The organism is Vibrio sp. 10N.286.49.E11 (assembly GCF_041469505.1).
Lineage (GTDB): Bacteria > Pseudomonadota > Gammaproteobacteria > Enterobacterales > Vibrionaceae > Vibrio > Vibrio crassostreae_C.
Genome location: NZ_JBFRKQ010000085.1, coordinates 1 through 57671, shown reverse-complemented (window position 1 = coordinate 57671; position 57671 = coordinate 1). Strand labels below are relative to the sequence as shown.

Annotated in this window: 57 protein-coding genes (1 of these 57 running past the window's edge); 22 read left to right on the top strand and 35 right to left on the bottom strand. The window is 45.5% G+C overall.

Features of this window, described 5'->3' with window-relative positions; translation table 11 throughout:
• The 30 genes from AB4167_RS19490 to AB4167_RS19345 form a co-directional block, all read right to left on the bottom strand.
• Positions 1-1998, bottom strand: partial view of a flagellar hook-length control protein FliK gene (locus AB4167_RS19490; protein ID WP_102429083.1) — the 5' portion only. Its footprint begins 132 nt before the window's first position; 1998 of the gene's 2130 nt are visible here — the first part of the coding sequence; it begins with the start codon at positions 1996-1998; its stop codon lies beyond the left edge, outside the window.
• 182 nt (positions 1999-2180) lie between these two features.
• Positions 2181-2618, bottom strand: a complete 438-nt coding sequence (fliJ, locus tag AB4167_RS19485; protein WP_017060679.1) for a flagellar export protein FliJ — start codon at positions 2616-2618, stop codon at positions 2181-2183.
• Positions 2619-2637: 19 nt separating this feature from the next.
• Positions 2638-3957 carry a flagellar protein export ATPase FliI gene (gene fliI, locus AB4167_RS19480; protein ID WP_017060680.1) on the bottom strand — a complete coding sequence of 440 codons (1320 nt, stop codon included), beginning with the start codon at positions 3955-3957 and terminating at the stop codon, positions 2638-2640.
• Positions 3957-4757 (bottom strand): flagellar assembly protein FliH, encoded by an 801-nt coding sequence (gene fliH / locus AB4167_RS19475; protein WP_017060681.1) that lies wholly within the window; start codon positions 4755-4757, stop codon positions 3957-3959. Before fliH ends, fliI begins: the two co-directional genes overlap by 1 nt.
• 124 nt (positions 4758-4881) lie before the next feature.
• Positions 4882-5943, bottom strand: coding sequence for a flagellar motor switch protein FliG (gene fliG, locus AB4167_RS19470; protein WP_017060682.1), 1062 nt, complete (start codon positions 5941-5943; stop codon positions 4882-4884).
• Positions 5936-7678, bottom strand: a complete 1743-nt coding sequence (gene fliF / locus AB4167_RS19465) for a flagellar basal-body MS-ring/collar protein FliF (RefSeq protein WP_372128193.1) — start codon at positions 7676-7678, stop codon at positions 5936-5938. The genes fliG and fliF overlap by 8 nt, the downstream gene beginning before the upstream one ends.
• Before the next feature lie 16 nt (positions 7679-7694).
• Positions 7695-8006 carry a flagellar hook-basal body complex protein FliE gene (gene fliE / locus AB4167_RS19460; protein ID WP_017060684.1) on the bottom strand — a complete coding sequence of 104 codons (312 nt, stop codon included), beginning with the start codon at positions 8004-8006 and terminating at the stop codon, positions 7695-7697.
• A 132-nt stretch (positions 8007-8138) separates the two neighbouring features.
• Positions 8139-9548: a sigma-54 dependent transcriptional regulator gene (locus AB4167_RS19455; RefSeq protein ID WP_017060685.1), complete on the bottom strand. Its 1410-nt coding sequence runs from the start codon at positions 9546-9548 to the stop codon at positions 8139-8141.
• 33 nt (positions 9549-9581) lie between these two features.
• Positions 9582-10622, bottom strand: coding sequence for a PAS domain-containing sensor histidine kinase (locus AB4167_RS19450; RefSeq protein WP_017060686.1), 1041 nt, complete (start codon positions 10620-10622; stop codon positions 9582-9584).
• Positions 10623-10806: 184 nt separating this feature from the next.
• Complete coding sequence (locus tag AB4167_RS19445) at positions 10807-12273, bottom strand: sigma-54 dependent transcriptional regulator (RefSeq protein WP_102321177.1); 1467 nt, start codon at positions 12271-12273, stop codon at positions 10807-10809.
• Between the two features lie 228 nt (positions 12274-12501).
• Entirely contained in the window at positions 12502-12912 is a 411-nt protein-coding gene (fliS, locus tag AB4167_RS19440; protein ID WP_004736194.1) for a flagellar export chaperone FliS, read from the bottom strand.
• Positions 12913-12924: 12 nt separating this feature from the next.
• Positions 12925-13230, bottom strand: coding sequence for a flagellar protein FliT (locus AB4167_RS19435; protein WP_017060688.1), 306 nt, complete (start codon positions 13228-13230; stop codon positions 12925-12927).
• A gap of 3 nt (positions 13231-13233) precedes the next feature.
• Entirely contained in the window at positions 13234-15261 is a 2028-nt protein-coding gene (gene fliD, locus AB4167_RS19430) for a flagellar filament capping protein FliD (protein WP_372136913.1), read from the bottom strand.
• A gap of 22 nt (positions 15262-15283) precedes the next feature.
• Positions 15284-15709: a flagellar protein FlaG gene (flaG, locus tag AB4167_RS19425; protein ID WP_048661526.1), complete on the bottom strand. Its 426-nt coding sequence runs from the start codon at positions 15707-15709 to the stop codon at positions 15284-15286.
• A gap of 81 nt (positions 15710-15790) precedes the next feature.
• Positions 15791-16921, bottom strand: a complete 1131-nt coding sequence (locus AB4167_RS19420; RefSeq protein ID WP_372118522.1) for a flagellin — start codon at positions 16919-16921, stop codon at positions 15791-15793.
• 632 nt (positions 16922-17553) lie between these two features.
• Complete coding sequence (locus AB4167_RS19415; protein WP_372135264.1) at positions 17554-18687, bottom strand: flagellin; 1134 nt, start codon at positions 18685-18687, stop codon at positions 17554-17556.
• Between the two features lie 648 nt (positions 18688-19335).
• A complete protein-coding gene (locus AB4167_RS19410; RefSeq protein ID WP_017064128.1) occupies positions 19336-20472 on the bottom strand; it encodes a flagellin in 1137 nt (378 codons plus the stop codon).
• Positions 20473-20890: 418 nt separating this feature from the next.
• Positions 20891-22081 (bottom strand): flagellar hook-associated protein FlgL, encoded by a 1191-nt coding sequence (gene flgL, locus AB4167_RS19405; protein ID WP_017064129.1) that lies wholly within the window; start codon positions 22079-22081, stop codon positions 20891-20893.
• 10 nt (positions 22082-22091) lie between these two features.
• Positions 22092-23972, bottom strand: a complete 1881-nt coding sequence (gene flgK, locus AB4167_RS19400) for a flagellar hook-associated protein FlgK (RefSeq protein ID WP_017067655.1) — start codon at positions 23970-23972, stop codon at positions 22092-22094.
• A gap of 220 nt (positions 23973-24192) precedes the next feature.
• Entirely contained in the window at positions 24193-25110 is a 918-nt protein-coding gene (flgJ, locus tag AB4167_RS19395; RefSeq protein ID WP_017064131.1) for a flagellar assembly peptidoglycan hydrolase FlgJ, read from the bottom strand.
• A 13-nt stretch (positions 25111-25123) separates the two neighbouring features.
• Complete coding sequence (locus tag AB4167_RS19390; RefSeq protein ID WP_372136912.1) at positions 25124-26215, bottom strand: flagellar basal body P-ring protein FlgI; 1092 nt, start codon at positions 26213-26215, stop codon at positions 25124-25126.
• Between the two features lie 94 nt (positions 26216-26309).
• Entirely contained in the window at positions 26310-27086 is a 777-nt protein-coding gene (gene flgH, locus AB4167_RS19385; RefSeq protein WP_017071817.1) for a flagellar basal body L-ring protein FlgH, read from the bottom strand.
• Between the two features lie 88 nt (positions 27087-27174).
• Positions 27175-27963, bottom strand: a complete 789-nt coding sequence (gene flgG / locus AB4167_RS19380) for a flagellar basal-body rod protein FlgG (RefSeq protein WP_017062259.1) — start codon at positions 27961-27963, stop codon at positions 27175-27177.
• 21 nt (positions 27964-27984) lie between these two features.
• Positions 27985-28734, bottom strand: coding sequence for a flagellar basal-body rod protein FlgF (gene flgF, locus AB4167_RS19375; protein ID WP_017056855.1), 750 nt, complete (start codon positions 28732-28734; stop codon positions 27985-27987).
• Positions 28735-28985: 251 nt separating this feature from the next.
• Entirely contained in the window at positions 28986-30290 is a 1305-nt protein-coding gene (gene flgE, locus AB4167_RS19370) for a flagellar hook protein FlgE (protein WP_017062260.1), read from the bottom strand.
• Between the two features lie 49 nt (positions 30291-30339).
• Complete coding sequence (gene flgD / locus AB4167_RS19365) at positions 30340-31053, bottom strand: flagellar hook assembly protein FlgD (RefSeq protein WP_010439286.1); 714 nt, start codon at positions 31051-31053, stop codon at positions 30340-30342.
• 17 nt (positions 31054-31070) lie between these two features.
• Positions 31071-31484: a flagellar basal body rod protein FlgC gene (flgC, locus tag AB4167_RS19360; protein ID WP_004736176.1), complete on the bottom strand. Its 414-nt coding sequence runs from the start codon at positions 31482-31484 to the stop codon at positions 31071-31073.
• A 4-nt stretch (positions 31485-31488) separates the two neighbouring features.
• Entirely contained in the window at positions 31489-31884 is a 396-nt protein-coding gene (gene flgB, locus AB4167_RS19355) for a flagellar basal body rod protein FlgB (RefSeq protein WP_004736175.1), read from the bottom strand.
• 255 nt (positions 31885-32139) lie between these two features.
• Positions 32140-32967, bottom strand: a complete 828-nt coding sequence (locus AB4167_RS19350) for a protein-glutamate O-methyltransferase (protein WP_004736174.1) — start codon at positions 32965-32967, stop codon at positions 32140-32142.
• An 11-nt stretch (positions 32968-32978) separates the two neighbouring features.
• On the bottom strand, positions 32979-33905 hold the full coding sequence (locus tag AB4167_RS19345) for a chemotaxis protein CheV (protein WP_017066180.1): 927 nt from the start codon (positions 33903-33905) through the stop codon (positions 32979-32981).
• Positions 33906-33982: 77 nt separating this feature from the next.
• On the opposite strand from AB4167_RS19345, the gene flgA reads away from it, so the two are divergent.
• The 3 genes from flgA (at position 33983) to AB4167_RS19330 (ending at position 35717) form a co-directional block, all read left to right on the top strand.
• The gene (flgA, locus tag AB4167_RS19340; RefSeq protein WP_017064135.1) at positions 33983-34729 is read left to right on the top strand and encodes a flagellar basal body P-ring formation chaperone FlgA; all 747 of its coding nucleotides are present in this window, start codon (positions 33983-33985) and stop codon (positions 34727-34729) included.
• Positions 34730-34907: 178 nt separating this feature from the next.
• Positions 34908-35225: a flagellar biosynthesis anti-sigma factor FlgM gene (gene flgM, locus AB4167_RS19335; RefSeq protein ID WP_017062263.1), complete on the top strand. Its 318-nt coding sequence runs from the start codon at positions 34908-34910 to the stop codon at positions 35223-35225.
• Between the two features lie 66 nt (positions 35226-35291).
• On the top strand, positions 35292-35717 hold the full coding sequence (locus tag AB4167_RS19330; RefSeq protein ID WP_017064136.1) for a flagella synthesis protein FlgN: 426 nt from the start codon (positions 35292-35294) through the stop codon (positions 35715-35717).
• Between the two features lie 251 nt (positions 35718-35968).
• On the opposite strand, the gene flgP is transcribed toward AB4167_RS19330, so the two are convergent.
• The gene (gene flgP, locus AB4167_RS19325) at positions 35969-36400 is read right to left on the bottom strand and encodes a flagellar assembly lipoprotein FlgP (protein ID WP_016791311.1); all 432 of its coding nucleotides are present in this window, start codon (positions 36398-36400) and stop codon (positions 35969-35971) included.
• A 9-nt stretch (positions 36401-36409) separates the two neighbouring features.
• On the bottom strand, positions 36410-37045 hold the full coding sequence (locus tag AB4167_RS19320) for a FlgO family outer membrane protein (RefSeq protein ID WP_017064137.1): 636 nt from the start codon (positions 37043-37045) through the stop codon (positions 36410-36412).
• A 192-nt stretch (positions 37046-37237) separates the two neighbouring features.
• On the opposite strand from AB4167_RS19320, the gene AB4167_RS19315 reads away from it, so the two are divergent.
• Entirely contained in the window at positions 37238-38371 is a 1134-nt protein-coding gene (locus tag AB4167_RS19315; RefSeq protein ID WP_017062267.1) for a flagellar assembly protein FlgT, read from the top strand.
• Between the two features lie 140 nt (positions 38372-38511).
• Positions 38512-39018, top strand: a complete 507-nt coding sequence (locus tag AB4167_RS19310) for a hypothetical protein (RefSeq protein ID WP_017062268.1) — start codon at positions 38512-38514, stop codon at positions 39016-39018.
• A gap of 128 nt (positions 39019-39146) precedes the next feature.
• Here the strand turns inward: AB4167_RS19310 and AB4167_RS19305 are convergent, their stop codons facing one another.
• From AB4167_RS19305 to AB4167_RS19295, 3 genes are read right to left on the bottom strand one after another with little or no spacing between them, the layout of a single operon-like run.
• Positions 39147-40388 carry an NAD(P)/FAD-dependent oxidoreductase gene (locus tag AB4167_RS19305; protein ID WP_136974758.1) on the bottom strand — a complete coding sequence of 414 codons (1242 nt, stop codon included), beginning with the start codon at positions 40386-40388 and terminating at the stop codon, positions 39147-39149.
• Between the two features lie 23 nt (positions 40389-40411).
• Positions 40412-41485 (bottom strand): methyltransferase, encoded by a 1074-nt coding sequence (locus AB4167_RS19300; RefSeq protein ID WP_065584069.1) that lies wholly within the window; start codon positions 41483-41485, stop codon positions 40412-40414.
• 28 nt (positions 41486-41513) lie between these two features.
• On the bottom strand, positions 41514-41903 hold the full coding sequence (locus AB4167_RS19295; protein WP_372128198.1) for a hypothetical protein: 390 nt from the start codon (positions 41901-41903) through the stop codon (positions 41514-41516).
• Positions 41904-41975: 72 nt separating this feature from the next.
• On the opposite strand from AB4167_RS19295, the gene AB4167_RS19290 reads away from it, so the two are divergent.
• The 17 genes from AB4167_RS19290 (at position 41976) to AB4167_RS19210 (ending at position 57624) form a co-directional block, all read left to right on the top strand.
• Positions 41976-42725 (top strand): beta-ketoacyl synthase chain length factor, encoded by a 750-nt coding sequence (locus AB4167_RS19290; protein WP_372128199.1) that lies wholly within the window; start codon positions 41976-41978, stop codon positions 42723-42725.
• Complete coding sequence (locus tag AB4167_RS19285; protein ID WP_372104564.1) at positions 42722-43492, top strand: lysophospholipid acyltransferase family protein; 771 nt, start codon at positions 42722-42724, stop codon at positions 43490-43492. The genes AB4167_RS19290 and AB4167_RS19285 overlap by 4 nt, the downstream gene beginning before the upstream one ends.
• Positions 43493-43597: 105 nt before the next feature.
• The gene (locus tag AB4167_RS19280; protein ID WP_004736154.1) at positions 43598-43858 is read left to right on the top strand and encodes a phosphopantetheine-binding protein; all 261 of its coding nucleotides are present in this window, start codon (positions 43598-43600) and stop codon (positions 43856-43858) included.
• A 10-nt stretch (positions 43859-43868) separates the two neighbouring features.
• The gene (locus tag AB4167_RS19275) at positions 43869-44126 is read left to right on the top strand and encodes an acyl carrier protein (RefSeq protein ID WP_004739745.1); all 258 of its coding nucleotides are present in this window, start codon (positions 43869-43871) and stop codon (positions 44124-44126) included.
• On the top strand, positions 44126-44683 hold the full coding sequence (locus AB4167_RS19270; RefSeq protein WP_017062274.1) for a septation protein IspZ: 558 nt from the start codon (positions 44126-44128) through the stop codon (positions 44681-44683). The genes AB4167_RS19275 and AB4167_RS19270 overlap by 1 nt, the downstream gene beginning before the upstream one ends.
• A gap of 6 nt (positions 44684-44689) precedes the next feature.
• Positions 44690-46078: an AMP-binding protein gene (locus tag AB4167_RS19265; protein WP_102333656.1), complete on the top strand. Its 1389-nt coding sequence runs from the start codon at positions 44690-44692 to the stop codon at positions 46076-46078.
• Between the two features lie 88 nt (positions 46079-46166).
• A complete protein-coding gene (locus tag AB4167_RS19260) occupies positions 46167-46529 on the top strand; it encodes a 3-hydroxyacyl-ACP dehydratase (protein WP_017062276.1) in 363 nt (120 codons plus the stop codon).
• Complete coding sequence (locus AB4167_RS19255) at positions 46522-48321, top strand: glycosyltransferase (protein WP_017062277.1); 1800 nt, start codon at positions 46522-46524, stop codon at positions 48319-48321. The genes AB4167_RS19260 and AB4167_RS19255 overlap by 8 nt, the downstream gene beginning before the upstream one ends.
• Positions 48299-49846, top strand: coding sequence for a histidine ammonia-lyase (hutH, locus tag AB4167_RS19250; RefSeq protein ID WP_017062278.1), 1548 nt, complete (start codon positions 48299-48301; stop codon positions 49844-49846). Before AB4167_RS19255 ends, hutH begins: the two co-directional genes overlap by 23 nt.
• A 39-nt stretch (positions 49847-49885) precedes the next feature.
• Positions 49886-50389, top strand: a complete 504-nt coding sequence (locus AB4167_RS19245; RefSeq protein ID WP_017062279.1) for a thioesterase family protein — start codon at positions 49886-49888, stop codon at positions 50387-50389.
• Positions 50376-51056 (top strand): outer membrane lipoprotein carrier protein LolA, encoded by a 681-nt coding sequence (locus tag AB4167_RS19240; RefSeq protein WP_372136911.1) that lies wholly within the window; start codon positions 50376-50378, stop codon positions 51054-51056. Before AB4167_RS19245 ends, AB4167_RS19240 begins: the two co-directional genes overlap by 14 nt.
• Positions 51028-53400, top strand: a complete 2373-nt coding sequence (locus tag AB4167_RS19235; protein WP_048659798.1) for an MMPL family transporter — start codon at positions 51028-51030, stop codon at positions 53398-53400. Before AB4167_RS19240 ends, AB4167_RS19235 begins: the two co-directional genes overlap by 29 nt.
• Complete coding sequence (locus AB4167_RS19230; RefSeq protein WP_029235193.1) at positions 53397-54020, top strand: DUF3261 domain-containing protein; 624 nt, start codon at positions 53397-53399, stop codon at positions 54018-54020. Before AB4167_RS19235 ends, AB4167_RS19230 begins: the two co-directional genes overlap by 4 nt.
• A gap of 5 nt (positions 54021-54025) precedes the next feature.
• The gene (locus tag AB4167_RS19225; protein WP_372136910.1) at positions 54026-55225 is read left to right on the top strand and encodes a beta-ketoacyl-[acyl-carrier-protein] synthase family protein; all 1200 of its coding nucleotides are present in this window, start codon (positions 54026-54028) and stop codon (positions 55223-55225) included.
• On the top strand, positions 55218-55682 hold the full coding sequence (locus AB4167_RS19220) for a hotdog family protein (protein ID WP_017062284.1): 465 nt from the start codon (positions 55218-55220) through the stop codon (positions 55680-55682). The genes AB4167_RS19225 and AB4167_RS19220 overlap by 8 nt, the downstream gene beginning before the upstream one ends.
• A complete protein-coding gene (locus AB4167_RS19215) occupies positions 55679-56404 on the top strand; it encodes a 3-ketoacyl-ACP reductase FabG2 (RefSeq protein ID WP_017062285.1) in 726 nt (241 codons plus the stop codon). Before AB4167_RS19220 ends, AB4167_RS19215 begins: the two co-directional genes overlap by 4 nt.
• Positions 56401-57624: a beta-ketoacyl-ACP synthase gene (locus tag AB4167_RS19210; RefSeq protein ID WP_017062286.1), complete on the top strand. Its 1224-nt coding sequence runs from the start codon at positions 56401-56403 to the stop codon at positions 57622-57624. The genes AB4167_RS19215 and AB4167_RS19210 overlap by 4 nt, the downstream gene beginning before the upstream one ends.
• Positions 57625-57671: the final 47 nt, after the last annotated feature.

The following is a 57671-nucleotide window of genomic DNA, read 5'->3' as shown; positions in this document are numbered from 1 at the left end:
TCTATCTTGTCCCTGACCGGAGTTCTGTTGTTGAACAGACGAATCGGCAAGCTGCAGACCTTGCTGAGCAAGCATCTCTCTCAAGCGAGGTAAGGTTTGTTCAATCACATCTCTCGCTTGCTGATTACTCACCGTAAAGTGCACGTTTGCCACGTCATTATTCATGGTCATGCGGATTTTCATTTGGCCCAATTCTGGTGGGTCGAGACGAATGTCCAAGTTCTTAAGGTTCTTAGACATCATCATTTGTACTTTTTCAGCCACTTGCTCATTGGCTAGCTCTTTGGTGAGCTGTAAGGGCGCTTGTTGAGCAGCTTGAATTTCAGCTCGCGTAGGTGCTGAACCCACCGTTGCCGTACCTTGTGCACCAGCCGCAGAAGCGATCTGCTGAGCAAAGGTCGAATCTTTAGAATCTTCTTTAGCACCCGCTTTACCCAAACCAGACAGTGCTGCTGCACCGGCGCCCGCTTTAAGAAGCGTATCAGTCGAGCCTGCTTTTGTGGCAGCTGGCGTTGCATTCATCGCCATTCCTTGCGCGGTTAAAGCTGGATCCAACGTTGCTTGCTGCTGAGGTGAAGCCACATTAGCTTGTTGAGCTGCGGCCTGTTGGGCTGCATGTGCATTATTGGCGTGCAGCATTGCCGCCTTGTCCGTAAGAGCATTGTTTGCTGATTGAGAAGCGGCCTGCGCTGACACTTGTTGTGTAGCCGTCGCTACAGCTGCTGTTGATGCTGCCGCAGCTAAGGCTTTAGTTTCGCTTGAATCCGTATTATCCCAATCGATAGCAGTGGGTTCACCAGACGCACTGTTCGCAGCCGGAGCTTGACTTAGCAAAGCTGTTACTTGTTGTTGAACGTTAGCGAGCTGTTGATTCAACAGGTCTAGGTTAGAGGTCGCTTTAGCCAAAGCGGCTTGCTCATCAACCGTCAACTTAGCGCCACTTTGTTGCTTATCAAGCAAGCTATCGACAACAGACTGCTCTGATTCGATTTGTCCATTCAATTGGTTTAGCGCTTTGGTATGGGCATCTACTTGCTTTGCCAGTTCAATATCCACGGCTGACAATGCTTGGCTCTGCTCGGCAGCAACCGCACTAGCTGCATTCTTTTGGCTCAGCTCTCGGCTCATACTGGCTTCAATTTGTTCTGGAGTGACGCCTTTATCCATCAACTGTCGAATTTCAGTATCAGTTAGCTGAGAAACACCCTTACCTCCGGTAAGTACAGCGATTTCAGAATCGACTTCAAGGCTCTTCTCCTGATTTGCAGCCTTAGCTTGTTGTGTCGCCTTATCCGTAACGGAAACTCCTGCAACAGAAGCACCGGTGATATTACCTTGGGCTTGTTCTACCTGACCTTGCTGAGGCAAGCCTTTGCCGTTTGGCGCTTGATTTAGGGTTTTGTTTGCCTCATCCAATTGACCAAGCAATTTATTGCCTTCGCTCATCGCTGCATTGGCTTGCGATGCCTGCGTAGCACCATCTACCGCTGATGGACCCTGAGTTTGGGATTGAGCAATATGTTCTTTAGATTCGTTAGTCGTATCCTGCGCATCTTTACCATCTGCCTTATCTGCAACAGTCTTATCAGCGACAGTGCTATCAGTGCCCGAATTGGCTTTGAGCTGAGCCTCAGATCCAGACGCAGCCTCTGCTGATGTTTTATCAGCAGCTTTCTCGCCTTCTACTTCTGAAGCTGCTTGCTTGCTTTGCGCTTCGCTCACTTCGTCAGTAGCCTTTGATTCAGCGGAATCACCTTTGTTCGCTTCGGCTGACGCTTCACCTTCGGTAGATGTCTGTTTAGTATCAGGTTTCGCAGTGCTTTCTGTGTCTTTTGCTGCGACTTTACTGTCACTTTCTTCAAAGCCGAGCGCTTCTTTAAAGGACTCAAAGAAACCTTTAGAGTCGCCGGTTTCTTCTACCTTGGAAGAGGCAGAACCGGTGTCCAACAACGATGACATTTTGTTGGTCGCTGAATTTGAGGAAAGACTAACATTCATATATACAAGCTCTATCTACTAGCTTTGCTGCCATGAATCAGGCAACAAAAAGAAAGTCGGATGCTTTTCATGCCTTTGGTGGGCATAACGCGCAATTTTATATAAAACGGAGCAAGAAACATGCCTATAAGTTCGGTTTTCACAATATAGAGAACAGCACTGACGTCATTCGTGGCTTAGGATCACATCTTCTTTCGGCTGTATAACAGAGTCGAAAATTCATCCATTTGCTTTTGTTCTCTTCGATCTTGCAGCTTTGCTTTCTCTTTCTGCTTTTTCTCCATCAACCACTCGTAGGATTTACGTTTTTTGCGTAACTCCATCCAGTAGCTTTGGCAGTTGTCGACTTGATTTTTAAAGTGGTGCTCGGCTTCTCTCTGTTTGGATAATGTTTCATCCAACTGAGTTAAGAAGCGGTTCAAGTGACCATATTGGCTCGCCGTTAAGCCTGCCTTGCCGCGGTCAACGAGCTGCTGACAGTAATCCAGTCGATACTTTTCAATCTGCGCAACCTGCTCATAGTAGCCTTGCAGCTCAGAGTTCGCTTTGTTGAGCGCAAGTACCGCTTGGTTCTCTTGATCTTTGGCTTGATCGAGCAAAAATTCTAATGCGTTATCCATGACTAACCTTATTCACCCGTTAGCCACCCAATACATGTTTCAACATGTTGACGCACATGTCGTATGGGACGGTCTCTTTCATCTTCTGCTGCAAGTACTCATCCAGTTTTGGTTTCAACGTGAAGGCACTATCGATTGCTGGATCCGTTCCTGGCTTGTAAGCACCAATTGACACCAAATCTTGGTTTTTACGGCAGATAGACAGCACTTGCCTTACCGCTTTCGACATCAAGACATGTTCTTCAGTGGTGATTTGCGGCATAACACGACTGACGGATTTCTCAACGTCAATCGCTGGGTAGTGACCGGCATCGGCCATCTCACGAGATAACACAACGTGACCATCGAGAATTGCTCGCGACGCATCCGCAATCGGATCTTGTAAGTCATCGCCTTCGGTTAACACGGTAAAGAAAGCCGTGATAGAACCTTGTTCATCATTGCCGTTACCTGCTCGTTCCACCAGCGCAGGAAGCTTAGCGAAGACTGATGGCGGATAGCCCTTGGTTGCTGGCGGCTCACCCACAGACAGAGCAATTTCACGCTGAGCTTGAGCAAAACGGGTCAATGAATCCATGAGTAGCAGAACATCTAAGCCTTGGTCGCGGAAGTACTCGGCGACAGCCAACGCGGTTTGACAGCCTTTTAAGCGCATCAATGGTGATGAGTCGGCAGGAGCGGCAACAACAACCGAACGCTTACGGCCATCTTCACCAAGAATCTCTTCAATAAATTCTTTAACTTCTCGTCCACGCTCACCGATTAGGCCTACGACCACTACTTGCGCAGTTGTGCCTCGAGTCATCATGCCCAGAGTTACGGATTTACCGACACCAGAGCCAGCAAACAGACCGATACGTTGCCCTTTACCCACGGTTAGCAAACCATTAATGGCTTTCAAGCCGACATCGAGTGGTTCAGAAATCGGTTTACGAGCTAACGGGTTGATTGGCTCCGCATTAAATGAAGCGCGTTGCTCTGTATAGATTGGACCTAAACCGTCGAGTGGATTACCTACGCCGTCGATCACTCGACCGAGCAGTTCCATTCCAACAGGGATACCACTTTCGGTAGTCATTGGCGTGACGCGAGCGCCAGGTAAGATCCCGGTGATTTGCTCACTCGGCATCAAAAATAGGTTATCGCCAGAGAAACCGACGACTTCGGCTTCCATCTGACCAGACATGGTTTCGACTAAACACAAACTTCCGATTGGCGCTTTACAGCCGGTCGCTTCAAGCGTTAAGCCAACAACGCGTACTAACTTACCTGAGGCAATCGGTCGTGATTTTAACCCTTCGACTTTGTACTGACTGAGACGGTTCGCTAACTCAAGCATTACTCATGACCCTGGTGACGGTTTGCACCGCAGAAGTTTTGAATGACGTTCTTTACGCGATCTTCCATACGGTAGTTAACGCTCGACTCACCTGCTTCGATTTGCACGTCACCACGGTTGAGTGCTGGCTCTGCTACCAGTGTCCAATTACGACAGTCCAATTCAGTTTCGCCATACGCAGAGCGAATGATCGCGACATCTTCTGGGTTAAGCTTCAATGTGATGGCATGACCAGAGATCGGCAACGACTCTACCGACTCTTTAACGGTATCTAATATGATTTGTGGATTGGTTTGTACTTCAACATGAACCACTTCTTTGACCATGGTAAGCACCATATCGACCAATTGCTTCTCCACCTGAGCGTTCATCAGCTCTAACGGTTGAGCAAACTGGTTTGCCAGCCCCATGAAGACGGCCACTTGTTGTTGAATGTATTCTTGACCCGCGGTTACGCCTTCAAGCTTGCCGGCTTCGTTGCCTTCTTCGTGACCTGCGGCAAAACCTTCTTCTTTACCTTTTTCATAACCTTGCTTAAAGCCCGCTTCTTGGCCTTGATGCAGCCCTTCCTGATAAGCGCCTTGTTTAATCAGCTCGATTTGCTCTTCAGTCAGAACCAGCTCTTCATCTTCAATGGCTTCTTCAACCGTTGGCATCCAACTAGGGTCGTAGTTAAAAGCGGTTTCTTTGGCTTGTTTGCTCACGTCAGAGGTGTAGTCAGGCAGCCCCCATTTCTGAGGTTGGGCAACCGTATTATCTTCTTCAGGGCGAAGGAAGCCGCGTTTTCTATCACCTGACATATCAGTACCTATCTATGAGTGGCTTAACTGTATTGTGAATTCAAGCAGTTAAACTGAGTTAATCTGTGGTTCGAGATTGGATAAAGAAAAGCCCCAACAGTGTGGGGCTTTTGAGATTTCTGTATTAAAGGAACTCGTCGGCGCCACCAGACAGCATAATTTCGCCACTGTCTGCCATCTTCCTCGCGATACCCAAAATCTCTTTCTGAGCCGCTTCAACATCAGAGACTTTGACTGGCGGCATCGCCTCAATATCGTCTCTCATCATATCGGCAGCACGTTTAGACATGTTCTTGAAGATCTTCTCACGTAGACCTTCATCTGCACCTTTAAGTGCTTTCTGTAGAATATCTTGTGGAACATCACGTAGTAGTCGTTGAACACCTTGGTCATCAACTTCAATAAGGTTTTCAAAGACAAACATCAGATCTTGAATCTGTGTTGCCATGTCTTCGTCTTGGTCACGGATTTGATCCATCAAGACGCCTTCCACGTTGTTATCCATGTAGTTCATGATCTCAGCCGCGGCTTTCAGGCCACCAATTTTGGCAGCTTGAGCACCCGCTTGACCCGCGAACTGTTTCTCCATGATTTCATTCAGTTCAGCAAGCGCCGAAGGTTGAACTTCTTCAAGGTTGGCAATACGCATCATCAGATCCAGACGAACTCGCTCTGGGAACTGAGACAGGATCTCAGCCGATTGATCGGCATCGAGGTACGACAACACAATAGTTTGAATTTGAGGGTGCTCGTTGATGATAATGCTCGCCACCTGACGAGGATCCATCCACTTAAGCGAATCCAAACCTTTCGAACCTGTGCCGAGAAGGATTTGGTCAACAAGGTTATTCGCCTTGTCTTCACCCAGAGCAGCAACTAACGCATTACGCATGAAGTCTTCGCTGCCCATACCAATGTTGGTGTACTTCTGAATATCATCTAAGAAAGCACGGTGCACAGCGCCTACTTTCTCTTGGGATAGGTCTGTAGCTCGCGCCATCGCACTACCCACACGCTGAACCTGCTTTGGCTCTAGGTGACGAATAATACCAGCAGCATCTTCTTCATTTAAACTGAGCAACAAGATCGCAGCGCGCTCATCGCCTGAGATAGAGCCGATATCCACGCTAGAGACATCAAGCACTTCACCGCCTTCAGTTTGTTGTGGAACTATTTCGTTAGCCATCTACCATCCAATTCTTAACTACTTGAGCTGCTAGCTCTGGTTCATTCGCTACAAGTGCACGTACTGCTTTCAGCACGTCCTCGTCTTTATGAAGGTTTGGTAAGTCGATACTTGAACCAAATTCAAACAGCTCACCACCTTCAATATCACCACCAATTAAGCTGGTTTCGCCGTCGGCACCAATTGGCATGCCATCAGGTCCGTACATCTGTTCATCGTTGTCTGCTGCTGGGTTAAGCAGTTTCTTCATTGCAGGGCGAACAAGTACCAACACCACCACAATGATAACCAAGGCACTTGCAAACCAACGAACCCAATCATTGAAGTTTGGATGCTCCCAGATTGGCACATCAGCAACAACATCTGTTACTTGAGGTGCAAACTGCATGCTTAATACGTTGAGCAAATCACCACGAGTTTCATCAAAGCCCACCGTACCAATCAGTACTTGGCGAATCGCATTGATTTCGCTCGCCGGGATTGGCGTATGAACCACTTCACCCGTATCTGGGTTCAAGGATTGGCGGTCTTTGATCGCAACAGAAACCGTCTGACGATTAACCGTGCCGCTCTGTTTACGTTCATGACTGATGGTGGTGTCTAGCTCAAAGTTTCGAGTCGCTTCTTTGTGAACAGAGCCTTGACCTGTCATCGCGCCGTCTTTCATCTGAGCCACATCTTGTGGAATTGAGGCATCCGCTGGAGGCTGGTTACTCAACGCACCCGGAATACCCGCCACCGTATTTCCATTGTTGTAATCTTCTAAAGTGTATTCACTTCGAGTCGCCGGTGTATTCGGATCAAAACGTTTTCTGGTTTGCTCCACAGCACTGAAATCGAGCTGGATATCAACCTGAGCGGTGTAGTTACCAAACCCAAGAATAGGAATCAGGATGGAGTCAATTTTTTCACGCAGCGCTTGTTCTTGATTGCGCTCTAACTCGTGTTCTTTACGACGCGCCGCTGACATAGGGTCTTGAGAGCCTGAGCTCAACAATCGGCCATGCTGATCGGTCACCGTAATACGTGAGGTTTTCATTCCCGGAACGGCACTTGCCACCATATCCACAACAGAATCGACTTCTTGCTGCTTGAGATTAGTGCCGGTTTTGAGGGTTAGAAATACGGAAGCGGAAGCTTCTTGATTATGGCGTACAAAAACACTCTGCTTCGGCAGGGCTAATAAAACCTGAGCTTTACGCACCTGTTTCATCTGCTCAATGGCTTTGGCAAGCTGTCTTTCACGGCTTAATTTAAGGCGTTCTTGTTCTAAACGTTGTGATACACCAAAGCCCATGTCTTGCATGAGGATGTCATCACCCGCGTTTCGCTCTTGGTTCAAACCAGCTCGAACCATATTGAGCTTCAGAGAATTGTACTCACTAGCCGGTACTGAGATGGTGTTGCCTTCAAGCGTGTACTCGATCTTTTGCAGATCCAAGTAGTCAAGAACGGGAATCAACTCTTCTGTTTCGTAAGCTCCTAGTGGACGCATTTCTGGCTCTTTTACCCAGAAAAACAGCATCACAATCAGCGCTACACAGATAGAGATAGAAAGGACTAAGACGACCTGACGAAGTAAATCGAGATCACCGACAGCCATATCGAACTTCGATGAACTGCGTTCACCTAGATCGGGATTTTGCCCTTCTCCGTCTAGCTCAGAGCCTGCAATCAGTGCGTGGTCGTTGCTATCGCTTACGGTTAAATCTGTTGTTTGACTATTATCTGCCACTATTTAACTACCCAACTTATACCGGCATATTCATCAGCTCTTTGTACGATTCGACCAATTTATTTCTAATTTGGATCGTCGCCTCAAAAGCCACACTAGATTTATTACGAGCAATCATCACGTCCGATAGGGATACGCTTTGGTCGCCACTATCAAAACGAGCTTGAAGATCACCTGAAGTCTTTTGTAATGAGTTCACATTATTGATGGCATTAGTCAGCATGTTGCCAAAATCTGCACCGACCGCTTGCCCCGTTGCTGCGGGACGCGCGCTGGCAGCTTCGACCATCATCGCCTGCATTTCGCCTTGTAAACCATCTATTCTCATCTACTACCTCAGGAGTCAAAATTATGACTATCTATTTAGCTATATTATTGACAGAGCAATTAGCGTGCCACACATTAAATTGACTAGATATCGTATTACACTAGTCAGAAAGCTGACACTACTAATCTATCCTCAGTTTGGGATATCTATTCCAGCATCGCGCATTTTAGCCAACTTGTAACGCAGTGTACGAGGGCTAATGCCCAGTTTTTCAGCCATATCTTTGCGTCGGCCATTACATGCAATCAGGGTTTCAAGAATGATCGCATACTCTTGATCTCTAAGCTCATTACCTAACCCTTCGCTGCTAGCCGCGATTTTATTGATTGGGTTTGCTTCGGCAATAGGCTTAATTTCTGGCGCAGCTACGTCACTGCCTTCGACGATTTGTTGTAGGCTGCTTGCGTCTTGCCAATCGACACCTTCAAGAAGGATATGCTCACCAGAGATGTTCTCTTGTTCGCTCAATATTAGCGCACGCTGTACCACATTGTCTAATTCGCGAACATTGCCCGGCCACGGATAATTGACGAGTTTGCTGATCGCTTGTGCTGACATAACGGGTACAGGCATACCAAGTTTGGTGCAGTGGCGCTCAACTAAGTGCTTGGCTAAAGGCTCAATATCGCCTTTACGCTCGCACAATGGAGGCCAAGAAATTGGGAATACATTCAGGCGGTAGTATAAATCCTCACGGAAATTCCCTTCAGAAACATACTGTTTAAGGTCTCGGTTACTGGTCGCTAATACACGAACATCCAATTTGATGCTCTTACGACTACCTAATCGCTCAACTTCGCGCTCTTGCAAAACACGCAGTAGTTTGGCTTGTAGGCTAAGATCCATTTCACTGATCTCATCCAACAGAATTGTACCGCCCTGCGCTTGCTCGAATTTCCCCGGGCAAGCTTGAATAGCGCCAGTAAATGCGCCTTTTTCATAACCAAACAGGGTCGCTTCTAACATGTTGTCTGGGATCGCCGCGCAGTTAATCGCGACAAACGGGCCATCTTTTCGGCTAGAAGCATTGTGAATGTAGCGAGACATCACCTCTTTACCAGAACCACTCGGGCCCAACACCATGACGTTGGCATCGGTTTTCGCAACTTTATCAGCCAGCATCATTAGCTTGATACTTTTTTCATCAGCAACGATAGCGTCACCATTGTCATCCGACTTTACAGGCGCATAACGGCTGACCATGTTGAGCAGCACTTCTGGCGCAAATGGCTTTGCCATATAGTCGATAGCGCCCTCTTTCATTGCAGCAACGGCATCTTCGATGTTGGCGTACGCTGTCATTAGCAATACCGGCAAATTTGGCCAATGCTGCTTAATGTTTCTCAATAGTGCCAAGCCACCCATGCCCGCCATCTGCACGTCAGATACGACAATATCAACGGAGTTCGATTTTAATTTGACCAGAGCATCTTCCGCACAATCCGCTTCCAGCCATTCATAGCCAGCAAGCGCGAGTGTGTCGACAAGGGCTTCGCGTAGACCTTCATCATCTTCGACGATTAACACTTTGCTTTGAGCCATAGGATTCTCCAGTGTAAATTCAGTTAAAACTTATTAGTCTTCAGAAGAAGCACTTCTTTCAAGCGGTAGACACATGGTAAAGCATGCGCCGTCGCCTTCTTCTGATATCAATTCCAGTCGGCCTTCATGTGCTCGACATACCATTTGTACAACCGCTAAGCCTAGACCTGTACCTTGTGAACGAGTGGTAAAGAAGGGTTCCATTATTTTACCTTGAAGCTCTTTCGGTACGCCGGGGCCACTGTCTTGCACTGATATCTTAAGCTCGCCATTTACGGGCCTAAAAAACACATCGATCTGCGATTCCTTACCCGCAATTTGAACCGCGTTCAACACTAGGTTGCTTAACGCTGAGGCGATAGCATTGGCGTTGCCGAACATTTGAGTCTGTTCGCCCTCAACTTCTTGGCAATAATCAATCTGGTTAGTTTTCAATGCCGCTTCCACCATAGGGTGAAATTCAGTGATCAATTCAGCCACAGTAAATGGCTTAACGACTTTGTTGTCACCACCTTTGGCAAACAACAGCATGTCGTTCACTTGCTTCTCTAAGTCATGCAATCTATCCATAAGCTTAGATTGAAAACGCGTTTTTGTTGCCGGCGGCAGATTTGGCGCGGCAAGGTTTGATGCATACAGCATCGCACTTGAAAGCGGCGTTCGCACTTGATGGGCAAGCGAGGCCACCATTCTACCTAATGAAGACAAACGCTGAAGATCACTCACGCGAGACTGCAATAGTCGGGTCTCGGTCAGATCGGTAATCAAAATCAGCTGACCCGTGGTAGAGGCTGAAATCGCCAAACGCACTTTTCGCCCGTTCTTCAATGAGATCTCATGACCGTCATCGTCTTTTGGGTCAAAGGCACTTTGAATCACTGAAAACCACTTCTCACCAACCAACTCAACACCAAGAATACGATGCGCTTCAGGGTTCGCTTCTCTCACTTCGCCGTGTGTATCTAACAAGATAACCCCTGCTGGCATCACGTCGAGTACTTGCTTATAGCGCTCAACCTGCTGTTCAACAGAATCTAGGTGTGATTGATTTTCTGGTTCGTTAGATACGCGCATGTCAAAAATTTGCCTCAAATACTAAAACAGCCTGAGACGTACAACACGAGTCAGGCTATTTGCTATATTTATCACATAGTTAAGCAAGCAACAACTCGACTATGGTTTATCTGTTCACTTAGCTAGAGTTACCAAATAGCTAAAAAGTGTGTGCTAGTTTTTCGTTTTCATCGAAAACTGGACACTATCGCTGCAAGTTATATTTACGCATTTTTTCAACCAGAGTGGTTCTACGCATTCCAAGCATGTCAGCAGCACGAGCAACAATGCCGCCCTGCGCTTCCAACGCTTGATTGATCATATTCACTTCCATATCCGCGAGTAGCTCTTTCAAGTTAACCCCTTCTGGCGGTAACTCTTGAGGCGCATTAGCATTGTCGGCAATATCATCTTGCTGATCAAAACTGAAATCTTCTGAGAATAAGTCAGCAAGTGCATCACGCTCTTGCTCCTCTTCAGATCCAAAGCTATTAAACTCTGGCTGGAACTCAGGGATATCGCTGTATCGATATTTAGTTGGCAGGTGATTCACATCAACCAAGCTGTTTGGATACAAGATAACCATTCGTTCAACCAGGTTCGCTAGTTCACGAACGTTACCTGGCCAGTAATGCTCCATCAAAGAGTTGATAGCACGAGCCGTGAAACAGATAGGCATGCTGCCTTCCGCTTCCATTCGAGTCATCAGCTCTTGAAGCAACAGTGGAATATCTTCTTTACGATCTTGAAGCGCCGGCATTTCAATCGGGAATACATTTAAGCGGTAGTAAAGATCTTCACGGAACGAATCATCGTCGATCATATCTTCAAGGTTGCGGTGGGTTGCCGCAATCACTCTAACATCAGCTTGTATGGTGCTATTGCCACCTACACGCTCAAAGCATCGCTCTTGCAGTACTCGTAGCAGCTTAACTTGCATCGCCATCGGCATATCGCCAATTTCATCAAGAAACAGTGTGCCACCTTCAGCCAATTCAAAACGGCCTTTACGTGCGGTAATCGCCCCAGTAAATGCGCCCTTCTCATGACCAAACAGTTCACTTTCAAGCAAATCAGGTGGAATCGCGCCACAGTTTACAGGAACAAAAGGCCCTGAACGACGTTTAGAGTGATAGTGAATGTTACGCGCTACGACTTCTTTGCCTGTACCAGATTCACCAAGAATCAGCACGTTCGCTTCCGTAGAAGAGACTTGTTCAATTAAGTGACGTACTTCTTGAATGCCAGCACTTTGTCCTACTAGGCTGCGAAACAGGGTGTTCTTGCGTGCCGAAGACACAACTTGAACACCTTTGCGGCCTAAGAAGTCTTTACAGTGTCTTAATGCATCACTTAATTGCGGGTAGTTAAGAGGAAGTTCAAGCTCACCAACATAGTTAGTCAACTCGTCAACCGGGTGATTGTTTTTGCCAATCACCAGTAAAGGGATGTGATTGGCGTGAACAAGCTTCTCATTCAGTAATGCGTTGAAGCCTTTACCTTTAATGGTACCAATAATGCAGCCGGCCCACTGTAGTGACCAGTCAACTTTACGTGCTTGTTCAGAGCTGATTACTTCGCAGCTCTCTCCTACAAACTCTAATATTGTGCTTAAATTGTGAAGATCTTGAGCGTTATCATCGACGACAAGCAGTTTTGCCAAACCTTGCATAAGTAGGAATTATTGCCTTTATTTTGGTGCGATGCGGAAAAACGGTGAGCAACGTAGTCTATAAAACAGTGAGATGTATCAATGATTATGGTCTACGTGGACAAATTTAGGAAATCAGCAACGAAAAAAGCCATTAGGCTATCTAATGGCTTCTATTTTATTTGATTAAAAAAATAAGGCAACCAACCAATTAAGGGATATGAGATTGGTTAAAACTGCAATTTTTCTTTAAATACCTACGTCAGCGGACGTCAAGTTGTGATATTCGTTCGGAATTTGGTCCCAAGCGCTCTTAATTTCGCGAATAATATCGATAACATCATCAATAGGCTGTGGGTCATTTTTGTGATTTGCCGCAGAAATTTGCGTGATCATGAACTCATAAAGTTGATCTAGGTTTTTCGCAATATCGCCACCATCGTCCATAGATAGGCAACTACGTAGGCTAATAATGATATCTAGAGCCTTACCAAGTCGCTCACCTTTCACTGGGATGTTGCCTGCTTGCATTGCCGCTTTGCCTTGAATCAAACGCTCGATAGCACCGGCCATTAGCATTTGTACAATCTTATGCGGTGAGGCAGCCGTTAGCTGACTATCCACTGATACCTTTTTATATGCCTGTAAAGAACCGCGCATAGTAAACCTCTTCTATAAAAACTTTTTGTATTGTTGAACTGATTTAGCGCCGTGACGGTATTTATGTAGGGTCTTACCTACTCGACTCGTCTCAGACTGCATCAATTCGACTAATTTTCTGGTTCTGGTAATGGCTTCAAACCATTCAGAACTTTGCTTAACGTCGGGATGTGAGTCGATTATTTGAAGCACGTTTTGCAATAACTGTTCTCTGTTATCGACAAGCTGCGTTATTTCTTCAGCATTAATTTCACTAAATTCCAGTTTAGAGATAATTAGTTGATCGAGTTCACAAAGCTCTTGTAGCTGGCTATTCATCTATTAGCCCAACGCATTCATCATACTGCCCAGCTGAGATTGCATCTTACTGGTCGCATCTTGCATGGCTGTGAACTTAGAGTGGGTACGGCTCTCTAGGCTGTCCATGCGGCGGTCGAGCGCGCTTTGGTCATCAACCAAACGGTAGTTTTGCTCGACCAAGCTCTTTTCTCTAGTACGGATTGAACCCGTGATACCTGTGATACCTTGAATCGCATCTTCCACTTTTTTGGCGAAACCGTTGTTGCCACCAAAGAACTCACCCAACTTATCAAAGTTATTGTTGAGTTGACGGTCAAGCATATCGTAGTTGATTTCTAGCGAGCCTTGTCTTGTGGTGGTGATACCGAATTCAGTCAAAGACTTTAGATTGTCTGGCGCACCTTCGATACTTGATGAGAACACACCTTTTAATCGTGAGTCGGCGTTACGCACGGTACTGTCACCAGACAGCGGGCCTTTTTGGCCAGTCGTTGGGTCAACACCCGCCAAGTTTTTAGACACTTGGTAAAACTTATTATAAGAATTAACAAAAGCTTCAATGTCTTGGCGAACACTATTACGGTCGTACTCCACACCAATTTCTGCCGGCGGCTTATCTTTTGGCGTTTTTCCTTTCACCGTAATATCAATACCTTCAATGGCATCTTCAATCACATTGTTATTACTAGAGAGTTGAGCAACACCATCTAGGACAACCATAGAATCTTGGCCAGCCTGAACTTCAGTCATTCCACTATAGGTATCAAAAGATTGCTGTGCTTGTTCAAGGTCTGCTTGCGCTTTATCGACCTTCTCTAAGAGCTCGCGCTCTTCGGGTTCTAATTTGGCACGCTCAATTTTCTTGGCTTGCTCTGCGGTGAGTTCGCCTTTTTGAACTTTCTCAGCCAACTCCGCTTTTTCTTGTGAAATCTTCTCTTCGATACGCGCTTGCTCAGCCTCAAGCTTTTGTTGGGCTTCTTTCGGTGTCACGTATGAATCGGTCAGAGTACCTGAGGCAGCATTTGACCACCCCGGCACATCGGGTGCCTTCTCTATCGCTTTTTCATCAAGCTCAAGTTCTGGTGTGTAGTAAGAATCTAAAAGCGTACCTGACGCGGTTTCAGTCCAACCTGGGATATTGTCTTCAGGCATGACAGATTTTGCCGCTTTAGCTGCATCAAGAGCTGCTTGGCCGTCGGCGGCGGCTTGTTCTCCGTAGCTAAGGCTTTGAGAGTCTTCGTCAGCAACGGAGGTAGAATCAGTTTGGGATGCAGGGATGACATTGCCATCTTTATCGAGTGTTTCATTCGCATTTGGGTCATCGCTAGCGATCACTTCATCGATGAGTTCAACGGCTTTTCCTGCAGGGGTTAGAGCTAGAATATCTTGAGCAGCAACGCGCGCTTTCTCTAGCGCTTTAACACGTTCTTCAAGCGTTTTGTATTCGAGTTTTTTTAAGGGATTGGCAGCATCTGACTCAACATTAATGTTGATCTGCTGATCTGAACCAGACTGGTTCGAGGCAATAATAAGTCTTGGACCTTCGACATCGTTGATAATAGATGCACGAACGCCTGGGTTGCTATCTGCACCGTTGATACCACGAACAACTTCGATAAGTCTCGATCTGTCGCCAACTTGCACGTCAAAGCTGTCATCACCAAGCGAAACCTGCAGCTTACCTGGGCCAAATTTCATGTCCTCTGACAGTACATCAGAAGCCACTTTATGGCTTTGGGCAAGCTGCAACACATCGATGGCATATTTGCCAGCGATCGCTTCGGTAGTCGCGGTTGCAGAGACAAGACCTTCATCGGTACTTTCGACTGTTCGCACAGCAAAAGCTTTTTCCTGACGAAAGTTTGTCATCAGGTTTTTCATCGAATCAAGGGATTCTCTGAGTCTTCCATAGGCACTAATGCTGGTATCGATTCGCGTTCGTTCATTGTCGATTCGTTGCTGTTTAGGTACACGCTCCGAATCAACAATTGTGCTGACCATGGAATTGATATCCATGCCAGACGAAATCCCCATTGGGCCAAAACTCATTAAATCACCTCAATAATACGACTTAAACCTTCACCTCAAATATTCGACTATTCGAGTTTTGGGCTGCTAGGCGTCTTAGAATTTCAAGCATTTCTTCATCAGGGATCTGGCGAATAATATCACCGGTTGTGGTCTCATAAATGGTAACCACATCTCTCCCAGATTCTTCATCGACCTTAAAAGCCACACCTTTATTGAGAGAGGAGATAAACTCGTTTACCTTCTCCACCATTTTGACTCGCTCTTCATCATTTAATTCTTGTCTATGTTGAGCTAATTGAATCGCCGCTTCAGTAGCTTCCTCTTTCGATTTCTCTACCTTGCCATAAGATGTTGCTTCTTTTAGTCGCGAAATACTCGACGCACTACTACCTTCATCGCTTGCAATTTTAATGCCATTAGGTGAGCCATAAGGCTGGATGTTCGATGCGTTGGATGATATTTCCATAACACTCTCCCTCCCTCCTTTATGAGCCAAACAGTAAAACTCTACCCAGAGTAGAGTTTACCGCTACTTACCGAGGTAAGTTTAGCCCAATAAGCTTAGAGCTGCTGATGGTGACTGTTTTGCTTGAGCTAGGATAGAAGTACTCGCCTGTTGTAGGATTTGAGACTTCGTCATAGCTGTTGTTTCTTTCGCGTAATCGGTATCTTTGATACGGCTCTTAGACGCATTAACGTTTTCGTTGATGTTGTCTAAGTTGCTGATTGCATGGTCAAAACGGTTTTGGAAAGCACCTAGAGAAGCACGTTGGCTATCAACAGATTTTAGAGCACCATCAATGATAGATACTGCTTCGTTTGCACCTGCAACAGAAGTTACGTCGATATCGTTAACGGTAACGTCTTTACCAGCACCGATACCTAGTTCGCCCGCTAGGCTGCCGCCAAACTCAACATCACCTTCAACTTTTTGACTTGAAGCGAAAAGTTGCAGTTTACCGCCTTCACCCACAGACGCTTTAACGTCTTCACTTTGACCGTTGATGTAAGTTGCTAGCTCTTCAATATCGTTGCCTTCTTTCGCAGAAATGGACAACTCTTGAGCTTCACCAAATTTATCGTTGTACTTAATCGTTAGATCAGCACCAGCACCTACACGCCAAGAAGCATCTTTGCCTTCTTCTACGCCGTAGCTCTTACCGCCCATTTCTTGAGTATCGGTGCGCATGTTCCCCATAGAAAGCATTACCGCCTCACCAGAATCTGCACCGATTTGGAAAGATTGACTACCGTAAGTTCCGTTAAGAAGCCTGTTACCACCAAAAGAAGTTGTTTCAGCAATACGGTTAAGTTCTTTGTTCAGAGCAGAGACTTCTTCTTGGATCGCAACACGTTCAGATTTGCTGTTTGAACCATTTGAAGATTGAAGAGAAAGGTCACGCATACGTTGCAGAATGTTGGTTGACTCATTCATTGCACCTTCCGCTGTCTGTGCAATAGAGATACCATCATTCGCGTTTTTCACAGCCATATCTAGGCCACGGCTTTGCGACGTTAAGCGGTTAGAGATTTGTAGGCCTGCAGCATCATCTTTTGCGCTATTGATTTTATAGCCAGAAGACAAACGCTCCATTGATTTTTGAGTACCTTCAGCCGCGCTATTCAGGTAGCGCTGAGCCGTCATTGCAGACACATTAGTGTTTACATTAATCGCCATAGTTGATCTCCTTTAGGCATTTTTTAATGCACTTATGTGACTCTCACCTCACACAAATACATGTCAATTTGTTTATGCACCAGTGTCTCTCTCACCTTACATTGGTACATATCATTTCTCTCAATCCCTTTAACGGCCCCTTAATTAGAAGCTTTAATAAAAAATGCGATTTTTTTCGTATTCTTTTCAACAACAAAGAAAAGTGTGATCAGGCTTCAATTAATAGAGCGGCATTCGCTAAAGTTTCGTATCCTCGCTCATTTATAAGTGTCGCCTTGCACATAAAAACCAAAGCCGATCCCTGATACCTCGTTCTACTCGATTCTGGAATGACGATTGAAAACTATTGTTTGAATCTGAGTAATTATTTACTCGATCTAACCTTGCCAAAGCAGCTATACAGTCTCCACAACCCAACCCCGTCATTCCCTACAGTGAGGAACGAACGCGATAGGGAATCTCGCTTTTGCTCCTGCTTACCAACATTGCACTTTTTCAAATACACCTTCGCCAAATTGCAGGCAATAAAAAACCCAGCCGAAGCTGGGTCTGTTTAGCGCTCATCTCTCACCACGAGCTAATTTGTGGAAGCCTTGCGTCAACACTATTGGTCAACGTGGCTTTTTAATCGATTAACCTAGTAGGCTAAGTGCCGAGTTCGGCGCTTGCTTCGCTTGAGCAAGAATCGAGCTTGAAGCTTGAGAAAGGATCTGAGACTTAGTCATCTGAGTCGTTTCTTTCGCGAAATCGGTATCTTTAATACGGCTCTTAGATGCGTTAACGTTCTCGTTAATGTTGTCTAAGTTGCTGATAGCGTGGTCGAAACGGTTTTGGAAAGCACCTAGCTCAGCACGGTGGCTATCTACATACTTAAGTGCCGCATCGATAATAGCTACAGACTCTTGTGCGCCGCCAACTGATGTTACGTCGATAGTATCAACCGTTACGTCTTTGCCAGGTTGTATGCCTAGTTCGCCAGCCAGGCTGCCAGAGAATGCCACTTCGCCTTCAACCTTGTTGTTACCAGTAAACATTTGTAGCTTACCGTCTTCAGTTACAGACGCTTTAACAGAGTCTTGTTGACCGTTGATGTACGTTGCTAGCTCTTCGATGTCGTCACCCGCTTTTGCGCTGATGTCGATTTCTTGTGCTTGACCGAAGTTATCAGTGAACGACATTTTTAGGTCGTTAGAGCCTGCTTGAACGTTCCAATCTTTATCTTTCGCGTTCTCAGTTTGGTAGCTCTTACCACCCATCTGAGCGTTATCAGAGCGCATGTCTTTCAGTTGAAGCATTACCGCTTCACCGTTGTCTGCACCGATTTGGAATGATTTAGTACCGTGAGTACCGTTAAGCAACTTGTTGCCACCAAAAGACGTCGTTTCCGCGATACGGTTCAGTTCGTCGTTCAGCGCTGTTACTTCTTCTTGAATCGCTACACGCTCAGATTTTGAGTTTGAGCCGTTTGAAGATTGTAGAGACAAATCACGCATACGTTGCAGGATGTTAGTCGTCTCATTCATTGCACCTTCAGCTGTTTGTGCAATTGAGATACCGTCGTTCGCGTTACGTACAGCAACATCAAGACCACGACTTTGAACGTTCAAACGGTTCGAGATTTGTAGACCCGCAGCGTCATCTTTTGCGCTGTTGATTTTTGAGCCAGAAGCTAGACGCTCCATTGATGTTTGTTGTGCGCTGTTTGCGTTGTTTAGGTAACGTTGCGCTGTCATCGCTGAAACGTTTGTATTTACATTCACTGCCATGGTGATTTCTCCAATTGATTTTCCGGTATAGCGGTTTCCGACGTCTCGGAAAACCAAGTAGTTCTCTCAAAGTTACTTTTAATAACGGCGCGAAAATCAGAAGCTTTAGAAAAACTTTCAAAAAACCACAAAAAAAATATTAATCTAATATTTATCAACAACTTAATTTTCATCATTTTCTAATACAGCGATAGATTTCAATTGGAAAAAGATCTTAATCTGTTCAGAAAGCGTACGAACCGCCGTCTAAATGGCTCAAGGTCGAGAAATGATCAATCGCCAAAGATCTCTGACTTACGCAAATCTTGTGTAATAGATGACATTATTTGTCGTGAAGAAGAACCATCAAATAGAGATTTGGAAAAGGTAGTGCGAGAAAGTTCACAGGAAAATAAATAGCAAAAACAAGAAATACAGAAAGGAAAAAGCCCCTTTTCCTTTGAGAGAACCGGGGCTAGTTGGCGCGTCAGAGCCTGTGTGGAGATCATCGAGAAATGAACACATTTCCGACTTGCCGTTGCATTCTTACTGCAAAAATGGATAGCAGGTGAGAGATGAGAGAGCTAAACATTCAATAGTAAGTATGCTTGCCAGTTTCCCTTGCTGCATGGCTCACGTCTGAACACGAGCAGCAAGTTCAACCAATAACTATTGCAATAATGACATTGCAGAGTTAGGCAACTGTTTTGCTTGAGCAAGTATTGAAGTACCTGCTTGTTGCAGAATTTGTGATTTGGTCATTTGCGTCGTCTCTTTCGCAAAGTCCGTATCTTTGATTCGGCTGTTTGAAGCGTCTACGTTCTCTTGTACGTTTGCCAAGTTATTAATACTGTGGCTTAGACGGTTCTGTTTTGCACCCAAATCAGCACGCTGTGAATCCACGTACTTCATTGCAGAATCAATCACGCTGATCGCGTTCTGTGAACCCGCAACGCTGGTTAAGCTAACATCTTGAACCGAGGTTGCGCGGCCTTCACTCTTAATACCTAGCTCAGACGCTAGACCACCAGAGATAGACATTGGGCCGTCAAGGTCAGGTTCAGCAACGAACAGTTGAATGCGACCATCATCAGTAACCGATGCGTTCACAAGATCAGACTGACCATTAATGTAAGTCGCAAGCTCTTCGATATCATCGCCCGCTTTGGTATTGATATCTAAAACGATGTCTTCACCCGCTTTGGTTTTGAATTCGAACTTAAGATCGCTCGCTGTTGGCGGCACTTCCCAGTTCTTATCTTTCGCGTTTTCTGAATCGAACGTAGTACCACCCATACGGTAGTCATCTGCACGGATACTTGTCAGAGCCATGATCATTGCTTCACCAGAGTTAGAACCGATCTGGAATGAAGCTTCACCGAATGAACCGTTCAGTAGACGACGACCACCAAACGATGTGGTTTCCGCAATACGGTTAAGCTCATCTTGAAGTGCCATTGACTCTTCGTTCAGTGCAGTACGCTCTGCCGGCGAGTTAGTGCCGTTTGATGATTGAATCGCTAGATCACGCATACGTTGTAGTACGTTAGTCGATTCGTTCATCGCGCCTTCTGCTGTTTGAGCAATCGAAATACCGTCGTTGGCATTACGCATTGCCACATCAAGACCACGAGACTGAGCGGTTAGACGGTTCGAGATTTGCAGACCTGCCGCATCATCTTTCGCGCTGTTGATCTTGTGACCAGATGACAAACGCTCCATAGAAGTCGCTAAGTCATTAGATGCTTTATTCAGGTAACGCTGTGCTGTCATAGCAGATACGTTAGTGCTTACATTGATAGCCATTTTGCTCTCCTTATGAGTTCGCAAAGTTTCTGCGAAGCGGCCAGCTTTACTCTCATATGGATAAGCACTGACCGTGTATTACTCGATAAACCCTATACAAGGTTTAAGATCTGTATTAATCATTTATAACCAACACATATACAAGTTGTATGCCAAGTTTAATGTCATATAAATAATTTTTTAATTATCTAAAAATCAGAAGCTTACAAACAACACTGCGCAATTATGATTTTCTACTATTAGAAGATGAAAAACATTCACCTTCCTTATTGCCGTTTTTTGCCGCTATTCTAGAAACATCATGCTTCGTACAAAAAAGCGGCAAACTGTGGCGTCATTCGCACGTATGGCATAGCACATACGGCAAGGAATCAACGCCATGGTGATCGACAAGCCACCATTAAATACCGATTGATCATTAAATATAGTTAAACAAGGTCAGGTCTTTGGTTTTGCCAAACGCTTGTTGAGAAGCTTGTAGTGCTCGAGAGTTTTCATTGAACTCAATGATCGCTTTCGAGTAATCCAAGTCTTCAAAGTTGCTTTTTGCTTTTGCTAAAGACAACTTGAAATCTTCATGTTGTTGCTCTTGAATATCCAAAGTACTCAAACGTGCACCAACATCGGTTCTTGCCTTGGTCAAATGGATAAACGCAGCGTGGAACTCTTCAGTTACTTGGTGCAGTTTCGCTGTTGCTGATGCATCCGATACCGGGTTTTCAGCCTGCTCAGCAGCCTCTTTGAACGTATCAAAGATAGAGAAAGTCTCTCGTGGTTCTAAGGTGATCGAATCACCTTTAGTGATTTGGCCTTTGATTTGAATATTCAGCCCTTCATAAACAATGCCTGTCGAAGGATCAAAATCTTCTGCCGCAACCACTGCGCCGTCTTTTTCAAGCTGATAAGCGAAATTGCCCGTCTGCATGTCGACAAACGTCACTTTATAAGTAGACCCATCTTCATCGCTGTTGGTCGCACGCCCGAGCAATAACTCAGACGCAGGTTCAAGCTCGTACTGAGGTTCGTAGTCACCGAACGGGTTGTCTATTTCCATAAACATCTTGCTGCCCGGATCATTCATTGCCATTTCAAAGCTGCTTGCCACACGCATCTTGCGTTGGTAGTCATCACCTTGATATGTCACATTTCCTTCGTTATCTCGAAAGAAAGGCTGATTTTTCGGCTTAGTGCCTGCAAACGTGTAGTTACCCGACTCATCTTGAGAGTTGGCTAAATGCAGGAAGTTATTCGCCAGTTCTTGAATTTCACGCTTCTTAGCTAAACGGTCTTCCGGAGAAAGCGCACCGTTGATCATTTCCATCACGGTTCGTTTTGCTTCATCAGCAAAGCCTTCAGTGTTAGAAACCAATACTTCATGATGCTCAAGACGGTTTCTGACTAGAGTAATCGCATCGACATACTGTTTAAGCTGTTCTGACTGCTGACCAATGTTCTGTAAATAGTGCGTCGCTAATGGGTCATCACTTGGCGACTGTAACTTCTTACCCGAAGCAAGTTGTGCTTGGTTGTGATGCACCTTGTTCTCTTGACGGCGCAAGTCGTTTTGTACTGACTGATAATTATGGAAGCTAGAGATACGATTCAACATTTATACCTTCCTATCTCAGAGCCAAAATAGTGTTAAACGTATCGTTGGCTGCTTGCATGATACGTGAAGAAGCCATATACGCTTGCTGAAATTTCATCATGTTTGCCGCTTCTTCATCGAGGTTTACTCCCGAGATAGAAGCAATACGTTCTTGAGCCGACTGTTTTTCTAATGTCGCAATATCACTCAGGCGATTTGCCGTTGAAGACTTCAAGCCTGTATTAGTATTCAAGTTGTGGTAAAGGTCTAAAATCGTAGACTCACCATCATTCAACAGCTTTCCTGTTTGAAGATCTTGTAGCTTACGCAGGTTACCGTTGTCACCTTCTGATGGGACAAGGTTTGCCGTAAACTTATCATTTGCCACCGCACCGGGTGTGAGCTCAAACGTTGTACCGTTGATGGTCACTGGCCCTTGTGGCGGATACGGTTGAGGCTGCATTAAAATGTTACCCTTCGGATCCGTCACAGCAAACTGCTCACCTTTTGGTGAGACAATCACTTCAAACTCACGCAGTTGACCTGCTTCTAGGATTTTAAATCCCGCTGTACCCTTGGCAAACGTGGTCGATGCCTCATAACTTTGCGCAGCAATGTCTTTCGGGTCTTTGGTTTCCATATGAATCTGCGCAGCAAAATTACGCGTTGGACGCAGTAACAGTTTCTCTCCTAGTTCAGGAGGGTTACGTACTTCCACTCGCATGCCATCAAGATAAAAAGCACTACCGCTAGAGTCGGTCGCCATCTTAACGGTCTCACCGTTCGGCTTAGTCACGACATAATCACTGCCATCGTATTTCAGTCCATACTCACCGCCTTTTAAGGCAGAAGTATCATCAATGTATACCGCAACATCGGCTTTCGATTGCCCGCTAGCCGTGACACGAGATTTTGCCACCAGCTCTGAGTTCACGTCGGTAAACAAGTCCTTACCTACGTTGCCGTTAAGATCCAAACCTTGTTCTTGAAGACTATTGACCTCATATGAAAACGCGGTCGCCAAACGACCAAGCTCATCCATGATTGCTGGGATATGTTCGTCACGCATGTCTAGCATGGCGCCGATTTTTCCGTCGATATCACTGCTGGTGATCGGTTTTAAAGACTTACCTTCAACAATCGCTAGGCGGCGCTGATGTGCATCGGGTAAGCCATCAACCATCTTCAGCTGACTCGCTTCACTACCAGAGACCAAGGTATGGCCATTACCAATATGGACATTAAACCCTTCGGCATTTGAGCGTGGTGTCACCGTAACTTTGGTGTAACCAGAAAGCTCATTAATCAACTTTTCATGCTGATCTCGTAGGTCATTATGAGGCCCAGGAGTTCGCATCATTAAACGCTGAACATCACGGATCTCGTACGCAAGTTGGTTAACTCGCTCGATACCCATATCTAATTTTTTATTCGTAGAATCAGACTGTTGACGAACTGTTTCATGAAATTCATTCAAGGTTTTAGTTACAAGCCCTGCTTTCTCTAACACGACCTTACGCGCACCCACATCATTTGGGGTATCGGCGAGAGTCTTAACGGAATCAAACCATTCGTTGAGGTTTTCTGGAATCTTCTTTGAAGCGACCGACGACAACATGCTCGACAGCATATCGAGGTTGGCTTCGGTATCGCCTTTGTTGGCGGCATTGGTTGTCGATAAGTTAAGTTCTTTGACGGCAAACTGATCCCAAGAGCGGCGAACATTTTCCACATGTACCCCCATACCGTAGGATTGCCCACCGTACTGGCGCGGGTCATTCACACCTTGAATCACAGACTGGCGGCTATAGCCCTCTGTGTTAGCGTTAGAAATGTTATGACCTGTGGTGTTGAGCTGTCTCTGAGCCGTAAGAACACTTTGTGCCCCTACATTCAGAAGATCCGACGCCATAATGCCCCCAAAAAACTTAACAAAACCAGAATGAACTGATTAACTACAACCGTATATTACTAAGATAAATGCAATATACGTGCCAACAAAAACAATAGGAAATTAAAAGACGATAATTTATTGAAGTGTAAGGAGATAACTATGGATTACGCGTAAGAACTGAAGGGGCGGAGAAGAAAAGAGCCTGCCAGTAGCAAGCTCTCTATGTTGATTTATGACGCTAGTTCATCTCATCAATCTTGGCTTTAACTCGTAAAACCTTGTCTGCATAGTTAGGGTCAGTTGCGTAACCAGCCTGATGAATACCTTTGATGAAATTCTCTGAATTGCCTTGATGCTGTAGCGCCGTTTCGTATCTTGGATTTTCGTTCAAGAACTTCACGTAATCATTAAAGCTATCTTCGAAATTAGAGTAAGAACGGAAGGAAGCTGACTCTTTAACGGCGGTTTTGCCATGGAACTCAAGAGTTTGAGTCGCGACCTTATCGCCCTTCCAACTTCTATCTGCTTTGATGTTAAATAAGTTATTGCTGTTGCCCAAAGAGTTCTTAACCATTTTAGAACCCCAACCCGTTTCAAGGGCAGCTTGTGCCAATAGAAGAGACGAGTCCACACCAAGCGCACTTGCCGCTTTTTCCGCGTAAGGCTTCATTGAGGTCACAAACGATTCTGGAGAATCAAAGGATACTGGCTGTTTTGCTGCTTGCGCAGGTTGAACGTCTGACGCTCGCTCTTCCGAACGGCCTGAATATTGCGGTCTTTGCAATGAAGCATCAAAGCCTTCACTGCGAACCTTCTCTTCAGACGTATCGCTTGCTTGGCCAGCGCTTAGTTGAGCCACGATCATATCTGCAAGACCTAATGAACCTGAAGCGCTTAACTCACTCGCCATTTGGTCATCTTGCATCTGACGATAGAACTGCTCGTTCTGGCTGTTCAACATATCCGACTTAAAGCTCGAGTTAGCATCGCGCATTGACTTAAACAACATCGAGGTGAAAATCGATTCAAACTGTTTTGCCGCCGCGGTTAATGCTTCTTTCTCGCTACCTTCTTCACCGTTTACCGCTTGTTGACGAAGGCGGTCTAGGCTACCGATATCGTGAATAAAGCCGATGTCATTGTTATTTTTAATCATGCTTTACCCCTTCTTAGATAATGATCAATTGGCCTTCAATTGCACCCGCTTGTTTCAGTGCTTGAAGGATTGCCATTAAATCAGAAGGTGCAGCGCCCACTTCATTGACTGCGCGTACCAAATCGTCCAGCGTTAGGCCAGGTTCAAATTTGAACATCTTACCATCGCCTTCCGTGATTTCGATATCAGAATCAGGGACCACTGCCGTTTGGCCACCAGAGAATGCATTCGGTTGGCTTACGTTTAGATTTTCTTTAATTGCAACCGTCATACCACCGTGGGTGACCGCCGCCGCTTTTAGGCGAACGTGCTTACCAACCACAATCGTACCTGTACGAGAGTTGACGATGATTTTTGCAGAGCCTTCAGCAGGGTCGAACTCGATGTTTTCGATAGCCGACAAGAATGCTACACGCTGGCTGATTTCACGCGGTGCACGAACTTTTACTGAAGTTGCGTCTACCGCTGAAGCCATTTGTGGGCCTAGGAAATTATTAACCGCATCAGCCATACGCTGAGCCGTTGTGAAATCTGATTGGATTAGGTTGAAGGTGATGTAGTCACCACGACCGAATGGCGTTGGGATCTCTTGTTCAACCGTCGCACCGCTAGAGATGATACCAACGTTAGGGTTGTTACCGACAATCTTAGAACCGTCGTTACCTTGTGCACTAAAGCCACTTACCACCAAGTTACCCTGCGCGACCGCATACACTTGACCGTCTAGACCTTTCAAGAAGGTCTGTAGCAAGGTACCACCACGAAGGCTTTTTGCTGAACCGATAGAAGAAACGGTTACGTCAACTTCTTGGCCTTGCTTAGAGAATGCTGGCAGTTCAGCAGTCACAATAACAGCCGCGACGTTTTTGGTTTTTGGCTTAGTGCCGGGCGGCAATTGGATGCCAAAATTTTGCAGCATTGCGTTAAATGTTTGATCGGTAAAGGGAGTTGTCTCACCAGTACCCGGCAAGCCCGTGACCAAACCATAACCGACAAGTTGGTTACTACGAACACCCGCCACTTTTGCCACGTCTTTGATTCGCGCAGCATGGGCACTGGTGGCAAGAAATAGCATGCCGAATAGTACGAGTGTCAGTTTTTTCATTGAGTAACCTGTCTGTATTGCTTTAATTTATAATAGCTTAGCTAAATGTGGCTCAGTGATAGAGGCTGTCAGTATGTCGTCGTCCTATCAAGCTCTACAGAGATACATTAAAGAATCGTGCCAAGAATCCAGGCTCTTGCATATCTTTCTGTACGCCAGTCCCTGAGTACTGAATTCGTGCGTTAGAAACACGGTTTGAAGCAATGGTATTTTCGAAGTCAATATCGTCTGGACGGATGGTACCGCTTAGGCGGATGTACTCATCGCCGGTGTTCAGTGTCATCCACTTCTCACCACGAACCACTAGGTTGCCATTAGCTAATACTTCGATGACTTCAACGGTAATGTAGCCGCTGATGCTGTTACTTTGGTTGGCTGACGCATCACCAGCAAAAGTATTGGTGTTACTCAGATCATAAGAGAAGTTGTACTTGTCGATCGTCAGATCTTGACCACCAACAGCCAGCGGCTCCATTGATGCATCATTCGACTTAGACATGTCTGCGTTGGCTTTTTTGGTCGCTCGAGTATTCTCATCTAGCGCTACAGTGATGATGTCACCAATACCACGAGGCTTTGAGTCGTCATACATACTGCCAATGTGGTTCACATTAAACAGTGAGCCCGTTGCCGCTGCATAATGCTCTGGCTTCTGCTTGGGGTTGATTGGCGCCCATGCAGGGTCACCAGCAATTGGATCGGTTCGCCCACGAAGCGTGTCGATAATTCCTGAACTTTCTTCTGCCGACTTATCGCCTTCAACCGCATCAACCACTGTGGTCGCGTTCTCTTGTGCTGGCGTCTCAATTGGATCCAGTACTGTACAACCAGTCATCGAAGCTAACAGGGCTAAACAAAAAATACGTTTCATGGCGATATACTCTCAGCAGGCAGTGGTAAATGGGTCAATTAGCAAAAACAGATAGATTAATTAAAAAAGTAAACGGCGAATAAACCAATTACAGCTGTTGGTTAACAAAGCTCATCATCTTGTCTACTGACGAGATAACTTTCGAATTCATTTCGTATACACGCTGAGCTTCAATCATGTTTACCAGCTCTTCGGTTACGTTTACGTTCGATGTTTCTAGCATCGATTGGCGGATGTTACCCAGGCCATCAAAACCCGGTACACCCTCTTGTGGGTCGCCACTCGCGCCAGTTGGCAAATAAAGGTTTTGACCTACTGGCTCTAGACCACCTGGGTTTACAAAGTCAGTAATGGTAATTTGACCAACCACGACGTTGTTTTGCTCGCCACGTAGACGAACCGATACTTCACCGTCGTTACCAACCGTTACCGAGATCGCGTCTTCAGGAATCACAATTTCTGGTTGTAGAGGATAACCTTGGCCCGACGTTACGATCGCGCCTTCACCGTTCAGTGTGAACTGACCATTGCGGCTGTAACCTGTTTCACCGTCTGGCATTTCAACTTGGAAGAAACCGTCGCCTTCAATCATCATGTCTAGGCTGTTAGATGTCGTTTGTGCGTTACCGTGAGTGTGCACTTTTTGAGTCGCGACGACCTTAGAACCGGCACCCAGCATCAAACCACTTGGCAGCTCAGTATTCTGAGACGATTGACCACCCGGTTGATTAATATTCTGGTAGAACAGATCTTCAAATACCGCGCGGCTCTTTTTAAAACCAATGGTCGAGGCGTTGGCAAGGTTGTTCGAAATCGTTGAGATATTGGTTTGTTGGGCGTCTAAACCCGTTTTACTTACCCATAATGCTGGATGCATAGCAATGTCCTTTAAATTCTATTAGCTCATACGAAGCAGTGAATCAGACGACTTGTCCATTTCCTCTGCTGTGCTCATCATTTTGACCTGCATTTCAAACTGACGTTGTAAGTCAATTAGGCTGGTCATTTCACCTACGGCATTTACGTTACTGCCTTCGATAGCACCTTTTAGCAACGTTACCGCTGCATCTGCTTCGTATGCCTGATCTGGGTTTTTCGAACGGAATAGACCATTCGTGTCTTTAAACAAACTTTGGTTGTCTGGACGTACAAGCTTAATACGATCAACCACGGCCAATTCTTCAGCTGGAGCGCCTTGAGGAATCACCGAAATCGTACCGTCTGTACCAATTTCTACTTTGCTGATTGGGATTGGCAGCGTGATTGGTGCATCGTTTTCACCAAGCACTAAGTGACCGCTTGCGTTGGTTAGTAAACCGTTTTGGTCAACCCTTAGGTTACCGTTACGTGTTAAACCTTCACGGCCAGTATTGTCCATCACTGAAATCCAACCATCACCTTGAATGGTAACGTCTAGATCTCGGCCAGTAGTAACCACACTACCCTGAGCGAAATTATGACCCGGACGCTCTGTCATGCTGAAAACACGAGTAGGCATGCCTTCGCCATACGCTTGCATTGAACGTGCCTGTGCTAAATCAGCACGGAAACCCGTTGTACTTACGTTGGCAAGGTTGTTTGCACGTAGCTGCAAAGCTTGCATATTTTGCTTAGCGCCACTCATGGCAAGAAACAGTGCGCGATCCATAATTTTGCTCCAAAAATCATCTTCTGGGGCTAATAAAGCAAACACTGTGCCAATATTTTTAACTGTTATTTATCAATAATTTAAATAGAAAACGAACAAGAAGGGTGATCATCAAAGGATCATTGAGGAAGAATTGTTGCCAGTGGCATTACCGGGCGGCAATAGGGGCGGCAAATAAAAAGACAAACAACAATACCCAATTCAATAACATTGAATTGGGTATTCGCAGATGATTCAAACGCTTTAAACGATTAACGAATCTGAAGAATATTCTGTTGTAGCTGGTTGTGTACTTCTAGAGAACGCGAGTTCGCCTGGAAGTTACGTTGAGCAGAAATCAAATCAACCAGTTCTTGAGTCATATCGATGTTCGACTGCTCTAGCGAGCCGTTGTTGATGCTACCAAATGAACCTTTGTTCGATTCACCCCAGATCTTGTCACCAGAGTCGTTGGTAGAATCCCATTGAGTACCGCCTTTCTTATCCAGACCTTGCTCATTGGGTACACGAACCAAGCCTACACGGCCAAGCATCACGTTTTCACCATTTGAATAAGTACCTAGAACACTGCCGTACTCATCGAAATCGATTTTTGTTAAGAAACCTGTTGTCGCGCCATCTTCATCAAACTTAGTCAATTCAAACGGAGCGGCAAACTGAGTTGAAGAATCTAAACCAAACTTAAGCACTTGAGTTGGATCAGCACCGTTCAAGTCAATAGGGTTCGCACCAGCACCCAGTGGTTCCGAGTTAATCGGCTGACCATTGTTTAGGCTTGCTAACGTACCGTCATTGTTGAACTTCATTGTGTGACCAACATGACCTTGTGCATTCGTCGCATCACCACCAGTAATGTTGACCGGCTTTTCACCGTTCTCATCTGACATGGTGTAGTACGTTTGCCAAGTGTTTGGTTGAGTCTGATCTTTGAGGTAGTAAGTCGTTAACTTGTAAGACTGACCCATAGAATCGTATACCGTCGAAGACGTTGCACGGTTATAAGTATCAGCATCTTTGAAGTTAAATGCAGCCGGGTCTTTAAGATCACCGTTTGCAGGAAGGTTAACCCCTACTTCAATGTTTTCTGTCTGTTTTGGTTTACCAAACTCAGCAGGAATGTCGAGAGGCTTTGGCGCATAAGAAAGAACTTCCCCCGAGTTTGGATCAACATCGTAACCTAAAAGAAACTCATCATTAGCGGTAACCATGTAGTTGTCTTTGTTTAGGTGAAATGCACCATTACGCGTTAATTCGTTAATCTCTGGCACCATGCGGTCTTTAGATACTGCAAAGAAACCTGTACCACTTACACGTAAGTCCATTGGGTTGTTCGTATAAATACTTGAACCTTCGTGGAACTGTTGCGCCACTTGGCTAGCTTGCGCACCGCCACCTGCCGTCGTTTTTGCGTTAGTGAACAACGAGCTTGAGTAAACATCACCAAACTCGGCACGAGACTCTTTAAAGCCAAATGTGTTCGCGTTCGCAATGTTGTTACTGGTTGTATTCAGGTCTAATTGTGCAGCGGATAGGCCGCTTAAAGCTACATATGACATTCCATTATTCTCCTAATCTATCTAGCTAGCATAGTCACTCAATAAAGAGCTACGCTTTACCAACTTCTAGTACTTCAGCAAGTCGTACTGGCGATGTAAAACCAGCCAGATTGAGTAGTACGTTGCCATCGCCCTTACCAAGAAGCACACTGTTCACGTTCGCATAACTGGAAACTTGGAACTCTGTGTTCTCGCCATCCAGCAAACCCGACGCTTTCACGTTGTATTTACCGGCCGGCAATGGGTTACCGTCTTCGTCTTTTCCGTCCCATTCAACACGTGTATCACCAGATGGTTTAGAGCCGATATCAAATGTGCGAACCAATTGGCCAACTTCGTTCTCAACACGGACCATTACATTGTCCATTGCCTGAGGAAGCTTAACCATTGCCGCCATACCGCCATCACCGGGTTTTACACCTGCCGCACCAGGAACCAATACATCACGCCCAACTAAAGAGGAGGCCTGAAGAGCTTGGTTAGAGGTCATTGATGAATTCAAGCTTTCAAACTGTGTATTCATTTTGCCAATGCCATCTACGGTCGCAAATGAAGCCATTTGCGCAATCATCTGGTCATTGCTAACCGGCTTGAAAGGGTCTTGTTGTGCTAGTTGCTTAGTCAACAAAGATAAGAAGTCTTCTTGTTTAAGATCCTGCTTACCTGTTGTTTCGTCGGGCTTTTTAGCGCCATCTTGAAGACTCTTCAGCTGGTCAACATAGGACAAGCCGCTTTGACCAACATTGTTGTTGATTCCAGCCATGTGCTACCTCCTTATCCTTATTGACCCATCTGCAGCGTACGCAGCAGCATTTGTTTACTCGAGTCAGCAACCTGTACGTTTGTTTGGTACGCACGTGATGCCGAAATCATGTTTGCCATTTCTTCCATAACGTTGACATTAGGCTTGTAGATATAGCCTTCGTTGTTCGCTAATGGGTGATCCGGGTTGTACTCCGCGCTTAGCGGCTTATCGCTTTCCACAATACCTAATACTTTCACAGGCACAGTGTGACCACTGTTGCGTGCTTTATTTAACTCAGCGCCGAACACTGCGTGACGAGCCTTGTAAGTTTCTTCAGCAGAACTACTTACACTGTCCGCGTTCGCAAGGTTGCTCGAGGTCGTATTTAGACGAACAGATTCAGCACTCATCGCAGAACCAGTCACATTGAATACATTGAATAAACTCATCTAATTATTCCCCTTTAATCGCTTTAGTTAAATTCTTGAACTTACTTCCTAAGAAGTCGAGAGAGGCTTGATGCCTAATTTGGTTTTGCATGAAAAGGTTTCTTTCCAAATCCAAATCAACCGTGTTGCCATCTCCTGTATCAGGTTGGGTAGGAATGCGATACTTCGTTTCCCCGTTCACCGTTGTTGAGGCAGAAATGTGCCGACCATCTGTACGGCTAAGACCAATGCTTGCCCCAGAACTTGCCGCTTGCAGTGATTTCTTAAAGTCTAATCCCTTTGCTTTATACCCAGGCGTGTTTGCTTGCGCGATATTGGTGGAAAGCACCTCAGCGTTACGCTCACGTACACCAACTGTGTGCTGGTGAATGCCCAAAGCATTGTCAAAAGAAATAGCCATGTAAACCTCAACTCAAGAACTGACTGTTATGAAATAACCAAAGCAATATATATACCAACTTTTGAAACAAGGCGGTCTATCAATGCTTTTACAGGTTACTCGTGGGTAAACTTGCAATAAACAAGCCAAAAAATAGAGTAAATTGGAATGTCACTCTGACTTAAAGATATAGCTTAAGCAGGAAAAAGAAAACCCAGCACTTGGCTGGGTTTTAAATTTAGACGGTAACCTTACACCTAATATCGGTGCCGCTCGTTACTTTAATTTGTAGATGATGCCTGGATTACAGCGAACCATTTCAAAACGATCGGTTAAGCCTGTTAACGATTCAGACGCGCCCAATAGTAAGTACCCACCAGGGTTCAGGCTATTTGCCATCTGGTTAAGTACCTTTGACTTCATATCAGGCGAGAAGTAAATCAGCACGTTACGACAGAAAATAATGTCGAACTTGCCTAACAATGCATAGCTGTCCATCAGGTTCTGAGGGCGGAAGTTCACCATGCGCTTGACGTTATCTTTCACTTTCATACGGCCATCGCCCGCATCTTCAAAGAAAGTACGACGGCGCTCTGGAGAAAGTCCACGTCCCAATGCAAGGTTGTCGTAAGCGCCAGTGCGGCACATATCCAACATACTTGCTGAGATGTCAGTTGCGGTAATCGATACATTTGGCAGCATACCTGGCTTACGAGCTTGAGTTTCAAGAATCGTCATTGCCATTGAGTATGCTTCTTGGCCTGAAGAGCTTGCCGCAGACCAAATCTTAATAGGACGTTTATTTGCCGCTATTTCCGGTAGAAGCTTATCCGCAAGCACAGCAAACGGGTAAGTATCACGGAACCAAAGTGTCTCGTTCGTCGTCATGGCATCGACAGCAGCCACACGCAGCTCACGGTTTCGACCTGTTACTACATCTCTCAACAAATCAGACAAAGAAGCTAACTTAAACTTCGTTACTAATGGGCTTAGACGACTGCGCACTAAATACTGCTTGCTGTCACCTAATACAATGCCACATTGAGATTCTAAGAAACGGCTGAAATCGCGATACTCTTGATCACTTATTGTTATAGCAGTCATTAATGTCTCTTTTAGTTAGTTAACGCAGCTTTTACAGCTGCACCAAGCTCATCTGGGTTGAATTTAGCGATGAAGGAGTTAGCTCCAACACGCTCAACCATGGCTTGGTTAAATACACCACTCAACGATGAGTGTAAAATTACGTATAAATCTTTAAGTTCGGCGTGACGACGAATCTCAGCAGTCAGCGTGTATCCATCCATTTCTGGCATTTCGATATCAGAAATCACCAATGAAATCTGATCGTAAATACTGCCTTCTGATGACATCTGTATCAGCTTCTCGTAGGCTTCTTTACCATCCTTCACCGAGATAACTTCAAAACCAATCGACTCAATAGCACGTTGAACCTGCTTACGAGCAACGGTCGAGTCATCAGCAATCAAGATGCGGCGAACCAGTTCTTTCTCTTGTTCTACTTTCGCAATATCTTCAGCAATCTTGCTGTCCATTGTTTCATCAACAGGAGAAATTTCTGCAAGGATCTTCTCAACATCAAGAATTTCTACCAATTCATTATCAATGTTGGTTACCGCTGTCAGGTAGTTAGCTCTACCTGCGCCATCTGGCGGCGGAAGAATCGATTCCCAGTGCATGTTAATAATGCGCTCAACTGAACTTACCAAGAAACCTTGAATGGTTCGGTTAAACTCAGAGATAACCACAAAACACTTTTCAATATCCGTTGTAGGACGGCCACCAATCGCTAAGCTCAAGTCGATCACAGAGATCGTTTGGCCACGAATGTGTGCTACACCTTTAACCAGTGGGTTCAAGTTTGGCATCTTTGTCAGCTTAGGGCATTGCAGCACTTCTTTTACTTTAAAGACATTAATGCCGTAACGCTGACGCCCCATTAGGCGAAAGGTTAGTAATTCTAATCGGTTTTGACCGACGAGTTGCGTACGCTGATTCACCGAATCAAGAATACCCGTCATGAGCTCATCTCCATATCAAACTTTTTTGTATAAAAAGTGTTAGTCTACTGCAGGCTACGAACCACCAGAGAAACGGAATGACGTATTATAAAACAAATTTGCCACCTCTTTCCATAGCAATGTGTAGAGCTACTTTTAAAACTGTCGCTAAGTTTATCGGCATTTTATCAATATTGTTTAGTTTTTTTGTACAAGCTGCGACCCCAGAACAAATTGAGATGATTCAGTCTGCAGCGGAGCAACATATCCTTGATACAGTTGAGCAGCCACAAGGTGGCGAACTCTTTGTTAATTCAGCAAATGTTGACTCAAGAATCAAAGCGACAGACTGCCCAGTGCCTTTAGAGACCAGCGCTTCAACGACCACCAATACCCGCAGCAGTATTACGGTTTTAGTGCAATGTGTTCCTGATGAGTGGCGAGTTTATGTACCGGTGCGCCTTTCGATGTCGGTGCCTCTTGTCACCACCACTCGCTCACTCGCGAGAGGCGAAATCGTCGGTCAATACGATGTCACCACCGCTATGATTTCTCTTAACAAGTTTCGTCGCCAAGGTTTCACAGCTCCACATCAGGTCATCGGCGCTAAGGTAAAAAAGAACCTAAGACCGGGCGATGTTGTAGAAAGAGGTGATATCTGTGTCGTGTGCCGAAACGAGAAGGTTATCATACAGGCAGTAAAAGGTGGCATGACCATTACCACCAAAGGAACTGCGCTTACCGATGGCTCTATGGGTGATCAAGTAAGAGTGAAAAATGATAAATCACAGCGTATAATTGAAGGGATTGTTACCAGCATGTCTGAAGTCACGGTTTACTTTTAACTCTTTACTTCTAAATTGACGGTATCGTTAGCGATTTCACCCTCAACTCTAACGCCAAATATAACGGCTGCGGTGTTTTGTCCCTTTTCGACTATTGAGCAAAAAATTGCTAAAGTATTCGAACCCTTGGTCGATATTGACTGTACAGGTTCCCATTTTTGAAGAAAAAGGCTTAACTATGGCAGGCATTGATAATATTCGTTCAGGGCAAACCCTAACGACCACTAACCGATCAGCAGTACGCTCTGATTCTAGTTCTGAGGCATCACGCTCTGATGTATCAACTAAATCACCAGCAAGCAAAGATGCGGTTTCACTGAGCCAACAAGGCAAAGCGATTGGTCAGCTCCACCAAGATATGGCAGCACAGCCAAGCTTTGATTCTGTGAAAGTAGCAGCGATCAAAGAAGCAATTGCGAATGGTTCATACACTGTCGATCCAGAGAAACTGGCTGACAACATGATCAAGTTCGAAGATGAATTAAAAGGCCTTTAAGAAAACACTAACTTTTGATTGAAGTTATTGTCTTAAAGTACACGAGGTTATGAATAGGTTTACGTTATGGCGGCACTAGCAGATTTAGTTAATTTTCAACTTCAAAATGCCAAAGCCTTATCTGAATTACTAAGTTCAGAGAAAACCGCTATTACGAGCCGACAATCAAACGATATTGAGCGAATCGCCAAAGAAAAAGTGGTCCTAGTTGAACAACTAAGATCAACCGATCAGCGAATCGCAGCCCATACCAATATCTCAGAACTGACAGAGAACCCTGAACTTGCTCAGTTAGTCACTAAGATCCAGTCCATAGTGCACGATTGCCAGCAAGCGAACCTTGTGAATGGCGAAGCCTTAAATCGAGCGCACCTTAGCTTCAAAAAACTCAGCAATATGATGCAGCAAAGTCACGGAAAAATTGGCATGACCTACAATGCCGGTGGTCAAACGCATACTATCTCTACGCTGGGAACCAACGTAAAAGCCTAGTTAAGTTAACTCTTCCTCTTCAGTAATACCCCTTGTTAACCGTTTATCTGTATCTCAGACTATTCCTGTCGTTATCTTTTATTAAAACACCTAATCAGCCTTTGAACGCCCTGACAAAATCGATAAACAAAAAAGCGGCAAGTATTTTCATACTTGCCGCTTTTACATTCATATTAGTTATTGGTTGCCGATACGCCATCTGGAAAACGAAAGCAGCCAATATCACTGAATATTCAATTCGAACACCGAAATTAGAACAGTGTTTGTTGTCTCTTCTCAGGTACTGCCTGAACTTCACCGTAGTTACGTAGCTGATCCATCTTGCGAATATCCAACTGAAGCTCTGTTACGTAGCTATCACCCACAGGGTAACTGCGCACCACTTCTGCGCCACGGATAACACCATCAACCGCACCTGACGTACGCTCTGTACCAAGCCGTTGATCTTCAAGTTCTGCTCGACCGCTTACTCGCATGCCGTAAACCTGTTCAGCAAGCTCACGATAAGCATCGATCTTAGAGGCTCTCATCGCGCGGATACGTCTCTCTTCGTCGTTACGACCTTTCTGCTCACTGATACTCGCATAGCCAACAGCCACTAAGAAATCATCAGGTCTCATGCTCTGCAATGGCTGACAGCCAACAAGCAATAAAGCGGCAACAACAAACATTAACTTCTTCATCTCGAACTCCTAAGGGCGAAGAATAACAGTATAAGGCTGACTGATCGTTGGATCGGAACGAATGATCACGCCATCTTGAGTTCGAATACTGTTGAGAGTATCTAGGTCACGGCCAATACGGTCTGCAGGTAAGAAGCCTTGTGCCGTCGCTACTACAATTCGAGTTTGCATGCCAACAACGCGAGCATTTACTAGTACACCGCCTTCTTGGCGAAGCATGGTGCCTGTCAGTACATACTGTACGTCTTGCTCTTGAGCTAAGTCTTTCCAATCGCGGCTTAACGCAAAGTCACCTTGATGAGTCACTTGAATAGAACCTGTTGTTTTGAAATCAACAACCTTGAAGCCACGACGCTGAAACTGATGAATGAAACCTTCTGATACCGAGTTTCCTAGCCAGTTCGTTGTGTCCATGTGTTGCAGGTCAACAAACGACGTAATCGCTATCGGAGTTCTTGCTGAGATACTCGTATTCGAAATGATCAGATCTTCGGTCATACTTTCCACGAAGAAATCCATGGTATGACGAGGGCTATCCATCAACATAAACTGACTGCCTGAATATTCAGACTTGCCGTTATAGATTGGCGAATAAGCGCATGAGGTCAACAACATGACACTCATTACTACGAGCCATTTTTTCATTCTCTTATCTCCAGATAGGTTTAGTGCTCCCTGTTCCAATATGTTCTCACCATTATTCTTTTCAATGGATTACAATGTTGGAACAGTCTTTGCTTTTCATTAATGGTTCAGATTAAGAAAAACGCACTTAAGTCAGCTTCAAGCTTATAGTTATTTGTTAAGCAATATTTATACCCAACTGGTAACGAATAGATGAAAAAAATAATTTCTTACTTATTTTCAATAAGTTCACTGATAACCATAAGCTTCAGTGCTCATGCCTCTTGGTATGAGGTTACCGGTACCGCAGCCATCGTATCGTCAGAGGAAACGGCAAGGGTCCATGCTCTGGAAGACGCGGTATATAAAGCGATCCAGTTCTCAGGAGCCGACATTGGTAGCATTGCCAACCTCACGCCCTACCTCGACGCAAACAAAAAAGAGTTTCAATTTACCAATCATGAAGTGCGCTACATCTTGGTAGAAAAAGAGAAAAAACGCAGTGGCAATATAATGATCACCGCAAGGATCGATATCTATCCTTCGGCAAATGCTTGCCATGAGAGCCAATATAAGAAGACATTTTTGGTCGGCAACATCGATGTGACTTCCCCACAGCAAGCTGTAATGGGCAGAATCTATAACATCGGTGATGATTTTGGTCATGTCGTAGATCGACAGCTGGCGCAAGAGTCTCGCAGCTTTGTTTCCGTTGGCACGACCAATTACGACATCGACAAACGTCGACCTGAAGTGATCAAGATGATCGCCCAAGACACTGGCGCACAATACATCATTGGTGGCGACATTACCGATTTAACCGCGACCATCGAGTCCAAACTGTTGAAAGACGACATCATCAATCGCCAGTTTGCGTTAGAGATGCAAGTCTTCGATGGTAAAACAGGACATCAGGTTTACAACCGTAGCTATCGTGAAGTGGCAAAGTGGCCATTTGCTAAGACCAGTGAAGTCGACACCCGCAGTGCTCGTTTCTGGGCATCAACCTACGGCAGTATGATGCTGCGTGTTAGCCGCAATATTATGTTGGACTTGGAATCTGAAGTGTCATGTAAGATCACGCTTCCAGAGGTGGCAGCGGTATTTGGTAACACGGTGACCATTGATTTAGGTCGAATGCATGGTGTTCAACAAGGTGACAAACTGCAACTGTGGCACACAGGTTCGTTTATCGACCAACGCGGCTTGCCACGTAATAAGGTATCTCAAAGCGATATCACACTGACCGTTTCTCGCGTTTATGAAAACGAAGCAGAACTGACGATCGACCAACCAAGCCTTGCTGGAAGCATTCAAATTGGTGATGTGATGCAGAAAATCATGTAGTTAGCGACACGCCCGCCTCACAGTTTCTAATAAAGCCTTAGCACTTTTGTTAAGGCTTTATTTTTTTTCATGGGTATTAGTTTCGGTTTTGCAGTATTTGGCGTAATCTTATTAATAACATAATCATCACTTAGCAAACTATGAGTCAGAATAATCTAATTGGTGCTACCGGTTACCGCTTTATCTCGAAAGGTAAAACCGCTTTTAAGATCCACATTCATACTCCCGAAGATACGGTGTTGCATCGGTCGGTCGGTTTTGTTCGTATGGGTGAAGACAAAGCACTGAAGAAAACCATTAAATTAAGAGATGAACTGGGCAGACAGCTATGGGGCAAATTTTGGCCCAAAGTCCTCAAAGAGCCCTACCTGATGACGCGCCTGCCTCATAGTCTAGAACCCAAAATTGTATTCAAACCAAATCCAACTCAGAGTGATCCTGAACACCGCGACGAATGCTACATCGCTAAGTGGCGTGTATTCTCAGAAAACGGCGACTACAAATACAAAACTAAGGTGTGCTCCATTAGAAAGCACGGCAGACTTGCCGCTTATAGCCAAACCAAAAGGGCGCTACTGGATGCCCACAAAGATGTGATTGATCTGCTTATATTTATGGGACGATTGAACAGCATCGACTTAAAATAGGCTTAAATCCGATTAAGCTGACCGCCCATATTTTTCAGATACAAAAACAGCCGCACATTGCGGCTGTTTTTAATTTATGACGATCCATCGTGGCAATTTAGAGTATTGCTACATACAAAATCGATTACCTAGTTTCGGCATATCTCAGCCAGTGTCGCCAATCGGCGCTTAGACTCTTTCACATAAGGGTTGGCTTGATCCCATGCGTAACCCGCCAGAATTGAGCACACCATCTGCTTAATCTTTGGATTTGGATCTTGATAGAAAATCACATCCTGCAAAGTACCTGAGTACCACCCCTCAACATACGTTCTAAAGGTGTTTACACCAACCATCAAAGGAGCGGCATAATCGCGTTCCCAATCTACCTTCTCACCGTTAAGTTGCTTTTCGACACACTCAACCGCAAACTGTGCCGACTTCATCGCAATCGTCACGCCTGACGAGAACACCGGGTCAAGGAACTCGCCGGCATTGCCAAGCAACGCGTACTTATCCGTCGCCAAATGTTTTACATTGGCAGAATAGCCACCAATTTCACCCCCAGGGTTTGGATACTCGGCGCTTGCCAGTATCTCAGCCAAGCCCGGCTCTTCCGCTGCCAGCTGTTTAATTGCAGCAATCTTGTCTTCTGGATAGGACTCAAAGAACTTAGGCTCTCCTACGACACCAAACGAAGAGACACCGTTACTAAACGGGATCAACCAATACCAAACATCAGGGTTGGTTGGATGCACAGAGATAAGAATTTTATTTCGGTCATATTCAAGATCGGTATCCACCTCTGCAATATGATCGTTAATGTGCGTAAAAATAGCTTTGCGTGGAGGGAGCGATGACGGCTCTGCCAAGTTAAGCATTTTTGGTAGCACTCGACCAAAACCACTGCCATCCAGAACGTATTGCGCTTCTATCTGATAACGCTCTCCACCCAGCACTTGTACATCTAAAATGGTGCTGTCGTCGGTGAAATTAATGCCCATTAACTCATGTTGGTAATCAATGCAGACACCCTGCGCCTCAGCCGTATCTGCCAAAACCTTATCAAAGGCACCTCGCTGAACCTGAAACGTAGTTCCAGGGCCAGAAGAGAACTTGTCTTCAAAATTAAACGCCGTATAAACGCCATTTTTGCGAAAGGCAGCGCCATCTTTGTATTGGAAGTTAGCGTTGATCACTGCGTCAGTCATCCCAGCCTGTTCAATCACTTCCATACAAGCTGGTAATAGGCTTTCACCAATAGAAAAGCGAGGGAATACGCTCTTTTCAATCACTCGAACATCGATGCCTTTTTTATGAAGTAAAGACGCAGCAATAGACCCTGATGGCCCAGCTCCGATGATCACCACTTGAGTTGATAGTTTTTTCATTATTTAAGCCATGTTTGTTATTTTTATTGCGCGCCAGCTTTCAATTCAAGAAGCGTGTGACCAAGACCGATATCGTCGGTGCGAGTTACCACTTCAAAGCCCGCTTCTTCAACGATCTCTAAGAAATCTTCACTGCGGTAAAAACGGCTGTTGCCATTTGCCAAGCAGGTAAAGTAGAGAGACGTCGCGTTTAAGCTATAAGAAGCCGCATCGTATTTCTGTGCATCCCAAAACAGTTCAAGGATATAGACAGTCGCGTCTTCTGACATATGAGAGCGAACGCGCTTTAATATGCTCAGAATCTCCATTGGCGAGAAACAATCAAGGAACTGACTCATCCACCAAACATCCGCGCCCGTTGGCAGAGTTTGCTGTTTATCGAGCATATTCGCTGGGAATGGCGTGACTCGCTCTTGATGACCATGCTTTGCCGCGTTTGCCATTGCCATTTCTAGCTGCTGTGGCAAATCAACAATCGTCACCTCAACGTCCGCATCATGGTTGCAGCATTGCATCGCCCACTTACCCGTGTTGCCGCCGATATCCACCAGCGACTTAGGTTTCTTGCTGAAGACTTTTTCAAGTAACACAGGGAACGAGCGATCCGAATAGAAGTGATCAAACTTGAACCAACTCTCTTTTGCTTTTTCTGGCAATTGAGACAAGCCTTGGTAAATGGTTTCCCAATCACCCAACTCTTTCAAGCCTGCAGGTGTGCCTTCTTCAATCGCTTCTGTTAGATGCATCATCGCGGCATAACAAACATCGGCTGTGAAATCCATGTTTGCGTTAGTCATACCATCATGCAGAAGGTAGAAACCAAGGTTAGCCATTTTGTAGTTAGGCTTTTCCCAAGTCACAATATGAGCACTTAACGCCATATCGAGCAGGACTTTCACGCCGTACTCAGAGACACCGGTCGATTCAGAGATAGACTCTGCTGGTAAACCCTCGTTGCCCGCGTCATCTAACGCTTTCAAAATGCCTAAATCACGAAGTGTACGAGCAGTATGAAAAACAATCGGAGCGAAAGACAATTTCTGCGCTTCTGTTTTTGCTTCTAATGCGTTGAATGGATCTAATTTATATTCCGACACGAAAAACCTAACTTTAAATAATAGAGAGTTACTCAGCTGCCATTTGCGCAAGCTTACGTTTAATATCAACGTTTAAGTTATTAACCCAACGGTTGTAATTACGGTGTATTTCACCATCGTCGTACTTCAAATTCTCTGATTCAACGTAAAGAATAGAGTAAAACTTATCACTATAAGGAATTTCAACCACAGCGTGGTGCGAACGAACATACAATTCAGCGCGGATCAAACCAGGCTTTATTTCTGAAACCAACCAGCCTCGATTTTCAGCAGATTCAGAAATAGCTGATTTAACCTGTTTACTTTGAAGATTCAGTGCAACTGGAGTATCCTCAACATTCATTACAGGTTGGGCGCGTCCACATCCTGCAAGAACGAATATGAATAACATTGAAACTGCTATTTTTAGTAATTTCATTTAAATTCCTTATCTGTGTTTATTTATAAGCGCGCATAGTATTTAGTTAGACTCAAAGCAAATCAATACTCTATGTCAAATCAATCCCAATTAATGTCGTTTAATATTGAGAAATGGTCTGCAAATTCGGCTGGTCTCAATTCTGTTGCCCAATGGCAAGCGTGGAGCACTAATTTAGATTGGCCACAAGATGGCTCAACTGAATTTAAAGCGATCCCACCGATGATGCGCCGCCGAATGAGTGTGCAAAGCAAACTTGCTGTCCAAACCGCGTTAACCCTATTAAAAGACACCTCGATTGATTATCTGGTCTTTGCTAGCCGACATGGTGAGTTGCATCGAACCGCCACTTTGATTCAGTCGATATTAGAAGGTGACGATGCCTCACCAATGGCGTTCTCGCAGTCGGTACATAATACCGCAGCTGGTCTAACCACCATTGCCGCCAAAGCACCGATTCCACTGACTTCAATAGCCGCAGGGCAAGATACTTTCCATAACGCTCTGATCGAAGCTTATCTTTACCTACATCAGTACCCGTCACATCGTGTACTCGTCATTGACTTCGACCAGCCTTTGCCTGAGCTTTACCAAGAATACGAAACACAAGACTATACGGATTATGCTCTGGGCTTAGTGCTCAGCGTTGGCAGTGAATATTCTATTACTAGAACAGTAGAAGCCAACCAAGCACCTTCCGTGTTACCACAAGGGCTACAAACGCTCCAACATATCTTATTGGGCGCAAATAAGTGGGCTATTGCTGGCAAGCACCAAACTTGGTCTTGGGTAAATAACACCGAGACAGGTCCACAATCATGAGCAAAATCGACCAATATTGGCGAGTATTCGCGACAGGGCTGTGCTTTACCATCTTTGGTCTAGGTGGCTTAGTATTGAGCTTCTTAATCTTACCGACTATCGCGCTAACCAATCCCAATACCATTAAAAGAGAGCTTAAAGCACAGCGATTAATCCGTTTCTCATTCAATGCGTTTTGCCAGATCATGAAGTTCACCGGAGCAATCGATTACCGAATTGATGGTGCAGAACTACTGCGTAACGACCGTAACTGCATTATCGTCGCCAACCACCCAAGTTTGATTGACTATGTGCTGATCGCCTCTCAACTTCCTCAATGTGATTGCCTCGTCAAAGCGGCCATTTGGGAAAACCCTTTTATGAAAAGGATTGTCAAAGCGGCAGGTTATATACCGAACCAAGCCCCTGACGATCTTTTAGAGCGCTGTGAAGAACGCTTCTCACGTGGCAATGTCATGCTGATTTTTCCCGAAGGAACTCGCACAACGCCAGGAATTGAACCATCCTTACAGCGTGGGGCGGCACAAATCGCGACTCGAACACAAACCGATTTACGCGTGATTCATATTACGGTTTCTCCGACATTCTTAACGAAAGAGAAAAAATGGTATCAAGTTCCTGCGTCGAAGCCCTTTTTTCATGTCGCGGTGAAAGGTAAAATAGAAGTCGAACCATTTATTGAAGGCTCAAATAATTTAACTTCGGCAGCAAGGCGCCTTAATCATCATCTTGCACAAACAATTTTCCCTTCCGAAGAAAACATTTAGCGTATCAATAACATAACAGGCGATATCGGCATTTCGAAAATACCTCATATAATGTAGAATCGCCCCCTTAAAGCAGCATTCAGATAAAGCATTAAGTAGGCCAAAGTGGAAACATTACACAACGAACTGAAACAACTGATCATCGACGCATTGAACCTTGAAGACATGAGCATTGATGAGATTGAAACGGAAGCTCCACTATTTGGTGATGGACTTGGACTAGACTCTATCGATGCCCTTGAGCTTGGCCTTGCTATCAAGAAAAAGTACAACATTGTTATCGATGCAGATGATTCAAACACTCGACAGCACTTTGCGTCAGTTGAAAATCTAGCGAACTACATCTCTTCTCAAACGAATAACTAGACAGATCTTTATGACACAAGCTAACCAACAAGAAGTATACAACCAGGTTAAAGATGCGCTTATTGAGCTGTTCGAGCTTGATGCTGAAGATATCACCCCTGAAGCTCATCTCTATCTTGATCTAGACCTAGACAGCATTGATGCCGTTGATTTGGTCGTTCACCTACAGAACGTCACAGGTAAGAAGATCAAACCTGAAGAGTTCAAAGCAGTGCGCACCGTTAATGACGTTGTCGAATCTGTGGTTGAACTATTGAAGGACGCCTAATGCGTCCTCTGCTGACTTTACTGTCGGCAATTATACTTTTCACTTATCCAATAGCGGTTTACTTTGGACTCAACAAGTTTGGCTTACAAACCGTTGGTATTGCCTTAGCCGCTATCTTTGCTGTACGCATTTTCACCGGCGGTCAGGCTAAAATCAAAGAGCTAAAACACCTAGCTTGGATCAGTGGAAGTGCCGGTATTGTTCTGCTGGCTTTAGGCTTAGCCTTTAAGCAACACGGCTGGCTAACCTATTATCCCGTTATCGTTAATGTTTGTATGCTGGTTGTATTCGCTTCGAGCCTATGGCAACCACAAACGATTATCGAACGTCTTGCTCGCCTTCAAGAGCCTGAACTTCCGCAAAGTGGCGTTGATTACACACGAAAAGTCACCAAAGTGTGGTGCTTGTTCTTTGTTATCAATGGCTCTATTGCCCTTTACACCTGCTTCCAACCGCTAGAAGTATGGACCCTATACAATGGCTTACTCAGCTATCTGTTTGCAGGGTTACTCTTTGCAGGAGAGTGGGTAGTAAGACAGCGCATTCGTCAGAGTTAAATTGTTATGACCCAAACCGTATCTTACACCTCGTTGTCTGAGCTTCTCAGCCAGGACAGAACCCCTGAATCTATTGTCTGCTTTGACGACAATAGCGAGATTACGTGGCAAACATTTAACGACGACTTATCTCAACTCGTACAATTTTTGTCTTTATCCCCTTTTCAACGAATCGCGATTTGTACCCAAGACAGCTACCTATTTACGGTGGCCTTTTTGGCATGTGCAGCAGCCAACAAACACATCATCTTACCGGGCAACTACCAGCCATGTGCGCTTGCTGAGTTAAGTAAGCAGTTTGATTGCCTGCTAGTTGATAACTCGATTGGCGAAGTTGAGGTGAGTGACGTTCGTAATATCCAAACCTTATTGGATTCAAACACTGAAGCACAAAAACCTCTAACCGAGAATCTTACGACCATTGATTTGGCAACAGTCCCATTAACTCTGTTCACTTCAGGTTCAAGTGGCACGCCAAAAGCGATAGATAAAACGTTAGAACACCTAGATATTGAAACGGCTCAGTTACACAAGAACTGGGATGCTTTACTCAAGGGAAACCGAATCCAAAGCACCGTTTCCCACCAACACATCTATGGCCTGCTGTTTAGAATCTTATGGCCGCTCTGTTCTGGTGTGCCATTTGCTCGAAACAACCTTGAGTACCCAGAACAAATTCTGTCTCATGCCAATAAAAACTGTGTACTGATCAGCAGCCCAGCGCTACTTAAACGATTAAAGCATGAGACCAACAAGGTACAACTTGCAGGAATCTTCTCTTCGGGTGGTCCATTGCCTACCGAGTCGGCTCACCAGTCACGAGATCTGCTTGGTCATTTACCGATTGAAGTCTTTGGTAGCACAGAAACCGGTGGCATCGCATTTCGTCAGCAAGAGAGCGCTCAAACGCCTTGGCAGCTTTTTGCCTGTATTGAGGCTAGTCTCAACAGTGAGAATTGCATTAAGTTATTGTCGCCGTACATCGATAAGAATAACTGGTATCAAACCTCTGATGAGTGCGAGATGGTCTCGGAGAATCAATTCATATTGAAGGGCCGAACGGACCGAGTGATCAAGATAGAAGAAAAGCGAGTATCACTGGTTGAAGTGGAAAAGCGACTGGAGCAACTGCCTTGGATAAGTGAGTGCGTGGTTATTCCATTTGAGGAGCCTGAGCGATTAATATTAGCCTCTGTTTTGGTATTATCAGATGAAGGCCAAGCCGCTCTATCGACCATGAGCAAAGGTAAATTCTGGTTGATGCTGCGTACAGAACTCAGAAAGTGGTTAGAGCCAATCGCAATCCCGAGAAAATACCGTGTTGTCGATGAGATCCCCCTCAACAGCCAAGGTAAGCGATTAACATCTCACATAGAACAGCTAATAAAATCATAGAAACCGCTGATCGTATTTTACACTGAGATTATCTTTTTATATTTTTGTCAAAGAACCAATATTTGCCCAAGGATTCTAAGCACGCCCTATGGATAAAAGAAAACCAAACATCATTGCTGTAGACACGGTAGAAAATGAATCGACCCTGACACTTCATGTTAGCGGAGATATCACCGACTTTAATGGGCACTTCAAGAGCTTCCCTATTCTACCTGGCGTCACGCAAATTGATTGGGCACTTCACTACGCAGTCCAAGAGTTAGGCGTTCCTGGTTTCTTTAAAGGAATGGAAGTCATTAAGTTCCAAGAGCCTATCCTGCCTGACGCTACAATCCAGCTATCACTCAAATGGGATGCTGACAAAGACAAGCTGAGCTTTAGTTACACATCAAACAACGGTGAACAGACCCACTCTTCAGGCAAAATGAAGCTGGGAGAAAAAAGTGAATAGCGCTCCCGTCGAGGCTACTTCTCAACACCACACAAAAGAAAGCAGCTACAAGGCTTGCTTCCTTATCCCGTGCTTTAACCATGGCGCAACCATGCCGGCTGTGGTGTCGTCACTTCATCATTTTGAGTTACCGATCATCATCGTTGACGATGGCAGTGAACTCACAACAAAACAGTTTCTGTCTCCCCTAGCAGAGAATTCAAACGTAACCTTGGTGACGCTTGAACAGAACCAAGGTAAAGGCGGCGCAGTAAAAGCCGGAATCAAAAAAGCGCAGCAACTAGGCTTTAGCCACGCTATTCAGATAGATGCTGATGGGCAACACGACCTGGAAGCCTTGCCAACATTGATTGAGGCCTCACAAGCTAAGCCACAACGTCTGATATCAGGCCAGCCTATCTACGACGACAGCGTACCCAAAGCAAGGCTCTATGGGCGCTACGCGACACATATCTGGGTATGGATAGAAACCCTTTCTTTATCAATTAAAGACAGCATGTGTGGCTTTAGAGCGTATCCTATCAACCAAACTCAAACTGTGTTGAATAAGTACGATGTTGGTTCGAGAATGGACTTCGATATCGAGATTTTGGTTCGCCTGTATTGGGAAGGTTGCGACATAGACTTCGTTGAAACGCGCGTTATCTATCCTGAGAACGGCATCTCTCATTTCGATGCGTTGTGGGATAACGTCAAAATCAGTTGGATGCATACACGTCTATTCTTCAGCATGCTGCCAAGAGCACCAAAACTGATTGCTCGCCATTTCAAATCCGATTCAGCTGATAATAACCCAAATTTATCGACTGATTCAGAGCCGCAAGCTTCTGAACAACCACACTGGTCCCGCACTCAAGAACGCGGCACAGTATTAGGCATTAAGCTGTTATTAGCCATTTATACCTTGTTAGGTCGCGGTGTGTTCAACCTCATTCTGCGTGGTGTGATGCGTTACTACCACTTGACGGGCCAGCGTGCGCGAAACGCTTCCGAACAATATCTATTCCAATTAAAAGCCTATGCGGAACAGCAAAATATTGAGCTCCCCGGAGAACTAACCAGTTACAACCATCTGCTTTCATTTGGCCATACGATGCTCGACAAGCTCGCGGCATGGAAAGGTGATTTCTCGGCAGATAACCTGACTATTCATGGCCAAGACCAGTTCGAGAGCATGGTGGCAAATAAGCAAGGTGTGCTAATCCTTGGATCTCACCTTGGCAATATTGAGCTGTGCCGAGCTTTAGGTCGCAGACACTCGAACATCAAAATCAACGCCCTGGTTTTTACAGAACACGCCGAACGTTTTAATTCCGTGATGAAAGCGGTTAACCCGCAGTCTGATTTAAATCTGATTCAGGTGACATCGATGGGGCCTGATACCGCTATCTTGTTACAACAGAAACTAGAGCAAGGCGAATGGATCGTGATTGTTGGCGATCGAACTTCCACCAGCAAAGAGAGCCGCTCAGTATGGGCTGAGTTCTTAGGTAAGGAAGCTCCATTCCCTCAAGGTCCATTTATGTTAGCCTCGGTTCTCAAAGCACCCGTATTTTTGCTGTTTGGGTTACGTGACGACTCACAATCTAAGCCGCATTTTAATGTCTATTTCGAGCATTTTAGCAACAAGATCGAGCTACCAAGAAAGACTCGCGAACAATCTTTACAGCAAGTCGTGCAAAAATACGCAAATCGACTTCAGCACTACACACTGCAAGCACCGCTTCAGTGGTACAACTTTTTTAATTTTTGGACATTGAGCAAGCACCATGACGAAAAAGAATCCAAATAGCATCACCTTTGGTGCCGAGCGCCTCACGATTGAGGATGTTGTCGCTATCTCACAAGGCGCAAAAGCCTCGATGAACACAAGTGAAGCATTCACATCTAAGATCGACCGTGGTGTCGCTTTCTTAGAACGCCTATTGAAAGAAGAAGGTGTGATTTACGGTGTAACGACGGGTTACGGTGACTCATGTACGGTTGCGATTCCGCCAAACCTAGTTGACGAGCTACCACTGCATTTAACACGTTTTCACGGCTGTGGTTTAGGTGAAATATTGTCTCACGAACAAGCTCGTGCAGTCCTTGCAACTCGTCTTTGTTCGTTATCACAAGGTGTCTCTGGTGTGACTCACGATCTACTCAACCAGATCGTTACCCTAATCAACCAAGACATCTCACCACGCATTCCTCAAGAAGGATCGGTGGGTGCCAGTGGCGACTTAACACCTCTGTCTTACTTAGCCGCAGCACTGATTGGTGAGCGTGATGTAATCTACAAAGGTGAAGTGCGCCCAACCAGTGACGTCTACAAAGAGTTAGGAATTAGCCCTATCAAACTTAAGCCAAAAGAAGGCTTGGCGTTAATGAATGGTACGTCTGTAATGACGGCATTAGCTTGTATCGCTTACAAGCGTGCGGAATATCTAGCTCAGCTATCAACTAAGATCACCGCTATGGTATCAGTCGGTATGCACGGCAATGACTTCCATTTCGATGAAGCGCTGTTTGCAGTCAAACCTCATCCTGGTCAACAACAAGTTGCTGCATGGCTGCGTGATGATCTGCAAGCGGATCGCCCGCCACGTAACAGTGATCGCCTCCAAGATCGTTACTCTCTGCGCTGTGCTCCACATGTTATCGGCGTGGTTCAAGACTCTCTGCCTTGGCTACGCCAAATGATCGAGAACGAGCTAAACAGTGCCAACGACAACCCAATTATCGATGGTGATAATGAGCGCGTACTGCACGGTGGACACTTCTACGGTGGACACATTGCAATGGCGATGGATACGTTAAAAACTGCAGTTGCGAACCTTGCTGATCTGCTTGACCGTCAAATGGCTCAGCTGATGGACTACAAGTTCAACAACGGTTTGCCATTCAACCTAACGGGTGCTGAAGGCGAACGTAAGCCAATCAACCACGGCTTTAAAGCAGTACAGATTGGCGTTTCAGCTTGGACAGCAGAAGCATTGAAACACACCATGCCAGCAAGCGTATTCTCTCGCTCAACTGAGTGTCACAACCAAGATAAAGTGAGTATGGGCACCATCGCAGCTCGTGACTGTTTACGCGTTCTAGAGCTAACCGAACAAGTGGCAGCAGCGTCACTACTGGCGGGGACACAAGCACTCGAACTTCGTAAGCGCCACAATGAGCTTGATGAGCACCACATGAGTGAGAACCTCAAGCACATTCGCGACGAAGTGCTTAAGGAGTTTGAATTTATCGTAGAAGATCGACCACTTGAAGGCGATCTACGCCACTTCATTGCTCGTATTCAAAGTCAGCACTGGTCACTTTACTCATAAAGTAGCCAACCCTTTACGCAATATTGTTGAGAGCGATTTATGTCTGAAATCCTTCACCCATTACAATCTGAGGTGACGCTTATCACCTCATTCCAAGATGCCGACCCAATGGGCGTGATCTATCACGGCAACTACTTCCGATTCTTTGAAGAAGTTAGGCGCATCATGATGGATAAGATTGAGTACAACTACCATGAGATGAAGGATTCTGGCTACATGTGGCCTATCATCGATACCCGCGTGAAATACATTAAGGCGATACCGTTTAATCACAAGATTAAGGTAACGGCGAAACTCACCGAGTGGGAAAATCGCCTGCGCGTCGATTATGAAATTCATGATGCTCTAACCGGTGCTCGAATGACACGTGCTCACACCATGCAGGTTGCCGTCACCATCGAAGAACAAGAGATGTGCTTTGCCTCACCCAAAGTGTTTACTGACAAAGTCGAACACTGGCACCAATTTGGTTGCTTACCTCTAGCAACTGAACATCAAACACAAACCTCTAACCCACAGCAGGTGAACCATGAATCTGTTTAAACGCAGTCGCAAATACATCAATATCGCGCTAATTGGACTTACTGCGATGATGGCAAGCGGCCTTGTAAGCGCCAAAGAAAACTCTGCTGCTGTCAATTCTATTTCAGAGCTGCAGACGGTGCTCAGCGAAAATAGTATTGTGCGTGGTGAGTTCACTCAAACACGCAATATGGAGATGTTCGCCCAGCCTTTAACGTCACAAGGTACATTTCTGTTAGACAAATCAAGTGGCTTACTCTGGACACAAACCACTCCGTTTCCCGTGAACTTAGTGCTCACCGATAACAAACTGAGCCAAAGGTTTGCCGATCAACCCGCAAAAATCATCACCGACGAAGAAAATCCAATGGCGTTTTATTTCAGCCATATCTTCTTGTCAGTGTTTCATGGGGACACGCAAAAACTTCAGGAACAGTTCGCACTCAATTTTGAGCCCGCAACTAACACCAGCTCTGATGAAAATGTACAAGCATGGACACTGACTCTAAAGCCCAAAAATGCACCGATGAATGCGGTGTTTGAGGCTATCACGCTGCAAGGCAACAGCGATATTGAACGTATTGAGTTGAAAGAGATTCGTGGAGATAGCACAGTGATCGAATTCAGTCAGTTAAGCCATCTACCGGAAGTATTATCAGATGCTGAAGCGAAACAATTCCAACTCTAGTCTTGCCCTTGTTTGGCTTGTTGTTGTAATGCTGTTTAGCGGGTTGTTGACCAAACAATTCGCTTTTTCTTCGTCGGTACCGATTGAAAGCAACATTCTAAAGTTACTGCCCGAAAACCAGCAAGACCCAATGGTAGAGCAAGCCTTTCAGCAGATATCCAGCTCGATGAGCGAGCAAGTGGTATTTATCATAAGCGCTCCCGATATCGAACAAACCATGGTTGCGACCGACGCTTTTGAAAAAGCTCTCAACCAAAGAACTTTTTCAAGTCAGCCAACTCTGTTTAAGCAAGTTCAAGGTAAAATCAACGCCAGCACTCAAAGCCAGTGGAGCGATTTCTATTTTCGTCACCGATCTCAACTGCTGACCCAACAACAAAAAGAGACGCTGACACACTCGCCTGATTCGCGAGCTCAATATGTCATTCAGTCTCTGTACAATCCATTCTCAGGCGTCACTGCAGCAGAGTTATCTCTCGACCCATTCTTGTTATTTCGCGACTACATCAGTGCTATTGGCGTCCAATCAAGTAACTTTGTTCTGAAAGAGGGCTATCTCACGGCCCAGTCGAATGAGCAAACTCATATTTTAGTCACGGCTACTCTGGCGGACTCACCTTATAGCTTGGCGATTCAAGAACAACTTCCAGATCTTGATTCAATTGAGCGCGAGGTCGAAAAACAATTTGGCGTCAAGGTGCAGCATACTGGTGTGGTGTTCTACGCCAATTACGGTACCGAAAGCGCGAAATCAGAAATCAGTACCATTGGTTTGGGCTCATTGGCAGGCGTTATTTTATTGGTGTGGCTGACATTTCGTAGTGCGCTACCACTTGCCTTATCTTTACTCTCAATCAGTACAGGATTATTGGTTGCACTGGCAAGCACTGTCGCTATCTTTGGTAAGGTGCATCTATTCAGCTTGGTGTTTGGCGCTAGCTTGATTGGCGTATCCATCGATTACTCTTTTCACTATCTCACTGACCGTTTGGCCGCAGGAAGCCACTGGCAGAGCGATAAAGGCCTAAAGCATATTTTCATTGCCATCACTCTAGGTTTAATCACCAGCTTAATCGGATACTTAGGGCTACTGGTTGCGCCATTCCCAGGCTTGCAGCAACTGGCTCTGTTTTCGTCGATTGGACTGATCGCAGCTTACGCCAGTGTGGTGTGCTGGTACCCCGTTTTAGCGGTAAAACCAGGCCAAGAGCGCCCTCTTCCCCTGTCGAAACTTTGGCATACTTGGTTAAGCCTTTGGAGCAACCAAAAATTTAGAATTGGCTTACCGTTAACAGTGACTGTCGTTAGCTTGATGTCACTCAGTCAAATTCGTTACGACGACGATATTCGCCAGCTTCAGGCTATGCCCGAACAACTCAAACAACAAGAGCAAGCCATTACTGAGATATCAGGGTTAGGCAGTGGTCAAAATATGCTTTTGGTCACAGCTCAGAGCGACCAAAAGCTACTCAAAAAATTGACAGAAATCACCACAAGCTTAGATTCGCTGGTCAATAGCCAAGGTATATCCGGGTATCGCAGCATCAATCAACACTTGTTAAGTAAACAAGAACAGCATGATAACTATCAGTTGGTTGAACAACTCTATAGTCAACAAAGCCATATATTACAAAGCTCTCTCGGTTGGTCTACGTTTCCAGAACTACCAAAATTCGAACCAATCACGGTATCTGGATTTTTGGAGTCTCCAGTCTCAGAGCCTGTTCGACCACTTTGGTTAAAACCTATCGACGGGCAAGCAGCGTCGGTCATTTTGATAAAAGACGTCACTGATGCTGAGCTGTTCTCACAGTGGTTGGAGTCAGATTTTGCTCAGAAGCAAGGTGTGAAACACCTCAATAAAGCGGATGAAATCTCCTCTCTTTTTGCTGAGTACCGCGTCAAGATTACCGAGCTGTTATTGATAGCATTGGCAGCTATTGGCATGCTGTTAGGCTGGCGCTATGGTGTGAAGCAAAGCCTGTTAATGCTGTTGCCTTCATTGATTGCAGGCGTAGCAGGTTTGGCGGTCACGGGCATTTTAGGCTCGACACTGAACCTATTTAACCTGCTTGGTTTGATTCTGATTTTAGGGATTGGCATAGACTACACCCTATTCTTTGCTGAGCAAAAGAAATCGCTGAGCACCTTATTAGCGATCACCTTGTCAGGTCTCACAACACTACTTTCATTCGGCTTACTGTCGCTGAGCCAGACTCATGCTATTCATAGCTTCGGGGTGACGGTTCTGACAGGGATCTTTGTCGCTTGGCTGCTTTCTCCACTCGCGATCAACAGTAGTAAAAACGTAGAAGGACCAATTACTCGAGAGGCTTTTAGATGATCCAGACATTAAAGGTAACCTTCGCCATACTAGTGGGCATTCTAATGAGTGCCTGCTCGATGGTTTCTCAGCAGCCAAGTGGTGCGAGCGTGTCTATCGATCAAGACACCGATCTAGCACTACCACTGCCAGCTGAACTGGGATACTCATTAACAGCCAGTCAGTTGATTAGCGCTACGTGGGAAAATGATACACAGCAGCTTCCGGTTCAAGTCGAAGTCACACCAGGTAAAGTGGTTTTGGCGGGGTTCTCCTCTTGGGGTACTCGCATTCTATCGCTGCAATACCAGAATCAAGTAATTGATACGCAGGTTTTGTCTGGGCTTGGCGCAACTTTGCCACAACCTGAACAGGTGCTATTTAATTTAATGCTTACCTTATGGCCGGCTGAAGCATGGGCTCAGCCTTTACAAAGCATAGGTTGGCACCTAGTCGATACCGACAAAACAAGAACCGTATTTGATGAAAACCAACAGGCAATCATTCAAATTGATTACCAAACAGATCCTGGTACACACAAAACGGCAGGCGACATTGTTTTCAAACATTTGACCCTGGGCTACAACATCACCATACAAACGTTGAACTCAACGATTGTCGACAATCCAAGTAAGAGTTGAACACTATGCCTATTTACATCCAAGACTGTGGTTTCCACTCAGCGCTAGGCTCAGAGATTGCCGATATTCATGGCTGTCTAAAAGACGAGCGTGAATCAAATATGGTCGAAGTGCACGATATGCTGAACGATGGTAAACACACTGTCGTTGGTCAGATCGCGGGTGAGCTGCCACCGATTCCTTCAGATCTTACGCAATACGCCACTCGCAACAATCAACTGGCGCTGTCGGCTCTTCACCAAATTGAAGATTCTATCGAGCAAGCCAAATCTCAGTTTGGCGCAGATAGAATTGCAGTGGTTATCGGCACCAGTACTTCGGGAATTTCGGACGGTGAATCCGCTTTTAAACACAAACTCGACCAAGGTTCTTTTCCCGAGAATTATCACTACTCAAAACAAGAGCTAGGGAACACTTCCGAATTCGTTAGCCAGTATTGCGCATTAACGGGGCCAAACTACGTCATATCTACGGCTTGCTCATCCAGTGGCCGCGTATTTCTGACCGCCCAGCGCTTATTAGATTCAGGTATGGCTGATGCCGTGTTAGTGGGTGGTGTGGATACATTGTGTAAGCTGACACTCAATGGTTTCCACGGTCTTGAAGCACTCTCAACAACACATTGTAAGCCATTTAGTGCAACCCGAGAAGGTATCAACATAGGAGAAGCAGCGGCATTTATGTTGCTCAGCAAAACAAAGTTAGCCGGTGTTAATGCAGCACAAGACACGTCAAACATTGCCTTATTGGGCTGTGGGGACAGCTCTGATGCACACCACATTTCAGCGCCTCACCCTGAAGGCAATGGTGCTGAACAAGCAATGAAAAAAGCGTTACATTCTGCACAGTTAAACGCAGAAGACATTGGTTATATCAATGCACATGGTACAGCAACGCCACTCAATGACTCGATGGAAAGTAAAGCCATTCATCGTATTTTTGCAAACAAGGTTCCCGTCAGTTCTACCAAACCGCTGACCGGGCATACTCTAGGCGCAGCAAGTGCGATTGAGGCTGCAATTGCGTGGCATATTTTGAAATATGACTTACCGCTTCCCTTACAAAAATGTCAGGATAAAGCTGAAGATATTGAGATTGATTTGGTAAACTGTTCACAGAAACTTAAAGCAAAGAACATCTTAAGCAACTCGTTTGCTTTTGGTGGCAACAACATTAGCCTGATTTTTGGTGTAGTAAATGACTGATATCCCTTCTGTAGACCAACTTCTCCCTCACGATGATCCGATGATATTAATCGATCGTGCTATCAGCGTAGAGGCGTTGTCGATCCACTGTCAGGTCGATATTGGTGACCATAATCTGTTCTTTGACGCCGAATCTCAAACGGTACCAGCATATGTTGGAATCGAGTTTATGGCGCAGTCTGTAGCGGCATGGTCTGGATATCACGCACTTAAAAACGGCACCACGCCCCCAATCGGATTCTTACTCGGCTCTCGTCGCTATAAATCACTGTGTGATGAGTTTACTCAAGGTCAGACCCTTGATATCTACGCCGAACAGATGATGGAAGACAGCGGTATGGCTGTGTTTACCGCAAGAGTCGAAGACCGAGGTGAGTTAGTGGCTCAATGCCAACTCAACGTCTACGTGCCGACCGAACAAAAATTACAAGAAATGAAAACTAGGAGCCCATCATGAGCCGTCAGGTTTTAGTCACTGGTGCCAGTAAAGGTATTGGTAAAGCGATCGCTATTCAACTCGCGAAAGACGGGTTTGAAATCGCCGTTCATTACATGGGTGACAAGCAAGGTGCTGAAGAGACGCTAAAGTCGATCACCGAACTGGGTGGCGCTGGACGTCTTATTCAATTTGATATCAGCAAACGAAGCGAGTGTCGCGAAAAGCTTGAGTCTGATATCGCTGAACATGGTGCTTACTATGGTGTAGTGAACAACGCGGGCATTACTCGTGACACTGCATTCCCCGCGATGACGGAAGAAGAGTGGGATGGTGTGATCCATACCAACCTAGATAGCTTCTACAACGTACTTCACCCTTGTGTAATGCCTATGGTTCAAAAGCGTAAAGGTGGCCGTATCGTCACTCTAGCGTCGGTATCCGGCATTATGGGTAACCGTGGTCAAACTAACTATGCTGCAGCAAAAGCGGGGGTGATTGGCGCAACTAAGTCTCTTGCTCTAGAACTCGCAAAACGCAAGATCACGGTAAACTGTGTCGCTCCTGGCTTAATTGACACAGGTATGGTTGACGAGCACGTGAAAGATCATGCACTTCCTCAAGTACCACTGCGCCGTATGGGTGAGCCGGAAGAAGTAGCCGGCCTAGTCAGCTACCTAATGTCTGATATTGCAGGCTACGTAACTCGCCAAGTGATTTCAGTAAATGGAGGCTTAGTATGACCCGCCGCGTTGTTGTAACTGGAATGTCTGGTGTTACTGCTTTTGGTAACGACTGGCAACAGATAGAGCCTAAGCTAAAGGCCTGTGAAAATGCGACTCAATATATGCCAAGCTTCGAGCAATATGATGGTCTCAACACAAAACTTGCCGCGCCTATTGATGACTTCCAACTGCCTAAACACTACAAGCGTAAGCAAGTGCGTGGCATGGGCCGTGTATCACGCCTAGCTACCGTTGCGACTGAGAATGCATTGGAGCAAGCCGGCTTAATTGGTCACGATGTATTGACCAATGGCGAAACTGGTATCGCTTACGGCTCTTCAACTGGCAGTACCGATGCGGTTGGTGCTTTCGGAGTAATGCTGAACGAGAAGTCGACACGAGCAATCACAGCAACCACTTACGTTCAAATGATGCCACACACAGCCGCGGTAAACGTAGGTCTGTTCTTTGGTCTGCGTGGCCGCGTGATTCCCACCAGCAGCGCCTGTACTTCAGGAAGCCAAGCCATTGGTTACGCCTATGAAGCGATCAAGCATGGTTACCAAACCGTAATGGTTGCCGGTGGTGGTGAAGAGTTATGCCCAACTGAGTCTGCCGTTTTCGATACCCTTTTCGCTACCAGTTTAAAAAACGACACACCCAAGAAATCCCCTAGCCCATACGACAGCGAGCGTGATGGCTTGGTTATCGGCGAAGGCGCTGGAACCCTGATCCTTGAAGAGTACGAACATGCTGTTGCTCGTGGCGCAAAGATCTACGCAGAAATCATAGGTTTTGCGAGCAACTGTGATGCGGCTCATGTGACTCAACCTCAGATGGAAACCATGCAAATCTGTATGGAGAAAGCATTGAGAGACGCACAACTTCCAGCTGAGAAGATTGGCTATGTTTCTGCGCACGGTACTGCGACTGAAAAAGGTGATATTGCAGAGAGTAACGCGACAGCGAATATCTTTGGTGAAGTACCAATCAGCTCTCTTAAGAGTTACTTTGGCCATACGCTTGGTGCATGTGGTGCAATTGAAGCGTGGCTCAGCCTAGAGATGATGCATAGCGGTTGGTTCAGCCCAACCCTAAACCTTAAGAATGTCGATGAACAGTGCGGCAAGCTCGATTACATCACGGGCTCAGGTCGCGAATTGGATGTTGAATACTTGATGAGCAACAACTTTGCTTTTGGTGGAATCAACACCTCTATCATCTTCAAGAAAGTCTAAGCTTAGCTACATAAAACGCTAAGTAAATAAAAAGGTTCATCGCGGAT

Coding starts and splice junctions, on each gene's coding strand:
- AB4167_RS19210 (WP_017062286.1), top strand. CDS start 56,401: ATGACCCGCCGCGTTGTTGTAACTGGAATGTCTGGTGTTACTGCTTTT.
- AB4167_RS19455 (WP_017060685.1), bottom strand. CDS start 9,548: ATGGCTCAAAGCAAAGTGTTAATCGTCGAAGATGATGAAGGTCTACGC.
- flgA (WP_017064135.1), top strand. CDS start 33,983: ATGACGTATTATAAAACAAATTTGCCACCTCTTTCCATAGCAATGTGT.
- AB4167_RS19245 (WP_017062279.1), top strand. CDS start 49,886: ATGTCTGAAATCCTTCACCCATTACAATCTGAGGTGACGCTTATCACC.
- AB4167_RS19260 (WP_017062276.1), top strand. CDS start 46,167: ATGGATAAAAGAAAACCAAACATCATTGCTGTAGACACGGTAGAAAAT.
- AB4167_RS19240 (WP_372136911.1), top strand. CDS start 50,376: ATGAATCTGTTTAAACGCAGTCGCAAATACATCAATATCGCGCTAATT.
- flgB (WP_004736175.1), bottom strand. CDS start 31,884: ATGGCTATTTCTTTTGACAATGCTTTGGGCATTCACCAGCACACAGTT.
- flaG (WP_048661526.1), bottom strand. CDS start 15,709: ATGGAAATATCATCCAACGCATCGAACATCCAGCCTTATGGCTCACCT.
- fliJ (WP_017060679.1), bottom strand. CDS start 2,618: ATGGATAACGCATTAGAATTTTTGCTCGATCAAGCCAAAGATCAAGAG.
- AB4167_RS19320 (WP_017064137.1), bottom strand. CDS start 37,045: ATGAAAAAATGGCTCGTAGTAATGAGTGTCATGTTGTTGACCTCATGC.
- AB4167_RS19285 (WP_372104564.1), top strand. CDS start 42,722: ATGAGCAAAATCGACCAATATTGGCGAGTATTCGCGACAGGGCTGTGC.
- AB4167_RS19315 (WP_017062267.1), top strand. CDS start 37,238: ATGAAAAAAATAATTTCTTACTTATTTTCAATAAGTTCACTGATAACC.
- fliH (WP_017060681.1), bottom strand. CDS start 4,757: ATGTCAGGTGATAGAAAACGCGGCTTCCTTCGCCCTGAAGAAGATAAT.
- AB4167_RS19230 (WP_029235193.1), top strand. CDS start 53,397: ATGATCCAGACATTAAAGGTAACCTTCGCCATACTAGTGGGCATTCTA.
- AB4167_RS19215 (WP_017062285.1), top strand. CDS start 55,679: ATGAGCCGTCAGGTTTTAGTCACTGGTGCCAGTAAAGGTATTGGTAAA.
- AB4167_RS19420 (WP_372118522.1), bottom strand. CDS start 16,921: ATGGCGATTAATGTAAACACTAATGTGTCTGCAATGACGGCTCAGCGC.
- AB4167_RS19275 (WP_004739745.1), top strand. CDS start 43,869: ATGACACAAGCTAACCAACAAGAAGTATACAACCAGGTTAAAGATGCG.
- flgF (WP_017056855.1), bottom strand. CDS start 28,734: ATGGATCGCGCACTGTTTCTTGCCATGAGTGGCGCTAAGCAAAATATG.
- fliE (WP_017060684.1), bottom strand. CDS start 8,006: ATGAGAATAGATGGTTTACAAGGCGAAATGCAGGCGATGATGGTCGAA.
- fliG (WP_017060682.1), bottom strand. CDS start 5,943: ATGGCTAACGAAATAGTTCCACAACAAACTGAAGGCGGTGAAGTGCTT.
- flgP (WP_016791311.1), bottom strand. CDS start 36,400: ATGAAGAAGTTAATGTTTGTTGTTGCCGCTTTATTGCTTGTTGGCTGT.
- AB4167_RS19265 (WP_102333656.1), top strand. CDS start 44,690: ATGACCCAAACCGTATCTTACACCTCGTTGTCTGAGCTTCTCAGCCAG.
- flgM (WP_017062263.1), top strand. CDS start 34,908: ATGGCAGGCATTGATAATATTCGTTCAGGGCAAACCCTAACGACCACT.
- flgG (WP_017062259.1), bottom strand. CDS start 27,963: ATGCATCCAGCATTATGGGTAAGTAAAACGGGTTTAGACGCCCAACAA.
- AB4167_RS19305 (WP_136974758.1), bottom strand. CDS start 40,388: ATGAAAAAACTATCAACTCAAGTGGTGATCATCGGAGCTGGGCCATCA.
- AB4167_RS19350 (WP_004736174.1), bottom strand. CDS start 32,967: ATGACTGCTATAACAATAAGTGATCAAGAGTATCGCGATTTCAGCCGT.
- fliS (WP_004736194.1), bottom strand. CDS start 12,912: ATGCGCGGTTCTTTACAGGCATATAAAAAGGTATCAGTGGATAGTCAG.
- flgJ (WP_017064131.1), bottom strand. CDS start 25,110: ATGATTAAAAATAACAATGACATCGGCTTTATTCACGATATCGGTAGC.
- AB4167_RS19290 (WP_372128199.1), top strand. CDS start 41,976: ATGTCAAATCAATCCCAATTAATGTCGTTTAATATTGAGAAATGGTCT.
- flgD (WP_010439286.1), bottom strand. CDS start 31,053: ATGGCTGGAATCAACAACAATGTTGGTCAAAGCGGCTTGTCCTATGTT.
- AB4167_RS19225 (WP_372136910.1), top strand. CDS start 54,026: ATGCCTATTTACATCCAAGACTGTGGTTTCCACTCAGCGCTAGGCTCA.
- hutH (WP_017062278.1), top strand. CDS start 48,299: ATGACGAAAAAGAATCCAAATAGCATCACCTTTGGTGCCGAGCGCCTC.
- flgK (WP_017067655.1), bottom strand. CDS start 23,972: ATGGCGTCGGATCTTCTGAATGTAGGGGCACAAAGTGTTCTTACGGCT.
- AB4167_RS19270 (WP_017062274.1), top strand. CDS start 44,126: ATGCGTCCTCTGCTGACTTTACTGTCGGCAATTATACTTTTCACTTAT.
- AB4167_RS19345 (WP_017066180.1), bottom strand. CDS start 33,905: ATGACGGGTATTCTTGATTCGGTGAATCAGCGTACGCAACTCGTCGGT.
- fliI (WP_017060680.1), bottom strand. CDS start 3,957: ATGCTTGAGTTAGCGAACCGTCTCAGTCAGTACAAAGTCGAAGGGTTA.
- AB4167_RS19220 (WP_017062284.1), top strand. CDS start 55,218: ATGACTGATATCCCTTCTGTAGACCAACTTCTCCCTCACGATGATCCG.
- AB4167_RS19330 (WP_017064136.1), top strand. CDS start 35,292: ATGGCGGCACTAGCAGATTTAGTTAATTTTCAACTTCAAAATGCCAAA.
- AB4167_RS19310 (WP_017062268.1), top strand. CDS start 38,512: ATGAGTCAGAATAATCTAATTGGTGCTACCGGTTACCGCTTTATCTCG.
- flgE (WP_017062260.1), bottom strand. CDS start 30,290: ATGTCATATGTAGCTTTAAGCGGCCTATCCGCTGCACAATTAGACCTG.
- AB4167_RS19235 (WP_048659798.1), top strand. CDS start 51,028: ATGCTGAAGCGAAACAATTCCAACTCTAGTCTTGCCCTTGTTTGGCTT.
- AB4167_RS19450 (WP_017060686.1), bottom strand. CDS start 10,622: ATGCGCGTATCTAACGAACCAGAAAATCAATCACACCTAGATTCTGTT.
- flgH (WP_017071817.1), bottom strand. CDS start 27,086: ATGAAACGTATTTTTTGTTTAGCCCTGTTAGCTTCGATGACTGGTTGT.
- fliD (WP_372136913.1), bottom strand. CDS start 15,261: ATGAGTTTTGGCCCAATGGGGATTTCGTCTGGCATGGATATCAATTCC.
- AB4167_RS19415 (WP_372135264.1), bottom strand. CDS start 18,687: ATGGCAGTGAATGTAAATACAAACGTTTCAGCGATGACAGCGCAACGT.
- AB4167_RS19390 (WP_372136912.1), bottom strand. CDS start 26,215: ATGAAAAAACTGACACTCGTACTATTCGGCATGCTATTTCTTGCCACC.
- AB4167_RS19410 (WP_017064128.1), bottom strand. CDS start 20,472: ATGGCTATCAATGTAAGCACTAACGTATCTGCTATGACAGCACAGCGT.
- flgL (WP_017064129.1), bottom strand. CDS start 22,081: ATGTTGAATCGTATCTCTAGCTTCCATAATTATCAGTCAGTACAAAAC.
- AB4167_RS19295 (WP_372128198.1), bottom strand. CDS start 41,903: ATGAAATTACTAAAAATAGCAGTTTCAATGTTATTCATATTCGTTCTT.
- AB4167_RS19445 (WP_102321177.1), bottom strand. CDS start 12,273: ATGCAAGGTTTGGCAAAACTGCTTGTCGTCGATGATAACGCTCAAGAT.
- AB4167_RS19435 (WP_017060688.1), bottom strand. CDS start 13,230: ATGAATAGCCAGCTACAAGAGCTTTGTGAACTCGATCAACTAATTATC.
- flgC (WP_004736176.1), bottom strand. CDS start 31,484: ATGAGTTTATTCAATGTATTCAATGTGACTGGTTCTGCGATGAGTGCT.